This window comes from Novosphingobium capsulatum NBRC 12533, from assembly GCF_001598375.1.
In the GTDB taxonomy this organism is placed as follows: Bacteria; Pseudomonadota; Alphaproteobacteria; order Sphingomonadales; family Sphingomonadaceae; genus Novosphingobium; species Novosphingobium capsulatum.
Genome location: NZ_BCYV01000016.1, coordinates 1 through 57,671, shown reverse-complemented (window position 1 = coordinate 57,671; position 57,671 = coordinate 1). Strand labels below are relative to the sequence as shown.

Annotated in this window: 37 protein-coding genes (1 of these 37 running past the window's edge); 14 read left to right on the top strand and 23 right to left on the bottom strand. The window is 68.0% G+C overall.

From position 1 onward, the window contains the following. The 3 genes from SCA01S_RS15620 to rsmA all read left to right on the top strand — a co-directional run. A protein-coding gene (locus SCA01S_RS15620) for a peptidylprolyl isomerase (RefSeq protein ID WP_043611039.1) crosses the window boundary here: on the top strand, window positions 1-813 show its 3' portion. Its footprint begins 546 nt before the window's first position; 813 of the gene's 1,359 nt are visible here — the last part of the coding sequence; its start codon lies beyond the left edge, outside the window; its stop codon occupies window positions 811-813. 181 nt (window positions 814-994) lie between these two features. Beyond that, window positions 995-1,999, top strand: a complete 1,005-nt coding sequence (gene pdxA / locus SCA01S_RS15615) for a 4-hydroxythreonine-4-phosphate dehydrogenase PdxA (protein WP_054130782.1) — start codon at window positions 995-997, stop codon at window positions 1,997-1,999. A gap of 2 nt (window positions 2,000-2,001) precedes the next feature. Next, window positions 2,002-2,820, top strand: a complete 819-nt coding sequence (gene rsmA / locus SCA01S_RS15610) for a 16S rRNA (adenine(1518)-N(6)/adenine(1519)-N(6))-dimethyltransferase RsmA (protein ID WP_157089009.1) — start codon at window positions 2,002-2,004, stop codon at window positions 2,818-2,820. A gap of 19 nt (window positions 2,821-2,839) precedes the next feature. On the opposite strand, the gene SCA01S_RS15605 is transcribed toward rsmA, so the two are convergent. The 3 genes from SCA01S_RS15605 to tsaD are packed head-to-tail and all read right to left on the bottom strand — an operon-like array spanning window position 2,840 to window position 6,415. Beyond that, window positions 2,840-4,360 carry a lipopolysaccharide biosynthesis protein gene (locus tag SCA01S_RS15605; RefSeq protein WP_054130783.1) on the bottom strand — a complete coding sequence of 507 codons (1,521 nt, stop codon included), beginning with the start codon at window positions 4,358-4,360 and terminating at the stop codon, window positions 2,840-2,842. Continuing rightward, complete coding sequence (locus SCA01S_RS15600; RefSeq protein WP_062787268.1) at window positions 4,353-5,366, bottom strand: NAD(P)H-dependent glycerol-3-phosphate dehydrogenase; 1,014 nt, start codon at window positions 5,364-5,366, stop codon at window positions 4,353-4,355. Before SCA01S_RS15600 ends, SCA01S_RS15605 begins: the two co-directional genes overlap by 8 nt. After that, window positions 5,363-6,415 carry a tRNA (adenosine(37)-N6)-threonylcarbamoyltransferase complex transferase subunit TsaD gene (tsaD, locus tag SCA01S_RS15595; protein WP_062787266.1) on the bottom strand — a complete coding sequence of 351 codons (1,053 nt, stop codon included), beginning with the start codon at window positions 6,413-6,415 and terminating at the stop codon, window positions 5,363-5,365. Before tsaD ends, SCA01S_RS15600 begins: the two co-directional genes overlap by 4 nt. Before the next feature lie 45 nt (window positions 6,416-6,460). Between tsaD and hemC the strand changes: the two genes are divergently transcribed. The 3 genes from hemC (at window position 6,461) to SCA01S_RS15580 (ending at window position 9,058) form a co-directional block, all read left to right on the top strand. Further along, the gene (hemC, locus tag SCA01S_RS15590) at window positions 6,461-7,414 is read left to right on the top strand and encodes a hydroxymethylbilane synthase (protein ID WP_084391051.1); all 954 of its coding nucleotides are present in this window, start codon (window positions 6,461-6,463) and stop codon (window positions 7,412-7,414) included. Beyond that, window positions 7,414-8,091: a uroporphyrinogen-III synthase gene (locus SCA01S_RS15585; protein ID WP_062787263.1), complete on the top strand. Its 678-nt coding sequence runs from the start codon at window positions 7,414-7,416 to the stop codon at window positions 8,089-8,091. Before hemC ends, SCA01S_RS15585 begins: the two co-directional genes overlap by 1 nt. 94 nt (window positions 8,092-8,185) lie before the next feature. After that, entirely contained in the window at window positions 8,186-9,058 is an 873-nt protein-coding gene (locus tag SCA01S_RS15580; RefSeq protein WP_245652677.1) for a hypothetical protein, read from the top strand. Between the two features lie 22 nt (window positions 9,059-9,080). Here SCA01S_RS15580 and acpA read toward each other — a convergent pair whose 3' ends face one another. From acpA to SCA01S_RS15565, 3 genes are all read right to left on the bottom strand, one after another. After that, window positions 9,081-10,724, bottom strand: coding sequence for an acid phosphatase (gene acpA / locus SCA01S_RS15575; protein WP_062787261.1), 1,644 nt, complete (start codon window positions 10,722-10,724; stop codon window positions 9,081-9,083). Window positions 10,725-10,925: 201 nt separating this feature from the next. Continuing rightward, a complete protein-coding gene (locus SCA01S_RS15570) occupies window positions 10,926-12,242 on the bottom strand; it encodes a Xaa-Pro dipeptidase (protein ID WP_062787258.1) in 1,317 nt (438 codons plus the stop codon). A 47-nt stretch (window positions 12,243-12,289) separates the two neighbouring features. Continuing rightward, window positions 12,290-12,937: a DUF3237 family protein gene (locus tag SCA01S_RS15565; RefSeq protein ID WP_084391050.1), complete on the bottom strand. Its 648-nt coding sequence runs from the start codon at window positions 12,935-12,937 to the stop codon at window positions 12,290-12,292. Window positions 12,938-13,213: 276 nt separating this feature from the next. Between SCA01S_RS15565 and acs the strand changes: the two genes are divergently transcribed. The 3 genes from acs to SCA01S_RS15550 all read left to right on the top strand — a co-directional run bounded on the left by acs (window position 13,214) and on the right by SCA01S_RS15550 (window position 18,612). Further along, on the top strand, window positions 13,214-15,163 hold the full coding sequence (acs, locus tag SCA01S_RS15560) for an acetate--CoA ligase (RefSeq protein WP_062787253.1): 1,950 nt from the start codon (window positions 13,214-13,216) through the stop codon (window positions 15,161-15,163). A gap of 571 nt (window positions 15,164-15,734) precedes the next feature. After that, on the top strand, window positions 15,735-16,922 hold the full coding sequence (locus tag SCA01S_RS15555) for a carbohydrate porin (protein ID WP_084391049.1): 1,188 nt from the start codon (window positions 15,735-15,737) through the stop codon (window positions 16,920-16,922). A 148-nt stretch (window positions 16,923-17,070) separates the two neighbouring features. Continuing rightward, window positions 17,071-18,612, top strand: coding sequence for a carboxylesterase/lipase family protein (locus tag SCA01S_RS15550; RefSeq protein WP_167542914.1), 1,542 nt, complete (start codon window positions 17,071-17,073; stop codon window positions 18,610-18,612). Here the strand turns inward: SCA01S_RS15550 and SCA01S_RS15545 are convergent. From SCA01S_RS15545 to SCA01S_RS15525, 5 genes are all read right to left on the bottom strand, one after another. Then, complete coding sequence (locus tag SCA01S_RS15545) at window positions 18,590-20,533, bottom strand: alpha-L-fucosidase (protein WP_062787244.1); 1,944 nt, start codon at window positions 20,531-20,533, stop codon at window positions 18,590-18,592. The genes SCA01S_RS15550 and SCA01S_RS15545 overlap by 23 nt on opposite strands. 48 nt (window positions 20,534-20,581) lie before the next feature. Further along, a complete protein-coding gene (locus SCA01S_RS15540; protein ID WP_084391061.1) occupies window positions 20,582-22,009 on the bottom strand; it encodes a glycoside hydrolase family 125 protein in 1,428 nt (475 codons plus the stop codon). 125 nt (window positions 22,010-22,134) lie between these two features. Further along, entirely contained in the window at window positions 22,135-24,732 is a 2,598-nt protein-coding gene (locus tag SCA01S_RS15535) for a glycoside hydrolase family 3 C-terminal domain-containing protein (protein WP_062787242.1), read from the bottom strand. Then, window positions 24,732-27,341, bottom strand: a complete 2,610-nt coding sequence (locus tag SCA01S_RS15530; RefSeq protein WP_062787239.1) for a beta-mannosidase — start codon at window positions 27,339-27,341, stop codon at window positions 24,732-24,734. Before SCA01S_RS15530 ends, SCA01S_RS15535 begins: the two co-directional genes overlap by 1 nt. Continuing rightward, on the bottom strand, window positions 27,338-29,764 hold the full coding sequence (locus SCA01S_RS15525; protein WP_245652675.1) for a beta-N-acetylhexosaminidase: 2,427 nt from the start codon (window positions 29,762-29,764) through the stop codon (window positions 27,338-27,340). The genes SCA01S_RS15530 and SCA01S_RS15525 overlap by 4 nt, the downstream gene beginning before the upstream one ends. 219 nt (window positions 29,765-29,983) lie before the next feature. Between SCA01S_RS15525 and galA the strand changes: the two genes are divergently transcribed. Further along, window positions 29,984-32,971 carry a beta-galactosidase GalA gene (gene galA / locus SCA01S_RS15520; RefSeq protein ID WP_062787236.1) on the top strand — a complete coding sequence of 996 codons (2,988 nt, stop codon included), beginning with the start codon at window positions 29,984-29,986 and terminating at the stop codon, window positions 32,969-32,971. A 26-nt stretch (window positions 32,972-32,997) separates the two neighbouring features. Here the strand turns inward: galA and SCA01S_RS15515 are convergent, their stop codons facing one another. Continuing rightward, the gene (locus tag SCA01S_RS15515) at window positions 32,998-33,729 is read right to left on the bottom strand and encodes a copper homeostasis protein CutC (protein ID WP_062787233.1); all 732 of its coding nucleotides are present in this window, start codon (window positions 33,727-33,729) and stop codon (window positions 32,998-33,000) included. 405 nt (window positions 33,730-34,134) lie between these two features. On the opposite strand from SCA01S_RS15515, the gene SCA01S_RS15510 reads away from it, so the two are divergent. The 4 genes from SCA01S_RS15510 (at window position 34,135) to SCA01S_RS15495 (ending at window position 44,155) form a co-directional block, all read left to right on the top strand. Then, window positions 34,135-36,873, top strand: coding sequence for a TonB-dependent receptor (locus tag SCA01S_RS15510; RefSeq protein ID WP_084391047.1), 2,739 nt, complete (start codon window positions 34,135-34,137; stop codon window positions 36,871-36,873). Window positions 36,874-37,006: 133 nt separating this feature from the next. Further along, the gene (locus tag SCA01S_RS15505) at window positions 37,007-39,361 is read left to right on the top strand and encodes a GH92 family glycosyl hydrolase (RefSeq protein WP_062787228.1); all 2,355 of its coding nucleotides are present in this window, start codon (window positions 37,007-37,009) and stop codon (window positions 39,359-39,361) included. After that, window positions 39,361-41,667, top strand: coding sequence for a glycoside hydrolase family 113 protein (locus SCA01S_RS15500; protein WP_245652673.1), 2,307 nt, complete (start codon window positions 39,361-39,363; stop codon window positions 41,665-41,667). Before SCA01S_RS15505 ends, SCA01S_RS15500 begins: the two co-directional genes overlap by 1 nt. Window positions 41,668-41,707: 40 nt before the next feature. Next, window positions 41,708-44,155, top strand: a complete 2,448-nt coding sequence (locus SCA01S_RS15495) for a hypothetical protein (RefSeq protein WP_084391059.1) — start codon at window positions 41,708-41,710, stop codon at window positions 44,153-44,155. Between the two features lie 77 nt (window positions 44,156-44,232). On the opposite strand, the gene mmsB is transcribed toward SCA01S_RS15495, so the two are convergent. From mmsB to SCA01S_RS15440, 11 genes are all read right to left on the bottom strand, one after another. After that, entirely contained in the window at window positions 44,233-45,123 is an 891-nt protein-coding gene (gene mmsB, locus SCA01S_RS15490; protein WP_281191494.1) for a 3-hydroxyisobutyrate dehydrogenase, read from the bottom strand. 13 nt (window positions 45,124-45,136) lie between these two features. Then, a complete protein-coding gene (locus SCA01S_RS15485) occupies window positions 45,137-45,919 on the bottom strand; it encodes an enoyl-CoA hydratase-related protein (RefSeq protein ID WP_022674928.1) in 783 nt (260 codons plus the stop codon). Next, the gene (locus SCA01S_RS15480) at window positions 45,916-46,983 is read right to left on the bottom strand and encodes an enoyl-CoA hydratase/isomerase family protein (protein WP_062787222.1); all 1,068 of its coding nucleotides are present in this window, start codon (window positions 46,981-46,983) and stop codon (window positions 45,916-45,918) included. The genes SCA01S_RS15485 and SCA01S_RS15480 overlap by 4 nt, the downstream gene beginning before the upstream one ends. Then, a complete protein-coding gene (locus SCA01S_RS15475) occupies window positions 46,980-48,122 on the bottom strand; it encodes an acyl-CoA dehydrogenase family protein (protein WP_062787220.1) in 1,143 nt (380 codons plus the stop codon). The genes SCA01S_RS15480 and SCA01S_RS15475 overlap by 4 nt, the downstream gene beginning before the upstream one ends. A 182-nt stretch (window positions 48,123-48,304) precedes the next feature. Then, window positions 48,305-49,597 carry a sugar MFS transporter gene (locus tag SCA01S_RS15470; protein WP_062787217.1) on the bottom strand — a complete coding sequence of 431 codons (1,293 nt, stop codon included), beginning with the start codon at window positions 49,595-49,597 and terminating at the stop codon, window positions 48,305-48,307. 24 nt (window positions 49,598-49,621) lie between these two features. After that, on the bottom strand, window positions 49,622-52,051 hold the full coding sequence (locus SCA01S_RS15465; RefSeq protein WP_062787214.1) for a glycoside hydrolase family 3 protein: 2,430 nt from the start codon (window positions 52,049-52,051) through the stop codon (window positions 49,622-49,624). Window positions 52,052-52,142: 91 nt separating this feature from the next. Then, window positions 52,143-53,342 (bottom strand): MFS transporter, encoded by a 1,200-nt coding sequence (locus tag SCA01S_RS15460; RefSeq protein WP_062787397.1) that lies wholly within the window; start codon window positions 53,340-53,342, stop codon window positions 52,143-52,145. Window positions 53,343-53,355: 13 nt separating this feature from the next. Beyond that, complete coding sequence (locus SCA01S_RS15455) at window positions 53,356-54,411, bottom strand: LacI family DNA-binding transcriptional regulator (protein WP_062787211.1); 1,056 nt, start codon at window positions 54,409-54,411, stop codon at window positions 53,356-53,358. A gap of 14 nt (window positions 54,412-54,425) precedes the next feature. Then, entirely contained in the window at window positions 54,426-55,361 is a 936-nt protein-coding gene (locus tag SCA01S_RS15450) for a glycoside hydrolase family 16 protein (protein ID WP_062787208.1), read from the bottom strand. Further along, complete coding sequence (locus SCA01S_RS15445; protein WP_062787205.1) at window positions 55,358-56,857, bottom strand: tryptophan halogenase family protein; 1,500 nt, start codon at window positions 56,855-56,857, stop codon at window positions 55,358-55,360. Before SCA01S_RS15445 ends, SCA01S_RS15450 begins: the two co-directional genes overlap by 4 nt. Next, window positions 56,854-57,671: cupin-like domain-containing protein (locus tag SCA01S_RS15440; protein WP_062787202.1), on the bottom strand; the 818-nt coding region annotated here is incomplete at its 5' end. The genes SCA01S_RS15445 and SCA01S_RS15440, both read right to left, overlap by 4 nt.

Here is a 57,671-nt window from a genome sequence, read left to right as displayed (position 1 = left end):
ATCAACGTGTCTGACGGCGAAGTGCGCGAAATGATGGACCGTCTCAAGGCGGCCAAGGGCACCGAGGAATATCGCATCGGCGAAATCTATCTCTCGGCCAATGATACCAACCGCCAGCAGGTCATGGCCAACGCCAACCAGATCGTTGACCAGCTCAAGAAGGGCGGCAGCTTCGTCGCCTATGCGCGGCAATATTCCGAAGCCTCCACCGCTGCGGTGGGTGGCGATCTGGGCTGGATCCGCCTGGCCCAGTTGCCGCAGGATCTGGCCAATGTCGCCACGTCGATGCAACCGGGCCAGCTTGCCGGGCCGGTGGAAATTCCCGGCGGCTATTCGATCCTCTATCTGATCGACAAGCGACAGGTGCTGACCGCCGATCCGCGCGACGCCGTGCTCAGCCTCAAGCAGATGTCGCTCAGCTTCCCCAAGGGCACCACGGAAAAGGATGCTGCGGCCAAGGCCGCGACCTTTGCCGCCACCGTCAAGACCATCCACGGCTGCGGCCAGGTCGATGCGGCCGCAGCCGGCATCGGCGCCTCGGTCGTCACCAACGACCAGGTCAAGGCGCGCGACCTGCCCGCCGCGCTGCAGGATTCGATGCTCAAGCTCTCGATCGGCGAGGCGACCCCGCCGTTCGGATCGATCGAAGACGGCGTGCGCGTGCTGGTGCTGTGCGGCCGCGACGATCCCAAGGTGGCCGATGGCCCGAGCTTTGAAGAAATGCAGTCGCAGATGGAAGACGACCGCGTGAACAAGCGCGCCCAGACCTATCTGCGCGACCTGCGCCGCGATGCGGTGATTGAGTATAACTGATTTGTTGGCGCAAAGCCGCCACCACCCCCCGACCCCCTCCTCTCAAGAGGAGGGGGAGGCGAACATGAAGCCCACTCCTCTTTAGAGGAGGGGGTTTGGGGGTGGTGGAAACCACGCACCACGACTGCTTCCAACCCGCAACATCCCACCCCTCCACCCACAAAGCCGATAGCGCCAGCCCATGAACCCCATCGCCATCTCCCAGGGTGATCCTGCCGGCATCGGCCCCGAACTGATCGCGGCCGCGTGGATCTTGCGCGGCATGGCGCAGCTGGAGCCGTTCGTGGCCGTGGGCAGCCGCCGCGTGCTGGACCAGGCCGCGCGCCATCGCGGGCTCGACGTGCCAGTGCGCGCCGTGGGCAGCCTGGAAGAGGCGGCCGCGACGTTCGGTTCCGCCCTGCCGGTGCTCGACCTGGGCGATGCTGGCTATACCCCTGGCCAGCCCACCGACGAGGGCGCGATGCTGGCGCTCGAGTCGCTGGACGCCGCCACGCAATTGACCGTGGCGGGCGAAACCTCGGCCCTGGTCACCGCACCGGTATCCAAGAGCCGGCTGGCCAGCGTTGGCTTCAACCACCCTGGGCAAACCGAATTTGTCGGCCAGGCCAGCGGCGTCGCGCCCGAAGACGCGGTGATGATGCTGGCCGGCCCTTCGCTCAAGGTCGTACCAGTCACGGTGCATGTGCCGCTGCACGCCGTGCCCGGCATGATCACCGCCGAGCTGATCACGCGGCGCAGCGCGATTACCGCGCGGGCGCTGGTGCGCGATTTCGGCATCGCCCATCCCCGCCTCGCCGTGGCCGGGCTCAACCCGCATGCCGGCGAGGAAGGCCGCATGGGGCATGAGGACCACAGCTATATCGCCCCCGCCGTTGCCGCGCTCCAGGCCGCCGGCATTGCCGCGCACGGGCCGCTGCCGGCCGACACGATGTTCCATGCCCAGGCCCGCACGACCTACGACGTGGCCATCTGCATGTATCACGATCAGGCGCTGATCCCGTTGAAAGCGCTCGATTTCGATGATGGCGTCAATGTCACGCTGGGGCTGCCGATCATCCGCACCTCACCCGATCATGGCACCGCCTTTGGCATCGCCGGCAGCCGCCAGGCGCGCCCGGGCGCGATGATCGCGGCGATCCGCATGGCCGGGGAATGCGCCGTGCGCCGCGCTGCGGCCGGGGCATGAGCCTGCCCGATCTTCCGCCGTTGCGCGATGTGGTCAACCGCCATGGGTTGCTCGCGTCCAAGGCATTGGGCCAGAACTTCCTGTTCGACGAGCAGTTGCTGGCGCGCATTGCCGCCATTCCCGGCAAGCTCAAGGGCGCCAACGTGCTGGAAGTGGGCCCCGGCCCCGGCGGCCTGACCCGTGCCCTGCTGCGCGCCGGCGCCAATGTCACCGCGATCGAGATGGACAAGCGCTGCCTGCCGGCCCTGGCCGAACTGGCAGAGGCCTTTCCCGGCCAGTTGCGCGTGATCGAGGGCGACGCGACCAAGATCGATCCCGCCACCCTGTTTGACGCGCCCTGGCACGTGATCGCCAACCTGCCCTACAACGTGGGCACGATGCTGTTCACCGGCTGGCTTTCCGGGCAGGACTGGCCGCCGCAGTGGCTCTCGCTCACGCTGATGTTCCAGCTGGAAGTGGCAGAGCGCATCGTCGCTGCTTCCGCCAGCGATGCCTATGGCCGGCTGGCGATCCTGTCGCAATGGCGCGCCGCGCCGCGCATTGCCATGAAAGTGCACCGCAGCGCGTTTACCCCGCCGCCCAAGGTGATGTCGGCCGTGGTCCACGTGACGCCCGCGACCATGCCCGAGGGGGTTTCGGCCCGCATGCTGGAACGCGTGACCGAGGCGGCATTTGGCCAGCGCCGCAAGATGCTGCGGCAGTCGCTCAAGGGCGTGCCCGGCGCGCTCGCTGCCCTGGAAACGCTGGGCATCGATCCCTCCCGCCGCGCCGAAACGCTGGACGTGGCCGATTTCGTGGCGATTGCCCGCACCCTCTCCTGACGAAACGGAACGAGGGCGTTCAGTTCTTGTGCTTGCGGAACAGCACCCGGTCTTCCGGGCCAAAGCCGCGCCGCCAGATCACCAGGCCATAGACGCCCAGGATCGCCGGAATGCCCAGGCTGACCTCGATCCATTCCGGCAGCAGGCGCGCCAGCATGCCCACGCCCACCGCCGGCACTGCCGCCCACAGCAGCGCCCAGCGCCAGTTGCTGATCTTCTGGCCCAGGATGCTGCCCAGCAACCGCGACTTGAGCAGCGAGGCGAGGCCCAGTGAAATGACCAGGGCCAGCGCGGCGCCCATCGCCTCAACCGTGCCGTCATAGCCCAGTTCGCGCGCGGCCACGATCAGGCCCACGGTCAACCCGGCCTGCAGCGCGATCGTGCCCAGGCTGATCCACCAGTTGCGCAGCCGCGCCACATAGATCAGCGCCGCCTCACTCACCACGGCAGGTGCGGCCACCACTTCGGCCGCCAGCAGCAGCGCGAGCGAGCCGGTGCCGGCCACGAAATTCGGCCCGAACAGGCCCATCACGCCCTTGCCCGGCAGGCCCAGCGCCAGGGCGATGCCGGCTTGCGCGGCGGTGATCCAGAAGCCCACCTGGCACACCTGGCGGGCGATCGCGCCCAGGTTGTTCTCGCGCAGGTTGCGGGTGATCACCGGGCCCAGGATCGGCTCGAAACTGGTCTTGAGCTTTTGCGGCAGCGTGGTGACCTGCTGCGCCACGTAATAGATGCCGACCACGGCGGCCGGCGCAAACGTGCCGAGGATGAACAGGTCCAGCTTGCGCGTGCCCCACTCCACCGCGTCGGCCCCGGCCAGCGGCAGGTTGCGGTTGGCCAGGCGCAGCAGCGCACCGGGGCGTGGTGCCCACTGCCGCGGCAGGCCATAGCTTTTGACCAGGGGCACGAAGGCGGTAATCATCGCCGCCAGCATCGCGGCGGCATAGGCCAGGATCAGCCCACTTTCGCGCAGCGGCAGCCACCAGGCGCCGGCCAGCCACAGGCCACCGGCGGCCAGCGACTGCGTCCACGGTTCCACCACGGCGCGGGCGCGCACGGTGGCGCCCACGTCAAAGCGATAGGCCAGCGCCGCCAGCGCCACATCGCCCAGCGCGCGCGGCAGGATCGCCATGGGCAGCAGGCGTTCCACCGGGGTGTAATCCCCGCTCGGGAACATCATGATCGGCACCAGCCACAGCAGCAGCCCGCACAGCACCGACACCAGCGTAGTCAGCAGCAGGGCATCAGCCACGGTGGTGGCACTGGCACGATCTTCCTTGGCCAGTTGCTGGGCCAGGCCGCGCTTTTGCCCGAGGGTGGCAAGCTGCGCCGCCAGTTCCACCACCAGCGTGGCCGAGGCATAGCGCCCGAGCGTGGCTGCACCATAGAGCCGCCCGGCGATGAACAGGAACGGCACGCTGGCCGCCAGACGCAGCACGAAGCCAAAGAAATTGGTCCGCCCACCCTTGGCCAGCGCGGCAATATCGGCCTGTTCGGCCTGCGCGTCGGTCGGGTTTGCGGGAAGAGCCGGATCAGCCAAGCGGGCGTTCCGCACGCAAGGGCCGCGCCAGCAGGCTGGCGACGACATCCCGGGCAGGCGCCTGGCCACGCACCAGGGTAACGACCGCATCGACGAGCGGCATGGCAATTCCCTTCTGGCGGGCAAGATCGGCGAGCACGGGCGCGGTATACGCCCCTTCGGCCACGGTGTTGCGGCCTGACAACGCCTCAGACGCGCTTTGGCCCTCGCCCAGCGCCTTGCCCAGCGAAAAATTCCGGCTCGACGCCGATGAGCAGGTCAGCACGAGATCGCCCAGACCCGATAGCCCGGCCAGCGTTTCGGCCTGCGCGCCCATGGCCAGGCCAAAGCGCTGCATTTCGGCAAAGCCCCGGCTGATCAGCGCGGCACGGGCATTCTGCCCCAGGCCGAGCCCATCGACCACGCCACAGGCGATCGCCAGCACGTTCTTCACCGCGCCGCCGATTTCGGCGCCGATCACATCGGCCGAATAATAGGGGCGGAACGTGGGCCGCGCCACGGCCGGAGCCAGGCGCTGCCACTGCGTTTCGCCGCCGGAACAGGCCAGCGTCACCGCCGTGGGCAGGCCGGCGGCCACTTCGTGGGCAAAGGTCGGGCCAGACAGCACCGCGACATGCGCGGCAGGCGCGGCGGCGTGCGCCACTTCGGCCATCAGCCGGCCGCTGCCCGCCTCGATCCCCTTGGCGCACAGCACCAGATCGCCGGCATAATCGGGCAGGCCAGACAGCACCTGGCCCAAGAATTGCGCGGGGGTAACCCACAGCAGCACTGGCAGCGTGGCCATCGCGGCCAGATCGCTGGTGGCGGTGATCGTTTCGGCCAGCGCAGCGCCGGGCAGATAGGTGGGATTGCGCCGCTCGCGGTTGAGCGTGGCGACCAGGCTTGCCTCGCGCGCCCACAGCGCCACGGGGCGCCCGTCGCTGGCCAGCATCTGCGCCAGGGCCGTGCCCCAGGCGCCCGCGCCGATCACGCCAATCGCCGGCGCGGTGGCAGGACCGCCGCTCATGCCTTGACCCCGGCGCCGCGCACGGGGGCGGCATTATCGTCAAGCGGCCAGCGTGGCCGGGCCGGCAGGTCGAGCGGATCGGCCTGCCCGAGGGCGAAGCGTTCCGCCCCGGCCCAGCCGATCATCGCGGCATTGTCAGTGCACAGCTTTACCGGGGGCGCCACCAGCGGCAGGCCAGCCTGCGCCGCCAGCCCTTCAAGCGCGGCGCGCAAGGCGGCATTGGCAGCAACGCCACCGGCCACGACCAGCGCGGTCATCCCCGGTGCGCACTGCGCCAGGGCGCCGCGCGTGCGATCGATCACGCAATCGATCGCAGCCTGCTGGAACGAGGCCGCCAGATCGGCCGGGGCATAGGCGCCCGAATCGCGGGCGCGCAGCACCGCGCTCTTGAGGCCGGCGAACGAGAAATGCGGTTCGCCACTGCCCACCAGCGGGCGCGGCAGCGGCACGGCGCGGGGATCGCCCTCGCGCGCCAGGCGCTCCACCGCCGGGCCACCGGGATAGCCCAGGCCGAGCACCTTGGCCGTCTTGTCGAACGCTTCGCCCAGCGCATCGTCGATCGTCGTCGCCAGGCGGCGATAGCGGCCCAGCCCCATCACTTCCAGGATCTGGCAATGCCCGCCCGAGACCAGCAACAGGCAATAGGGATAGGCCAGGCCCGGATCGGCCAGGCGCGGCGAGAGCGCATGCCCTTCAAGATGATTGATGCCGATCAGTGGCTTGCCACTGGCCATCGCCAGCGCCTTGCCCGTGACCAGCCCGACCATCACGCCGCCGATCAGGCCCGGCCCGGCCGTGGCGGCAATGGCGTCCATGTCGTCCAGCGTCATCCCGGCATCGGCCAGCGTGGCCGCCACCATCGGGGCGATAACATCGGCATGGGCACGGGCAGCAATTTCGGGCACAACCCCACCATAGGGCCGATGCGCGTCATCCTGAGAGGCGATGCGCTGGGCCACGATACGGGCGGCAAGCGTGGTGGCGCTGCCGTCGATAACGGCAACGGCGGTTTCGTCACACGAGGATTCTATGCCAAGGATCAGGGCCATGCGGAGCTTTCCCTTAGAGATAATCCCGTTTACGGCAAGCCACGCATGATCAACCCGTCTCACAACCCGTCGCAGGCGCCTGACAAACCATTGCGCCTTGGCACCCGCCGCTCGCCGCTGGCCATGGCCCAGGCCGAGGAAACCCGCGCGCGGCTGTGCGCGGCGCACGGCTGGCCCGAAAGCGCGGTGGAGCTGTGCCCGCAGGTGGCCAGTGGCGATCGCATCCAGGATCGCCCGCTGGCCGAAATCGGCGGCAAGGCGCTGTGGACCAAGGAACTCGACGCGGCGCTGCTGCATGGCGAGATCGATTTCGCGGTCCATTCGATGAAGGATGTGGAAACCATCCGCCCTGACGAGATCACAATCGCTGCCGTGCTGCCACGCGCCGATGTGCGCGATGTTTTGGTAGGAGCGGCCAGCATCGCCGCCATCCCGCCCGGCGCCAAGGTGGGCACCAGCGCGCCGCGCCGCGCCGCGCAGATGCTGCACGCCCGGCCTGATCTGGAAATCGTGTCGTTTCGCGGCAACGTCGCCACGCGCCTCGCCAAGCTGGAGGTGGGTGAGGCTGATGTCACACTGCTGGCGGCGGCCGGGCTGCAACGCCTGGGCGAAACCGGCGTGGGCCATGTACTGCCGGCTGAGGAATGGTTGCCCGCCCCGGCGCAAGGCGCGATCGGCATCGAATGCCTGGCCGCGCGCGAGGATGTGCGCGCGCTGCTCGCCGCGATCGACCACGGGCCCACCCATGCCGCGATCCGCGCCGAACGCGCGCTGCTGACCGGCCTTGGCGGCACGTGCCACAGCCCGATCGCGGTGCTGACCTCGGCCGAGGGCGACGACCTGGTGCTGCGCGCCGCGCTGTTCAGCCCCGATGGCGCGCTGCGCGTGGAAGACAGCGCGCGCTTTGCCGCCAGCGACACCGCCACGCCGCTCGAACTCGCCCGCCGCCTGCTCGCCAGCGCGCCCGAGGGCATCACCGCCTTTTTCCACGGCGGCTGATGCGTCCGCTGCTGGTCCTGCGGCCGCAGCCCGGCAACGCCGCGAGCGTGGCCGCTGCGCAGGCGCTGGGGCTGGAGGCACTGGGTGCGCCGCTGTTCGCGATGCAGGCGGTAGCGTGGCAGGCGCCCGATCCGGCCGGCTATGCCGCGATCCTGGCGGGCAGCGCCAATCTCTTTCGCCTGGGCGGGCCAGACCTGGCCACCCTTCGCGCCCTGCCCGTGCTGGCCGTGGGCGCGGAAACCGCGCGCGAAGCGCGAGGCGCAGGCTTTGCCGTGGCGCAGACCGGCGAAGGCGGCCTGGCCGACGTGGCGCGGGGCTTGGCGCCAGGGCGCTATCTGCGGCTGTCGGGCGCCGATCCGGTGCCGCTCGCCCTGCCCGAGGGCGTGGTGGTGGATACCCTTACGCTCTATGCCGCACAGCCGTTGCCCCTGGCGCCCGCCGCGCAGGACATGCTGCGCCGCCCTTGCGTGGTGGCGCTGCATTCGGGCGAAGCGGCGCGCCATTTTGCCCAGGAGTGCGGCCGGCTGGGCCTGGCGCGCGGCCATGTGGGCCTGGCCTGCCTGGCGCCGCGAATCGCGCAGATGGCCGGCGTGGGCTGGCAAGCCGTTGAAATTTCCGCAATGCGGCGCGATCAACCATTGCTGGCGCTGGCCCGGCAAATGTGCCAGAACCTGTGACTTCGGGGCCACGAACAAGCGAAAAAGATTGATGCAGGATACGCCATACGCACAAACAAATCCGCCGCGCCGCCGTGGCGGGGGACGGTTGCTGGTGGGGTTGGTGCTGATCGTGATCCTGGCCCTGGGCGGCGCCGGTGCCTGGCTCGCCGCGCGCGAAGGCTGGCTGCGGCTGGACCTTGGCCCAATGGCCAGTGCCAGTGGCGATGTACCCGCCGCCGTCGCCTCCGAAGCGGTCGTGGCCGCTGCCAGCAGCGCGGCGAGCGATGCCGTGCTCGCCAGCACATCGGCCAAGGTTTCCGCGCTGGAGCAGCGCCTGGCCGAACTGAACCAGCAGGCCAATGCCGCCGCCGGCCAGGCCAGCCGCGCCGAAGCGCTGCTGGTGGCCTTTGCCGCGCGCCGCGCCATCGAGCGCGGCCAGCCGCTGGGCATCCTGGAAAACCAGCTGCGCGTGCGCTTTGGCGCCAGCCAGCCGGGCGCGGTGGACCGCGTGATCGCCGCCGCCGCCCACCCGGTCACGCTGGTCAACCTGTCGGAAGAGCTGGCGGGGATCGAGCCGCAGCTGATGGGCAAGACCCCGCGCGGCAATACCTGGGACTGGATTTCGGGCCAGATCGCCGGCCTGTTCGTGATCCGCCACGATGAAGGCCCCAACGCCACGCCCGAGGCGCGCGCCGATCACGCCCGCCTGGCGCTGGCCGGTGGCCGCGTCGACGCCGCGATCAGCGATGTGGAGCGCATGCCCGGCAAGGACGCCGCCACCGAATGGCTGGCCCACGCCCGCGACTGGGTGGCGGCGCAGCATGCGCTGGACCAGTTGGAAACCGCCGCGATGGTGCTGCCCGCGCCGCAGCCCTTGCCGCCGGTGGCAGCCCCTGCCGGCCAGGCCCCGGCGCAAGCCGCGCCGCAGCCCACGCCAACGCCCAGCCCAGCCCCACAGGCGGCGCAGACCGACACCGCCGCCTGAGCGCCGGCGCCGGCAGCGCTGATCAGACGATCAGCGCGCCGGTCAGGTCACCGGGCGGCGGTCCGCCTGCGGCGATCATCGCCTTGTCCCGCTCGACCAGCCCCGGCAGGGTCTTGAGGCCAAAGCGCCGCACCAGGAAGCGCGCGATCGAGCCGGTATCGTAGATCGTGTGATCGACATGGCCGCGCCGCGCATGAGGCGAGACGATCAGCGCGGGAATGCGCGTGCCCGGCCCCCAGCGATCGCCCTTGGGCGGGGCGACATGATCCCACCAGCCGCCGTTTTCATCAAACGTGATGATCACCAGCATCTTGTCCCACTGCGGCGAGCGGCGGAGCGCATCGACGACCCCGGCGATATGGCGATCGCCGGCATCCACGTCGGAATAGCCGGCGTGCATGTTGAGGTTGCCCTGCGGCTTGTAGAACGTGACGGCCGGCAGCTTGCCCGCCGCGGCATCGGCCAGAAACAGGTTGGTGCGCGCGGTTTCGCCCATGCCGGCGTCGCGCAGATGGCGTTCGCGCGCCGCCGTGCCCGGCGCCAGGTTGGCGAAATAGTTGAGCGGCTGGTGATGCGGCTGGAAATTGGGGCGGGAGGGAAACGCCGCGCTATTGGCGCGCCCTGCCATCGCCTCGTCCCAGCCACCGGCGTACCACGCCCACTCCACGCCGGCTTCGGTCAGCCGATCGCCGATATGGGCATGGGTCTGCGGCGGCAGGGTCTGCGAAGTGACCAGGGCCATCCCCGGCCGGGCCGGATCGGCCTGGTAGGTGGGCAGATAGGGCGGCAGCATGGTGTTGACTGCGCGGTGATCGGGCGTGATCGAATCGGCAACAAAGCGCACCGGGCCATCCATCGCGCTGGCTGGCGTACCGGGCTTGAGCAGCGGGCGCGGCGGATCGCTGTAGGCCGGATCAAGCTTGACCACGCGATCTTTCGCCGGGCTCTTGTCAGCGTCCGGGTAATAGGGCGGCGTGGCGGCAACCAGGTATTGGTGGTTGAGGAACGAGCCGCCGAAAGCGCCCATGAAGAAATTGTCGCATAGGGTGAATTCGCGCGCCACCTGCCACAACCGCAGGTTGGCCCGCACATCGCCATAATGGCCCATGACCAGCCCGCCGCTATCGCCCCAGGCGACAAAGCCATCGTTGCGCCCGCCGTTGATCTGCCACTGGTTGTTGTAGAAGCTGTGGATCAGGTCACGCGTCACCACGCCATGGGGCAGCGGATCGCCTTCGGGCGTCTTGAGCGCAAAGGGCGCATTGGGCAGGCCGGTTATGGCGTCTTCGTCGATATGGAACTCGGCGTGTTCCACCACCTGCTTGTCGGGCACCATGCCTTCCCAGACCTTGGGCAGGGTTTCCAGCACGCGGCCATCGCGATCGCGCTGCCGGGCCCGCTCCACCGGCACGGCGGCAAGCGGCTGCTGCAGCCCCGGAAAATCGGGGAAGAGATTGTTGAAGCTGCGGTTTTCGGCATAGATCACCACGACCGTATCGATCTTGGCGCGCAGTGCGGCATCGACCTTGGCGCGGCTTCCGGCCCCGGCGCGCGGGGCGGCAGCCGCGGCATCAACCCCGGCGGCAGCGCCGGTAATGGCAAGCCCGGCCAAAAGGCTGCGGCGATCGAGGGCGGGGCCGGCGGGCTTGTCGGATTGGTCGCTCATGCTGGGCTTTGTTCCATTGGGGGGAAGGAATCGGCCGCTGGAATAGAGACTTGGGCAGCTTCTGTCCAAGCATAGCTTGGGGCCAGGTTTCCACCACCCCCAAACCCCCTACTCTCAAGAGGAGGGATCATAAGATATTGTAATTCCTCCCCCCCCCTAGTCTTTAGAGGAACGGGTCGGGGGGTGGTGGAAGCCGTGCGCTCACTTCACCACATCGCCGCCCTTGATCACGTGATCGACATGCTCCAGCACCGAAATGTCGGCCAGGGGATCACCCTTGACCGCGATCATGTCGGCATAGTGGCCGGGCGACAGCGCGCCCACGTCCTTGCTCCACCCGAGCAGATCGGCCGACACCGTGGTGGCGGCCTGGATCGCCTGCATCGGGGTCATGCCATAGCGGACCATGTACTTGAACTGGCGGGCGTTGAAGCCGTGGGGATAGACCCCGGCATCGGTGCCGAACGACAGCTTGACCCCGGCCTTGACCGCCTTGGCAAAGCCATCGCGCTGGGCCTGCGTGGTATCGTCGTTCTTGCGCAGCATGTCGGCCGGCCAGTGGTGGGCCCGGCCATAGTCGGCGATATAGTCACCGTCGTAGATATCCATGTCGAGCCACACGCCCTTGGCCTTGGCCATGGCAATGCCCTCGTCATCGATCAGGCTGGCATGCTCGATCGCCTTGACCCCGGCGCGCATGGCCGATTTGATGCCGGCGGCACCGTGGGCATGGGCGGTAACCCACGATCCGCGCGCCTTGGCCACGGTGACCGCGGCACGCATCTCGTCCTCGCTCAGTTCCTGCTGGCCCGGCTCCGTCCCCTGGGCGAGCACCGCACCCGTCGCGATCAGCTTGATCGAATCCGCGCCATGCTGGAACAGCGCGTTGACCTTGCGCGTGGTATCGGCGGCATCGGCCACCACGCCGGCGCGCATGTCGGCCGGCACTTCCACATCGGGGGAAAAGCCGGTCACTTCGCCGCCGCCGCCGGGAATCGTCACATAGGCGCCCACCGCGCTGATGCGCGGACCAATCACATCGCCGCGGTTGATCGCATTGCGCAGTTCCACATCGGCATAGGCGCGAAAATTGCCGCAATTGTGCACCGTGGTAAAGCCGGCCATCAGCGTGGTGCGGGCGTTGCGCGCGCCGACATAGGCAATTTCCATGGCCGAATGCAGCAGCGGATCGGCGACGTTTTCCGACTGGTCCATGTCGGCCAGGTGCACGTGCATGTCGATCAGGCCGGGCAGCACGGTATAGCCGCTCCAGTCGATCACCCGCGCGCCCGCCGGGATCGCCGCCGCGCCGGGGCCATCGGCGGTGATCGCGGCCACCCGGCCCTGCTCCACCCGGATCAGGCGGCTGGTCAGAACCTGGCCGCTTTCCGGATCGATCAGGCGCCCGGCGCGCACATAAACGGTGCTGTCTGGGACGGTGCTATCCGGCGCCGCTTGCGCCAGCGCGGGAGTGGCAGAGGCGCAGAGCGCGGCGAGCAGAAGCGAGCGGACGAGCATGGTCTGTGCCTAGCGCCTCTGGCATCGCAGCGGGAGTGCCTTTCGCGTCAGGTCATGCGGAAAACCTGGATCAGACGGCCATTGGCATTGGGGCCGAAATCGGGCGCCTTGATCGATGGCGGAATGGGAAAGGTCAGCGTGGCGACGAACACGGATTCGCGCAGCCAGGCATACTTGGCGCCTGGCACTTCGAAGGTCGGCAGCAGGCGATACTTCTGCTCGGTATAGCCCAGGCCCTTGTTGTGGATGATGATCTGCTGCCCATCATCGGTTTTCAGGCGATAGAGCGCATCGACCACCACCACGCCATCGGGGCGCACCACCGGGAAATCGCCGCCGCCGGGGATCACCGTTCCCTTGATCCCCCGGCCCTGGAACACGCCGCCGATGATCGGCCAGACATCGTTGCGATAGCCGTCTGACGCCACCTGGTCCTGGGCGCTGCCCATGTATTCGGGCTGCGAACAGAACGGCAGGATATCCATCACCCATTCCAGGCCGACCTTGTCATAGATCGGCGGCACGCCGCCCGGTGGCAGCGGCGGGGCCGATGGTTCGTGGCCGGCCGCGCCCGCCGGCACCGGCAAGGGCGCGGCCGGCACCACGGGGGCAGCCAGCGCGCGCGTGGCCGCAGCTGCCAGCGGTAGGCCGGCACCGATCGCACCCAGGGCATTGCGGCGGGAAAGCGTCATCATGATCCTCCTTGGCCTGCGATCCCCACAGGCCTTGGGCCAAGTGGTGCACCCATGGACGCTGCCTGCGCACCTTCCATTTGGGAGATGACCGGCGGATTGTTTCGATGTTGCGACACCCGGCACACGGCACGTGCGTGCAAGCGCGCCCGGCCATCTCGCGCCTGCGGCATGGTAGACTTATATCCAACTGGCACAGAGGCGCCCAAGCGGCTAGCGTGAGGCAAGCATCACGTCGCCCGCACAGCGCACGACAAACACATCGAGAGGGTTCCGCATATGGCCGAAGCCATTTATCCCGTTCCCGCCGACTGGGCCCAGAACGCCCTGATCGACGAAGCGCGCTATCTGGAAATGCACCGTCGCTCGGTAGAGGAACCCGATGCGTTCTGGGCGGAGGAAGCGCAGCGGATCGACTGGATCAAGCCGTTCACCAAAGTGAAGAACACCAGCTTCCACGAGGAAGATTTCGGCATTCGCTGGTTCGAGGATGGCACGCTCAACCTTTCGGCCAATTGCCTCGATCGCCACCTGGCAGAGCGCGGCGATACCGTGGCGATCCTGTGGGAGCCCGACAGCCCGACCGATGCATCGCGCGCGATCACCTATCGCGAACTGCACGCCGATGTGTGCCGCCTGGCCAACCTGCTCAAGGCGCGCGGGGTCAAGGCCGGTGACCGGGTGACGATCTACCTGCCGATGGTGCCCGAAGCGGCCGTGGCGATGCTGGCCTGCGCGCGGATCGGTGCGATCCATTCGATCGTCTTTGCCGGCTTTTCGCCCGATGCCCTGGCCGGGCGGATCGAGGATTGCGACAGCCGCGTGGTGCTGACCGCCGATGAAGGCCTGCGCGGCGGCAAGCGCGTGCCGCTCAAGAAGAACGTCGACGAAGCGCTGACGCATTGCCCTGCGGTCGATACCGTAGTGGTCCTGGCCCGCACCGGCGCCGATGTGCCGATGCAGGAAGGCCGCGATCTGCCCTGGGCGCGGGCCGTAGCAGAGCAGAGCGCAGATTGTGCGCCGGTGGAAATGAACGCGGAAGATCCGCTGTTCATCCTCTACACCTCCGGCTCCACCGGCAAGCCCAAGGGCGTGCTGCACACCACCGGCGGCTATGCCGTGTGGGCGGCGATGACGCACCAGTACGTGTTCGATTACCGCCCAGGCCAGATCTATTGGTGCGCGGCCGATATCGGCTGGGTCACCGGCCATTCCTATGTCGTCTATGGCCCGCTGGCCAATGGCGCGACCACGGTGATGTTCGAAGGCGTGCCCAACTTCCCCGATCCCAGCCGGTTCTGGCAGGTGGTGGACAAGTTCGGCGTGGAAATCTTCTATGGCGCCCCCACTGCCCTGCGCGCCCTGATGCGCGAGGGTGACGAATGGGTGCACAAGACCAGCCGCCAATCGCTGCGCCTGCTCGGCAGCGTGGGTGAGCCGATCAACCCCGAAGCCTGGGAATGGTATCACAAGGTGGTGGGTGAAGGCCGCTGCCCGATCGTCGACACCTGGTGGCAGACCGAGACCGGCGGCGCGATGATCACCCCCCTGCCCGGCGCCACGGCGTTGAAGCCGGGCTCTGCCAGCAAGCCGATGTTCGGCGTGCAGCCCGCCCTGCTCGACAACGATGGCCAGGTACTGGACGGCGCCACCGATGGCTGCCTGGTGATCGGCGATAGCTGGCCGGGCCAGATGCGCACGGTGTGGGGCGATCACGAGCGCTTTTTCCAGACCTATTTCACCACGTTCAAGGGCTGGTACTTCACCGGCGACGGCTGCCGCCGTGACGAAGACGGCTATTACTGGATCACCGGCCGCATCGATGACGTGATCAACGTATCGGGCCATCGCATGGGCACGGCCGAGATCGAAAGCGCGCTGGTGGCCCATGCCAAGGTGGCCGAAGCCGCCGTGGTGGGCATGCCGCACGCGATCAAGGGCCAGGGCATCTATGCCTATGTCACCTGCAATGCCGAGGTAGAGCCCGACGAGGCACTGCGCCGCGAACTGGTGGCCTGGGTGCGGCACGAGATCGGCCCGATCGCCACGCCGGACGTGATCCAGTTCGCCCCCGGCCTGCCCAAGACGCGTTCGGGCAAGATCATGCGCCGCATCCTGCGCAAGATCGCCGAGAATGACCTGGGCTCGCTCGGTGATACCTCCACGCTGGCCGATCCTTCGGTGGTGGACAACCTCATCGCCAATCGCCCGGTACTGGCCACGGCCTAAGCCCGCCGGTTAGCGCCGCGTTTGCCGCGCCCCCGCCACTGCACGGTGCCCCCAGCGGCCCGGGCAGTGACGGGGGCGCTGGCATATGGCCTGACGCGATTGGCGCGGTTGGCGCGGTTGGCGCGGCTCCGATTCGCACAGCGCAAACGCCCCGAAGCATGAAGCGCAGGGCGTGCGGTAAACTGTAGATTTTGCGTAAAAAGCCCGATTTTCGCGCCACTATATGGCAATCGCGGCTTGATGGCAGGTTCACCCGGCGCAGGGATTTTTTACGGCGTCCTCTCCCACCGCCGCGCCGGGCTTATCCCGTCTTATGCCTTGTCATCATAGCGGCTCAAGCCAGACGTGCTAGTCCAAAAGTGCATACCTATTCTTTGACAAGATCTGATGCAGGGTTGCAACACTTCAGCCGGCTGAAATTTTCAGCGGGGCGGCAGCGGCTGTTGTGGTGGCGGCATGGGCTTGCCGGTCAACGGCAGCTTAATGCCGCCTTCCGCATTGCCGCGATGCGCGTTTCTGCGCAGCCCGGCATCCATCCAGGCTTGGCCGGCGATGCCGCAGACTGTGCGGCATGTGCAGATCCCTTCCCCCGGCGCGGCCCAGGCGCCACCGGCTGTCCCGCGCCACCGCGCTGCTTGGCCTGATGCTGGCCCTGCCGCAGACGGCTTGGGCAGCAGATACGCCACCGGCGCGGCTGATCGGCCTGGGCGCCAGCTATGTGGCCGATGCCCTGGATGTTGCCGATGGCGGTGCGGCGCGCGGCGGCGGGCTGGCGGCGCGGGCCGATGCCTGGGTGGACGTGGATGGCGGCGCGCTGGGTGTGTCGCGCCTGACCGCGCATATCGACATGATCGCCGTGCATGGGCCGGTCTTTTCCGATTCGTGGGTGGGCGATGCGCAGGGCATCAGCAGCATCCAGGCGCCAGGGCGCCATCACCTGTATGAAGCCTGGGTGCGCTGGCAGGCGAGCGACAATGCCGCGCCGCTGGCGATTGCGACCAAAGTGGGCCTGATCGACGTGAACACCGAGTTCGACGTGCAGAGCGTGGGCGCCCTGTTCGTCCACGCCAGTCACGGCACTGGCGCCGAACTGGCGCAAAGCGGCCCCAACGGCCCCGGCATCTTTCCCATGGCAGTGAGCGGGGCGCTGGTTACCGCCAGCACCGCAGGCAAGACCACGCTGCGCCTGGGCGCGTTCGACGCGCAGGCTGGCAGCGTGGCCAACGACCATGTACCCGCCCTGCGCCTGCCCGGCACGACCGGCGCGCTGCTGATCGGCGAGGTGGAGTTTCCGCTGGGCCAGGGCGAAGTGCAGGTGGGCGTGTGGCGCTATACCCGGCCGCTGCCGCGCGTGGACGATGCAGGGCACAGCGCCCACTCGCAGGGCGGCTATGTATTGATCGAAGGGCCGCTGGCACCGCGCTGGCATGGCTGGGTTCGGCTGGGCCTGGCCGACCCGCGCAGCAATCCGATCAGTTGCTATCTAGGCACTGGCGTGGTGCGCGAGGCGGGCGCCTGGCAATTGGGCGTGGCCATGGCCCATGCCCGGCTCGGCAGCCGCGCGCGGGTCGCGCTGCTGCCGGATGCCGTGGTGGCGCGGCCCCATGAAACCGCGCTGGAGCTGACCGCGGCGCGGCCAGTGGCGAAATGGCTGACCCTGCAACCGGAACTGCAATATGTGATCCATCCAGGCTGGAATCCGGCGCTGCGCTCTGCCCTGGTCTGGGGCATGCGGTTCAAGCTGGCCTGGGCGCGCTAGGCAAAACCTCGCCCTGCCCCTTGCGCATGGGGCAAGGGCGAGCAAAAGCGGGTGCGCCTGCGCCGGCCGGGGTGGAACGTTTCCGATCCTTTCGGGTAAGAGGCATGATAGCCTGAACGAACAAGGGATTGATCGACGCATGCCCCTGATGACGCGGCGCCGGGCGCTGGGCGGCATGGCCGCCACGCTGGCCCTGCCCCAAGTGGCGCATGCCGCCCGCGACACCCTGCGCGTGACCACCCGCAGCGGCGTGGTGCGTGGCCGCATGGCCGATGGCATGCGCGTGTTCACCGGGATCCCCTATGGCACCGCCGCCCGCTTTGCCGCGCCGCGCCCGGCCCGGCCCTGGCAAGGCGAATGGGATGCCACCCGCCCGGCGCGCGCCGCGCCGCAGCCGGCCGGAATGGACCCGCTGCCCGCCGTCCAGGCGGAAGATTGCCTTCAGCTCAACATCTGGGCGCCGGCGGCACCGGGGCGCTATCCAGTGATGGTCTTCGTGCACGGCGGCAGCAACGAAACCGGATGGAGCGGGTGGGAGGTGATCGCCGGCAACCGCTTTGCCGCGCATGGCGTGGTCTGCGTGACGCTGAACTATCGCCTGGGCGCGCTGGGCTTCATGGAACTGGGCCACCTGCTGGGCCGCGCCTATGCCGGCAGCGGCAACAATGGCCTGCGTGACCTGGTGCTGGGCCTGCGCTGGGTGCAGGACAATATCGCCGCGTTCGGCGGCAACCCGCGCGCGGTGACGCTGGCGGGCGAATCATCGGGCGCGCGCAATGTCTGCGCACTGCTCGGCACGCCGGCGGCCGACGGGCTCTATGCCCGCGCCATGGTGTTCAGCGGCGGGGCGCAGACCGTGCATATTCCTGCCACCGCCGCGATCTTTGCCAATGCCGTGGTGGCGCGGCTGGGCGGGGTGGAGCGGTTGCTGGTGGCGCCTTTTCCCGCGCTGGTCGAAGCGCAAGTCGCCGCGCGCAAGGGCTGGCCACAGGGCCTGCCATTCCGGCCGACGGTCGATGGCGCATTCCTGCCCCAGGCGCCGCTGGCCCGCGTGATCGAGGGGCGCGCGCCACGCGTGCCGCTGCTGACCGGATCGAATGCCAACGAAAGCCGCCTGTTCCTGAACGAGGTGCAGGCCAGCCGGCCGATCTGGTCGCAAAGCGTATCGACCGAGCCGATGCCGCGGATGACCGCGCTCAACCGCGCCTATGCCCGCGCCTTTCCCGAATGGACCGACGCCCAGCGCCACTGGCGCCTGCTGACGGCCGAGGAATATGGCATGCCCACGCTGCGCCTGGCCGAGGCCCATGCCGCACGCGGCGCGCCGGTGTGGCGCTATCGCCTGGCCTGGCCGGCGCCGGGCGGCCCCTACAAGGGACACAGCCCCCACGTGCTCGACCTGCCGCTGACGTTTGACCACGTGACACTGCCATCGATGGCGCAGATGTTCGGCCTTTCGGCGGCGGACCAGCCGATTGCCGAAGCCTGGCACGAGGCGATGGTGGCCTTTGTCAAAGGTGGCGCGCCCGGGTCATCAGGCATGCCGGCCTGGCCGCGCTTTGACGCCACCACCCGCGCCACCATGGTGTTCGACCGCGTCAGCACCGTCGAGAACGATCCCGACGGCGCCGAACGCCTATTGTGGCAACAGACGCCGATCGAGCCGGTCAGCGGGGCAAGGCGCCGCTGAACCCACCGACCCCGGCGATCGCCAGCACCGCGCGATCGGGCAGCGCCGGCTGGGCAAAGGCCAGGCGCAGATAGCGTGCCTGGACCGGGGCGGCAAAACCGATGCGCTGCGTCGCCAGGGCATAGGCGATATTGGAAAACTCGCCCTCGCCCTGGGCCTGCCAGGCCTGCCCGTCCAGGCTGGTCTCTACACGATAGCCGCGCGGCGGCGTGGCATCGGGTGCCAGGTGGCGCGGCGGGGTCAGGCTGAAACCGCCCAGCGTGACGGCACGGCCGATATCGAGCGTGACCGTGGCCGGGTGGCCGGCGGTGGGCACCGGCTGAGTCCACAGCGTTTCGACCTCGCCATCGAGCAGCGCCTGCGCGCCCGGCGCGCTGGCATCGACCACGCGCCAGCCCAGCGTGCTGAGCACATCGCTGCTGCGCGGCGCAGGCGCGGCCACCGGCACCGGCGCCACGCTTTTGAACAGGGCAAACTCGCGGATGGCGGGGCACGCCGGGGCATCGAGGATCACCAGGCGCACGCGGCGGGGCGCAATCGGCGCGGGCAGGCGCACCACGCGTTGCGCGCCGATGCATTCCTTTTCCGCCAGCCGCTGCCACTGCCCGCCGATTTCGGCCTCGATGGCAAAGCGGGTGACGCGCACGCCGAGCGGCAGGTATTCGGCCACGCGCACCACATCGAACCGCGTCCCCGGCGCCAGATCGAGCGTGAGCGTGGGGGTGTGCACGGCATCGGGCGTGGACCAATAGGTTTCGGCCCGGCCATCGAGCACCGCGGCCGGGGCAAAGCGGGGACCGCGCACCGCGCTGGCATGGGCTACCGCGCCCTTGGCCAGATCGCGGGCAAAGGTGGCGCGCATGGCATCGCCGAAAGAGGCGAGCACTGCCACGTCATGATCGGCCAGACGCCCGCGCTGATCGGGCGGCAGGTTGAGGTTGAGATTGGTGCCGCGTCCCACGGATTCGTCGAACAGGCGCACCAGGCGCTCGGGGCTTTTCACCTTGGTGTCTTCATCGGGGTGATAGAACCAGCCGGGGCGGATCGACACATCGGTTTCGGCCGGCCACCAGATTTCGCCGCCACGCAGGCCGGAATTGCCGACATCCTGTTCATAGGGCTTGTTGGGCATCGTCGGCCAGCAGGGATCGCCGGCCACGCCATCTTCATTGCCCACCCAGCGGATATCGGCGCCGAGCGGATCGAACGTGCAGGCATCGGGCTGCATCTGGTGAACCAGAGCGATGATCGAGGGCCAGTTGTAATAGCGCGGGGCATCGATGTGCCGGGTTTCGCGGGCGCCGCCGTAATAGCCATCGCCGCCATTGGCGCCGTCGAACCACACCTCGAACAGCTTGCCATAGCGGGTGCACAGCTCGGTCAGTTGCGCGCGATAGTAATCGACATAGGCGGGCCGGCCATATTCGGGATGATTACGGTCCCACGGCGACAGATAGAGGCCATAGGACAGGCCATGGCGGCGCGCCGCCTCGCCCATTTCGGCAACGATATCGCCCTTGCCGCCCTTGTAGTGGCTGTTGCGGATCGAATGCTCGGTCAGCTGCGTCTGCCACAGGCAGAAGCCATCGTGGTGCTTGGCGGTAAGGATCACCCCGGTCATCCCGGCAGACTTGGCGGCCAGCACGATCTGGTCGGCACTGAAATCGGTGGGGTTGAACCATTCCGGCTTTTCATCGCCATAGCCCCATTCCTTGCCGGTGAAGGTGTTCATGGAGAAATGGACGAAGGCATACATGCCGCGCTGGTGCCACTTCCACTGGCGCGGCGACGGCGTGGCGCCCCAGGGTGCGGGTGCCGTGGCCGCCGGGGTGGCAGCCAGAGCCGGCGCAGCGGCCAGCGTGGGGGCAACCGCGCCCGCGGCAGCAGAGCGCGACAGGAAGCGACGGCGGGACAGGTCCATGGGCAATCCTTGGGGAAAGGCGCGGCGCACGCGGCGCCGCGCGAAAGGTCAGAGCGGGTTGGCCAGCACCGCCGGCAGGCGATCGGCCAGGCCCACGATCATTTCGCCGAACAGGCCATTGGCCCAGGCAAACCAGCTGCGGGTGAACTGGGCCGGATTGTTGCAATCGACCGCCTCGTGCATGAAGCCGGTGCCGGCGTCAGTATCGCGCAGCTGGCGCAGCAGCGGTGCGATCACCGCCGGATCGCTGGACGACATGGCACGCACGATCAGGCTCATCGGCCAGACCTGACCCAGGCCGACATGCGGGCCGCCGATCCCCTCGATCGCCGAACCCTTGAAGAAATAGGGATTGGCATCCGACCAGCACGCCGCCGCCGTGGCCTGCCACAGCGGATCATCGGCGGTGACACAGCCGGTATAGGCCAGGCCGAGCAGCGAGGGCACGTTGGCATCGTCCATGAACACCGCGTTGCCAAAGCCATCGACTTCATAGGCCCAGACCTGCCGCCCGTCGGGCAGGCGCATGGTGCCCCACTTGGCCAGCGCGGCGGCCACTTCATCGGCCAGCGCGCGCGCATCGGCCGCGAGCGCGGCATTGCCCGCCGCGCCTTCGGCCACCAGCGCCATTTCGCGCAGGGTGGTGACGGCAAAGTGGTTGGACGGGATCAGGAACGGATAGAGGCAGGCATCGTCAGACGGGCGGAAGCCGCTGTGGATCAGCCCGACCGGCCGCGTGGGCGCGCCATAGCCATCGAGGCCGAGCGTTTCGGTGGGCCGATCGCTGGTGCGGCGGAAGCTGTAGGGGCCGCGCCCGTCCTTGCGCTGCTGTTCACGGAACGTGCGCACGATCGCCTGCTGCGCCGAAACCCAGATGTTGTCGAACGGGGCCGTATCGCCGCTGGCCTGCCAGTAGCGATAGGCGAGGCGCATCGGCCAGCACAGCGAATCGACCTCCCACTTGCGTTCGGCCACGCCGGTTTTCATCTGCGTCTGGTCTTCCAGGGCCCAGGGCAGGTTGGTCTTGGCCGTGGCATCGCGCATGAACGCATTGGCATAGGGATCGAGCAGGACCGAACGCGCCTGGCGGGCAATGGCACCGCGAAACAGCGTGGCCAGGTGCGCGTCCTTGCGCACGAGGTGGATGTAGGACAGCAGCTGCGCGCTGCTGTCGCGCAGCCACATGCACGGAATATCGCCAGTGATGACAAAGGCATCGACCCGGCCATCGACCAGGCCCAGTTCCACCGTGGTATCGAGCGTGTTGGGATAGCAGGCGGCGAACATCGCGCGCAGCTTGGGATCGGCGATCATCGCCGAAACGCGCGTGATCTCTTCCTCCACCGCCGGGCTGGTGAAGCGGCGCTGCACCTTGGGCGGGCGCGCGGCAAAGCCCAGCGGGGCCGGTGCCGTGCCCGGGGCTGCGGCAGCAGGCGCCTGGGCGGCGGGGGTGGGCGGCGCGGCGATCGGCGGAATGGCCTGCGCCGCGACGGCGCCGCGCGCCGGCTGGCTGGCCACGAAGCCGGCCGTGGCCAGCGCCGCCGCACCCTTGACCAGCGAGCGGCGATCCAGCGCTGCGGCATGGGGGGTGGTGGCTTTGGTCACTTCGGCATCTCCTGCGCTTGGCCGGCCAGGGTGAATTCCACCCAGGTGCCCGGCCCGTCTCCCGGCTGGCCATCGCCGATCCACGCCTTGTACGTGCCGGGAAGAACCCGGCGGGTGCCCCGGCGGTCCACCACCGACAGGCTGCGCGGATCGAGCGTCAGCGTCACCGTCTGCATCTTGCCCGGTGCCAGGTTAACACGGGCGAAACCGGCCAACTGGTGTTGCAGCACGGGTTCGGTCAGCACCACCTCGTGCGCGGGAATCGGCGGCACGACATAGGCCTGCACCACGTCTTCGCCCGCGCGGTTGCCCTGGTTGGCAAGGCGCACCGAGAGGGTGACCGGGCTCTTCGTATCGGCCGCCTTCACGGCCGGGTTAGCATAGGCAAAGCGGGTGTAGGACAGGCCATGGCCAAAGCCCCACAGCGGCTTGCCGGTGAAAAAGCGATAGGTCCGCTCTTTCATGCCATAGTCGACGAAAGCGGGCAGATCGGTGGTATGGCGATAGAACGTGACCGGCAGCCGCCCCGAAGGATTGCTGGCGCCCGACAGGATATCAGCGAGCGCGGTGCCGCCGGCTTGCCCCGGATACCACGCCACCAGCACGGCATCGGCAAGGGTTTCATCCATGGCGATGGCACTGCCGGTGGCCAGTACGGCGACCACTGGCTTGCCCGTGGCGCGCAAGTTTGCCAGCAGCCTCGCCTGCGGCTCGGGCAGTTCGATCTCTGACCGATCGCCGCCAACAAAGCCGGGCACCTGCACCTGCAGCGCCTCTCCCTCAAGATCGGGGGACAGGCCCAGCACGGCCACGATCACGTCAGCATCCTTGGCCACGGCCAGGGCCTTGGCCTCTTCCGCGCCGGCAGGCGGCACCCACATCAGGCGCAGGCCTTCATCGTCGCCATAGTGTTCCAGCTCCAGCCGGATCGGCTGCGGCGTGCCATCGCTGGTCAGCGCAAATTCCACGCGCGCCTTGCCCAGCGGGCCGGCGTGCAGTTGCTTGCCGCCCACCCACAGCGCCACGTCATCGTGGCGGTGGCAATCCTTCCAGCATTGCGGCGCATCGATCGCCAGGCGCCAGGCACCCGGCCCCGGCGGGACCAGCATGCCTTGCCAGCGCGCGCTGAACCGCGCCGGATCGAGGCCGGCCGGCGCGGCGCGGGTGAGGTTGAAATCGATGCGGCGATCCTGGCGGGCGAGCACCAGCTTGCCGGCAGCATCGCGGTATTCGGCCGCCAGCCCCGGCTTGCCATCGGCAGCAAGCGCGGTTTCGGGCAGCACCACTGGCGCGCCTTCGGCCAGGACCGAGCCTTGCGCATAGACCACGTGATCGGCGCCAAAGCGCGCGCGTAGCCCTTCCAGCGGGGTGACAGGTGCGGCGGCGGTGCCATGGTAATTGGCCTCGAGCACGCCCAGGTCATCGGCATTGGCGCCGATCACCGCCAGTTTCACCCCCGGTTTCAGCGGCAGGACGCCGCCGTTGTTCTGCACCAGGACCATGGCCTTGCGCGCCGCTTCCAGGGCCAGGGCGCGGTGATCGGCCGTATCGACCTGATCGGGCTTGATCGCGCGCCAGGGATCGGGCTGGTTGAAAGCAATGCCCAGCCGTGCGCGCGCGCTGAGCGAACGCACCAGCGCGCGGTCGACCTCGGCCTCGCTCACCAGGCCGCGCCGCACTGCGTCGGGCAGGGCGGAATAGGCCGTGCCGCAGTTGAAATCGGTGCCGCCCCGGATCGCTGCTGCCGATGCCTCTGCCGCGTCATAGGCATGGTGGTGGAACTGCCAGATATTGCCGATGGCATCGCAATCCGACACGATGAAACCGGTAAAGCCCCAGTCCTTGCGCACGCGCTGATTGAGCAGCGCATCGTTGGCGCAGGCCGGCATGCCGGCAAGGGAATTGTAGGCACACATCAGCGACAACGCATGACCCTGGGTTACGGCCATGCGGAATTGCGGCAGATAGGTCCATTCCAGGTCTTGAGGGGAAGGATCGACATCGAAACTGTCGCGTCCGGCTTCCGGCCCGGAATGGACTGCCAGGTGCTTGGCCGTGGCGATGACGCGTGGATGCGCGAGGTCTGGACCTTGCAAACCATGGATGAAGCCCACCGCCAGGCTGCCGGTCAGCAGCGGGTCTTCACCATAGGTTTCCTGGCCCCGGCCCCAGCGCGGATCGCGGAAGATATTGATATTGGGCGACCAGATGGTGAGGCCCTGGTAAATGCGGCGATCGGCGCTGGCCGGCTGGGCATTGAACCGCGCCCGTGCCTCGGTCGAAACCACCGTGCCCACCCGCTCCATCAGCGCCGGATCCCAGGTGGCGGCAAGGCCAATCGCCTGGGGAAACACCGTGGCCACGCCATTGCGCGCCAGGCCGTGCAGCCCTTCGTTCCACCAGTCATAGGCCGGCAGTCCCAGGCCCGGATCGGCCGGCGCCGTATTTTGCAACTGGGCAGCCTTGCGTTTCAGGCTCACGCCCTTGAGCGCCGTGGCGATTTGCTGCTCCACCGGGTCGGCATGGGCCAGCGGCGCAGCGAGAGCCAGCGCGATGACCGACGCCAGGGCAGAGGAAACGGGCAACGAACGCATCAGTGGCTCCCGGCCAGGGTACGCAGCACCAGCGCGCGGCGCAGGGCGGCCACCGGCGCAGGGCCGGTGATGGTAAGGGTGCGGCTTTCCCCGGGCAGCAGGTCAAAGCCGTTGTCATCGGCGGCGGCATCCAGCGTGCCGAAATCGAGCATGACGGCGCGCGCCAGGTTGCGCGCGGAAACCGTCACCTGGCGCCCATGCCAGGCCAGCGACAGGCCCGGATCGGGATAAGCCATGGCCTTGGGCACGGCGCGCTCCACGATCTGGCGCGCGACCGGCTGGCCAGCGACCAGCAGTTCGGCCACGGCATAGGCCGCGCCCGGCGCCGCGCTGCCAAAGACCGTGGCATCGGGCACCTCTGCCGCTTGGGTCACGCCATTGGCGGCCAGTTGCACATCGCCCTGCGCGGTGCCCAGCGTGGTGCCGTCCATGGCGCGGCCGGTCAGGCGCCAGTGCGCCGCGAGCGGGGTTTGCGCGTCAGAGACCAGCGCCACCCGCGTCGCCGCGCCCTTGTGCTCGGCCACCACGGTCTGCGGGGCAAAGAACCGCCGCGCGGCATAGTGCAGCAGCTTCCACCGCCCGGCGTAATCGATGCTCGACCACGAAATCGCCGGCCAGACGTCGTTCAACTGCCAATAGAGCGACCCCATGGTGACCGGAGCGCAGGCACGATGGTGGCGCGCGGCCATGTCGATCGCCTGCATCTGGTTGACCTGGGTAAGGTAATCGAAATCCGCCAGCCGCGCCGGGCCGCTGCCCTGCGGCGCGCGCAGCCGCGCATCGAGATAGAATTGCAGTCGGCTGTTGCCTTCGCCCGCCAGGAACTTCTGGTGCGCCTTCATCACTGCGCTTTGCGGGTCTGACACGTTCGGCCCGGCAAAACCGGCGATCGTGGCCATGACCGGCATCGCCTGGAAACCATATTCCGACATGAAGCGCGGGCAGCTGTCGAGGTAGTTTTCCACCGGCTTGGAGCCCGACCAGACATCCCAGAAATGGCGATCGCCGGCGGCATCGGTATCGACCGGGCCTTCATAATCGGTCGAAGGCGAGCCCGGCCAATAGGGGGTCTGCGGGCTATGCGCGGCCACGGCATCGCGCAGCACGCGGTCGAACAGCACGGTCATCGCCGTGGCAATGCGCTCCTGCTCGTCAGGGCCGACTGCCTTCTTGAAATCCTTGCGGTCAGACCAGTTGGCCCAGCCCGACAGCACTTCGTTGCCGCCGGTCCACACCACGATCGAAGGATGGCTGCCTAGCCGCGTGAGTTGATCGTCTGCCTCGGCGGCAACACTGGCACGATAGGCCGGATCGGGTGGCGGCACGGCGCCGCCGAACATGAAATCCTGCCAGATCATCAGGCCCATGCGATCGGCTGCGGCATAGAACGCATCGTCGAGATAAGTGCCGCCGCCCCACACCCGGATCATGTTCATGTTGGCCGCCTTGGCATCGGCGAGCATGTGTTCCATCGTTGCGGCGGTGACGCGCGAGGGGAAGCTGTCGAACGGGATCAGGTTGGCGCCCTTGGCAAAGACCGGCACGCCGTTGATCTTGAAGCCGAACGCGCCATTGCCACGGATCAGTTCGACCGTGCGCAGGCCCACCGTGCGCTGCGCGGCCTGCCCCTGCCCGGCCCCATCGATGATGCGCGCCGATACCTGATAGAGCGGCTGTGCGCCCATGCCCACCGGCCACCAGCGCTGCGGCGCGGCGATGGTCAGGGGCACGGTGATGGTGTTGCTGCCGGGATCGACCGACACGCTGCGCGTGACCGGCGGCAGCGCCGTGCCATCGGGCGCGGTCACCGCCAGTTCGACGGTGAGCGGCGCGGTGGCATCGGCCTCTACCGCCAGGCGCGCGGTCAGCCGCGCCTGCGCGCTGCCCACGGCATCCTGCTGCACATCCATCGCGCCGATCCGCGCGCCGTCCCAGCCTTCCAGCCGCACGCCGTGCCACAGCCCGATGTTGACGATGCGCGGGCCCCAGTCCCAGCCATACTGGTACTTGGGCTTGCGGATATAGGCAGAGGTCTGCACGCCCTTGGGCTCGTCACCAAAGGCGGAATCGTATTCGGCCGGCAGCGGATGCGCTTGCTTGAGCACCATCGGCTGCAAAGCCCGGATGGGCGAGGCAAAGCGCACCAGGATTTCATTGGCGCCGGCATGGAGCAGCGCGCGCACTGGCACGCGCCAGGTGCGGTGGGCATTGTCGGCCGTGAGCACGTCATGCCCGTTGACGCTGACCGTGGCGAAGGTGTCGATCCCGTCGAACACCAGATCGAGATGGCCGTGGGCGAGCATCGCCGGCGTCACATTCAGCGTGCGGCGCATGTCCCAACCGGCCAGGCCCGCCCACTGGATCGCGCCTTCGTTGGTGCCGATGAACGGATCGGGCACGCGGTGCTGTTCAACCAGGGCCTGTTGCACGGTGCCGGGCACGGGCACGCCAAACCACTGCGCTTCGCGGGGATGGGCTTTTGCCGCACCGTCGTCAGGAGCGATGCGCGCCTGCCAGCCGGTATCGAGCGACTGGCTTTCCGGCGCGGCCAGCGCGGCTGGCGCCACCCCGGCCAGCGCCAGGGCAGCCAGCGTGACCAGCCGCCTCACTTGGCGCCCCCGCGCGGGGTTTCATGCCACTGCACCTGCTCCACCGTGTAGAACGGCCCGGCCGGCGAAGCGGTGAACTGGAAGCAGACGTCGCTTTCATCCGCCAGGCCCAGCTGCGGCAGATTGGCGTCGAGCGCAAACTGCTGCGGCGCCTTGGCCGGATCGGGCAGCGGCCAGGTGGCCAGCACCCGCGCGCCGGGCATGGGATCGTGTTCCTTCTGCTGATCGTTTGCCGCCTTTTCCGCCGCGCGGCAGCCGGCCGACACCACCAGTTCGCCAAACGGACTGGTGGCATAGCGCGCGATTACCGCGTGCTGATCGTGCGCCAGGCCATAGTTGCGCGGCAGGCGCGCCACCTTGACGGTGATCGCCTTGGCATGGGCCAGCGGCGCATGGTCATCGGCCACGCAGGCATCAAAGATATTGACGTTGAACGCCGGCCCATTGGCCGTGGCATCGGCATTCAGCGGAACACGCAGCCCCAGCGCGCCGCGCGGGCAGGCCGACAGCGCGCTGTTGGCCGTGGTCAGCAGCGTATCGCGCGTGGCATCGAACCGGCGCGGGGCAGACAGCGCGGCGCCATCGGCGGCAAAATCGGCGGCCATGATCACCGTGCCCGGCGCCACGGCGAGCGGCGCGGCATAGGCGCGCGCGCGGGCCGTGGGCGCCTTTCCATCCAGCGTGTAACGGATCGTGCCATAGGGGGCCTGGGTGGCAAGGGCCACGGTCAGGCGCTTGGCATCGAGCGCGGCACTGCGCGTGCCGGCGATCTTGAAATCGACCGCCAGGGCGCTGTCGGCCACTTCCAGCCCGGCCTCGCGCCAGCGGCGCATCTGCGGATCGAGCCGGGCGAGGAAGCCGGGATAATCCTTGGCCTGAGCCGGATTGCTCCACACGCTTTCCGCCAGCGCGCCGATGCGCGGAAAAATCTTGTGCTGCATCTGCCAGGGCGTGACGATGTATTCCGACCAGGCATTGGCCTGCGCGCCCAACACATGGGCGGCCTTTTGCGCATCGATCCCCTTGGGCATGGGATCATAGTGATAGACCGCCTCCAGCGTCTGGATCGCGATGCGGCCCGGAGGCGCGTCACCGCGATCGGACTGGAGATTGTCGAGATAGAGATTGGGCGCCGGGCTGAGTACGACATCGTGCCCGGCATTGGCCGCATCGACCGCGCCGGCCTCGCCCCGCCAGCTCATCACCGAGGCCGAAGGCGGCAGGCCTCCTTCGAGGATCTCGTCCCAGCCGATCAGGCGGCGGCCATGCTGCGCCAGATAGCTGCCGAGCTGATCGATCATCCAGCTTTGCAGGCCGTTCTCGGTCTTGATGCCCAGGGCGCGCATCTGCGCCTGCACCTGCGGCGCGCGCTCCCACTGGTCCTTGACCGCCTCGTCACCGCCGAGGTGGATGAACGTGGACGGAAACACCGCCATCAGTTCATCGAGCACGTCCTTGACGAAAGCCATGCCCTGCGGGCCGGGGTTGAACAGATAGGGATTGACGCCCCAGTCTCCCGAGACCGGCGGCGTGCCACCCAGAACGCCAAGTTCGGGATAGGCCGCGACCAACGCCTGGGCATGGCCGGGCAAGTCGATTTCGGGCACCACGGTGATGCCGCGCGCGGCGGCATAGGCCACCAGATCGCGCAGTTCCGCCTGGGTATAGAACCCGCCACTGCGCGCACCCTTGTCGGCATCGGGCCCCTGCCCGGTATCAGGCTGGGTGCGCCAGGCGCCCACTTGCGTCAGGCGCGGATACTTCTTCACTTCAAAGCGCCAGCCCTGGTCGTCGGTCAAATGCAGGTGCAGCACGTTGAGCTTGACCGCCACCATGCCGTCGATCACCGCGCGGATGGATGCGATCGGCTGGAAATGGCGCGCCGTGTCGATCATCAGCCCGCGCCAGGCAAAGCGCGGTGCATCGGTCACGGCCAGAGCCGGCACGCGCACCGCAGCGCCGCCCTTGCCCGGCACGCCGGCGAGTTGTTCCAGGCTCATCGCGCCATAGAGCAGGCCATGATCGCCCGAGGCGGTAATCACCGCTCCGCTGGCCGAGACGGCCAGGGCATAGGCCTCGTCACCCGCCTTGCCGCCACGCACGAAGCGCACTGTGCCCTTGTCCCCTTCGACCACGCGCAGCGACAGGCCATGCTGCGCAGAAAGACGCGCGGCGAGCAGGGTGGCGGCCGCCTTGGCCGCAGTATCGCCCGGCGGCACGGCCAGCGTAGCGCCATTGGCGAGCACGAGCGCGCCCTTGCCCGGCACCACCTGGGCTGGCCAGGGCACCAGCGGCAGGGCGGAGGGACCGTGGCTGGGCGCGGCGAGGGCAACGGGCGAAACTGCCAGCGCCAGGCCCACGGCCAGCGCCGCCATTCCAGCGCGGGCGCGCGATCCCCGCCCGTTCGATCCTGCCACCATCATGCCTGATTCCCTCGCGCCTGCTTGTCTCTACCCTTGGGCAGAGAGGTAACCAAAATATATCCAATGCGACAACAGGTATTGTGCCCGCCGTAACAAAAAATCGTCAGGCGCCAAGCCGGAGCTTACACGCCTACGCTCCAACCGGCGCGCAAGCGTTGCCCGAACGACATTACCAATGTAAATCCTTTCGGACGTTACGCCGCAAGCCAGGATACCGCCATGCCGCCAGCCGACAATGCCCTGCCGCGCGCCGCCACGCTGGCATCGCGCCGCGCCTTGCTGAAAGGGGCGGCGGGCTGGGCCATGGCAATGCGGCTGGGCTGGGGCGGCAGCGCGATGGCCCTGCCCCTCGCGCAGAGCGGCGCCGCCCTGCTGATCCCGCCCACGCAGATGCTGCCCGGCGGGCTGCGCATGCCAGCCCCCCTGCCCGGGGCCGCGCCGCGCCTTCCGGCAACAGAGCCGGGGCGCCAGTCGCTCGACCAGGGATGGCTGTTTCACGAAGGCGACATTCCTTTTCCCGTACCCGCCGATCACAATGCCACCTATCTGTCGGTCAAGGCGGGCAACGCCGGTGGGCCGGCCGCGCTCGATTTCGACGCGTCAGACTGGCAGGCGGTCACGCTGCCGCACGATTGGGCCAGCGCGCAGGGCTTCGATCCCGCTGCCAATGTCTCGCAAGGCTATCGCCCGCGCGGGATCGGCTGGTATCGCCGCCTGATCCGGCTCGATCCGGCAGTGGAAGGCCAGAAGATCGAGCTGCGCTTTGATGGCATCGCCAGCCACGCCACGGTATGGGTCAATGGCAGCGAGGTGGCACACTCTTGGTCGGGCTATACCGGGGTGACGATCGATCTGACGCCCTTTGCCCGCTATGGCGACGATCTCAACTGGATCGCGGTGCGCGCCGATGCCACCGTGCGCGAGGGCTGGTGGTATGAAGGCGCGGGGATCTATCGCCACGCCTGGTTGGTGACCCGCCCGCCGCTGCACATTGCCGAACAGGGCGTGCATGGCCACCCGGTGCGCCAGGCCGATGGCCGTTGGACGGTGCCCGTCAGCGTGACACTGGGCAATATCGCCGATGCACCGGCCAGTGCCGTGGTGCGCGCCAGTGTGCGCGATGCCGCAGGGCGGACGCTGTGCCAGGGCAGCGCCACGGCGCAGGTGGACGCGCTGGACCGGGGCACGGCGCAGATCACGCTGCGGCCTGATGGCGCAGTGGCGCTCTGGTCTCCCGATGATCCGGTGCTGCACGATCTGCTGGTGGAAGTGGAGCGCGATGGCGTGGTGATCGACCGCCGCAGCGTGGCGATCGGTTTTCGCGCGGTGGTGTTCGATCCGGCGCGCGGCCTGCTGCTCAATGGCATCGCCACCAAGATCAAGGGCGTGTGCCTGCACCAGGACCATGCCGGGGTGGGCGTGGCCGTGCCCGATGCCTTGGTGCTGTGGCGGTTGCAGCGCCTCAAGCAGCTGGGCTGCAACGCCATTCGCATGACGCATGGCGCCTGCGCGCCCGAAGTGATGGACTGGTGCGACCGGCTGGGCTTTCTGGTCATGGCCGAAAACCGCCTGTTCAACCCCGCGCCCGATTATCTGGCGCAACTGGAATGGCTTGTGCGGCGCGACCGTAACCATCCATGCGTGTTCGCCTGGTCGGTGTTCAACGAAGAGCCGATGCAGGGCACCCATGCCGGCAAGGAAATGGTGCGCCGCCTGCGCGCCGCCGTGCGCCGGCTCGACCCGGACCGCCCAGTAACCGCGGCGATGAGCGGCGGCTTCTTCAATCCCGAAAACGTCGGCCAGGCGGTCGATCTCATGGGCTTCAACTATTACCAGGGCGATTACGATCGCTATCACGCGCTGCATCCCGACCAGCCGATGCTGAGCAGCGAGGACACCAGCGCCTATGGCACGCGCGGTGCCTTTGCCAGCGATCCGCAGGCCCACGTGATCACCGCGCTGGACAAGGAAGCCGCTGGCTGGGGCGCCACCCACCGCCAATCGTGGCAGGCAATCACGGCGCGGCCCTTCGTGGCCGGCGGCTTTGTCTGGACCGGGCTGGATTACCATGGCGAGCCCACGCCCTATGCCTGGCCCAGCGTCGGCAGCTTTTTTGGCATCATGGACCTGTGCGGCTTTCCCAAGACCGCGTTCGGCATCCGCCAGGCGCAATGGCTGGACAGCGCGCCGATGGTGTGGATCGATCCGCACTGGACCTGGCCCGGCCGCGAAGGCCAGCCGATCGAGATGCTGGCGATCACCAATGCGCCGGCGCTGGAAGTGCGGCTGAACGGACGCACCGTCGCCCGCATTGCCCAGGCCGATCGCATCATGGGGCACACGCTGCACATCCCCTATGCCCCCGGCCGGCTGGAAGCCCTGGCGATCGACGGCGGCAAGGTGGTGGCCCGCATGGTGCACGAGACCGCTGGCCCGGCCAAGGCGCTGCGGCTGACCCCAGTGCGTACTGCGCTGGGCAGCGAGAGCGATGATGCCATGGCCATCACCATCGATGCCATCGATGCGCATGGCCGCCATGTGCCGGTGGCGCAGGACATGGTGCACCTCTCCGTGCGCGGCGGCGCGATCATCGGGCTGGGCAATGGCGATCCTAATAGCCATGAAAGCGAGAAAGGCAGCGCGCGCAGCCTGTTCAATGGCCTGGCCCAGGCGATCGTGCAGGGGGACGCGGGCCTTACTGCTCTGGTGCTGGAAGCGCGCGCGCCCGGCTTGGCCCCGGCCCGGCTGGTGGTAGGTCGCGAGGGCAGAAGTGCCGCACCAACGGTGGCGGCCGAAGCGCCACGGCAACGCCTGGATCGCTGGCTGCGCTCCCCCGCCCTGCCCGCGCGGCCCGACCCGCGCCGGGCCCCCGCGGCTGGCGACAACAATTCATGGGACAGCGTGGGCAGCAGCGAGGCGGCCACCACGGCGGCCGGCAGCGGCGAGCAGTGGCATCTCTATCGCGCCACGCTCACCCCGTGGCGAGCGTTGGCGGCGCGCGGCGGCAGCCTGCGTTTTGCCAGCCTGGCCGGCACGGCCGAGATATGGCTGGACGGCGTGCTGCTGGGCCGCAAGACCAGCCCGGCGCCCGCCCCCCTCACCCTGGCGCTGCCCGCTGGTGCCGGCCCGCGCGAACTGGTGGTGATCGTGGCCGCGCGCGACGTGAGCGTGTCAGGAATTGCCGGGCCGGTGGACCTGACTCCCTGAAATTTCAATTCCTTTTCAATACCATTTCAGCTTGTGGCGGCAACGAAGGCGGCCACGCGCGACACATCGGTCTGGCGCCCACGCCCGGCCTGGAAGCCAAGGTCGATCAACCGCGCATCGACGCAGGCCTTGGGCACCGGGCTGCGGCACGAGGCGTGGAATTCGTGCACGCCGGCCGCGCGCAAGGCGGCCACGGCGGCCGGTTCCAGGCCACCGCCTGCCATGATCGTGATGCGCCCGCTGGCCGCTTTCACCAGCGCGGCAAAGCGCGCCACGCCATCACCCGCGCGCACCGCGCCGGCCGAAGTCAGGATGCGGTCAAAGCCCAGTTCCACCGCGACTTCCAGGCCGGCGAACGGATCGTCGAGCAGATCGAACACGCGGTGCAGCGTAAGCGACAGCGGCCGCCCGCGTGCCTCGCCCAGCGCGCGGGCATGGTCGACCCATTCGGCCAGCGCCCCGCGATCCAGCCCCTGCCGCCCGCCGCAACCGATCACCGCACCGGCAAGGCCAGCCTTGGCAAATTCGGCCAGATCGGCCTGCACCAGCGCACAATCACGGGCGTTGTAGGCAAAATCACCAGGGCGCGGGCGCGACAGGGCATGGACCGGCAAGGGCTGGCGCGCTGCAAGATCGAGCAGGGACGATGGCGGCGTCAGCCCACCCAGGTCCAGCGCCACGCACAGTTCCAGCCGATCCGCGCCACCGGCCAGCGCCGCAGCCATGCCGGCACCGTCTTCCACGCACACTTCAAGCATCGCGGCCGGCCTTCTTCATGGGCTGATCGGCATTCATTGGCCTGCTCCTTTTGCGGTCCACCGCACCAGCGAATCACCTTTGCGCGATGTGGCTTTGTTTTGGTCCCTACCAAACCCGTGTAAATTTTTTTGGGACTGCGGCCAATATGCCGCACCCCTCTACCCGCAAAAAGACCGGAAAACGGCGGATTTCGTATATTTTTTCACATTGTTTCATTCTGTTGGCAGATGTGTCAGGCCAAGTTTTGGTGGACAGCCGGTTTCATTTAAGTGACATATTGCGTGGCGGTTGGACTTAGATTGGTTACAGACCACATCCGGGAAACAGCCGCGAGGGGTAAGCAACACCGTTTCAGGGTTCAACACATTCGTGCCCGGGATACGGGCGGGATTGAGGGTTAAAACATGTCATTCTTCCGTGCAGCATTGCTGGCAAGCACCTTTGCCACGATCGTGTCGTCGCCGGCCATCGCGCAGGATGCCCAGGCCACAGCGCCCAACAGCGCCGCCGCCGATTCCGCCGACAAGGGCAGCGATCCGGGCCAGGCGATTGTCGTGTCGGGCATTCGCGCCTCGCTCAAGAACGCGATCGACGTGAAGCGCAGCGCGATTGCGGTGATGGACGTGATCACCGCCGAAGGCGTGGGCAAGTTCCCCGATCGCAACGTGGCCGAATCGCTCTCGCACATTCCCGGCGTGTCGGTGGACCACCAGTTCGGCATCGGCGAACGCGTGTCGATCCAGGGCACCGATCCGGCGCTCAACCGCATCCTGATCGACGGGCACTCGATCGCCTCGGCCGACTGGGGCGGCAACCCCGGCGACGTGACCGGCCGCACGTTCAACTATTCGCTGCTCGCGCCCGAAGTGATTTCGCGCGTGGAAGTCTACAAGTCGCCCGAACCGTGGATCGATGAAGGCGCGCTGGGCGGCACCGTGCTGGTGCGCACGCGCAAGCCGCTCGACATGAAGGCGAATTCGCTGAACGGTTCGATCGGCGTGAACTACAACGATCGCTCCAAGATCGCCAACCCGCGCGGCTCGCTGCTTTACAGCTGGAAGAACAAGGACGAAACCTTCGGCATCATGGTGGCCGGCACCTATGACAAGGATTCGCTGGCCCGCGCCGGGATCGAATACTTCGGCTACTCCACCGGCAAGGACTTCCTGCAAAAGGACGCCAACGGCGACCTGCTGACCGACGGCAACGGCAACTACGTGCCGAAGAACTCGGCGCTCGCCATCAACGGCGGCACGACGCAGGACCTGGCCAATGCCCGTTATCCGGCCGGCATCAACCACGCCTATTTCAAGCAGACGCGCCAGCGCATCGGCGGCCAGTTTGCCGTGCAATATGCCCCCACCAGCGATTTCGAGCTGATCGCCACGGGCATGCACATCCAGGGCACCTACAACAACTTCTCGCAGTCAGAATTCATCTATCCGAACTACAACCCGGGCAACATTTCGGCAGTCACGCTGTCGAACGGCCTGATCAGCTCGGCAACGATGGCCAATGGCACCAGCACCCAGGCGGAGCTGGACATGAACTATCGCAAGACCAAGGTGACCAACGACAGCTATAACCTGGCGGGCACCTGGCATGTCAGCGATCGCTTCACCCTGTCGGGCAACGGCGGCTGGAGCAAGGCGACCGGCGGCACCAACCCCGAATACCTGATGTCGCTCTATTCGAACGGTGGCTACACCTTCGATTACACCGGCACGTCGACCAGCGTGAACTACAACACCGCGCCGACCGACGCGAGCCAGTGGGGTCGCTTCTCCACCTCGTCGCAGAAGCTGCCCGACGGCACCACCATCAACGGCTACCAGATCGGCGGCATCGCCCATTCGCGCCAGAAGGACGAAGAGTTCTACGCCCAGCTGGACGGCAAGTGGGAGGTGAGCGACGCGTTCTTCAAGGACGTGCGCATGGGCATCAAGGCCTCTACCCACCAGAACGCGCTGACCGTGACCGGCTCCAAGGTGTTCTACACCAACCCGATCTCGCTCACCGACTTCACCACCCACCTTACGCCTGGTGGCCTGTTCAACGGCCTCAACGACAATGGCAACGCCAACCAGTTCGCCACGCTGACCGAACAGGGCGTGGTCGATGCGCTCAACAACGGCCTCTATGTCGACACCGGGATCGACAAGGGCTCGACGTTCAGCGTGCGTGAAAAGGTTGCCAATGCCTATGTCCAGCTGGACTTCGGCAGCGGCCCGATCCACGGCTCGGGCGGGTATCGCATGGTCTATACCAGCGATCGGTCGAACTACTTCAACTCGACCGACAACGGCTCGACCTATACCCCGATCGTCAGCAACAAGGACTATCTCAAGTTCCTGCCCAGCCTGAACGTGTCGTGGGATATCAGCGATAATTTCAAGCTGCGCGGTGCCGTGGCCGAAGTGATCGCGCGTCCGCGCTATGCCCAGCTGGCCGGCGCATTCAGCCGCAATGACACCAACTTCACCGCGGCTGGTGGCAACCCGGATCTCAATCCCTATCAGTCGACCAACTACGAACTGTCGGCCGAATGGTATTTCCGTCCCGGCTCGCTGCTGTCGGTGGAATACTTCCGCCGCCAGATCAGCTCGTACATCGTGACCAAGACCGTGTCGCAGATGCTTACCCCGCTCGGTGGCACCACGCCGGTGGAATACCAGGTCACGCTGCCGGTCAACGCCACCAACGCCACGGTCAACGGCGTGTCGGTCGGCTTCCAGACGCCGATCTGGGGCGGCTTCGGCATCCTGACCAACTACACCTATGCCGATGCCAAGAGCGGCGTGGATAGCGACGGCAACGTGGTCAACCTGCCCTACCTTTCGAAGCACACGGTCAACGTGATCCCGTACTTCGAAAAGGACGGTTTCCAGGCCCGCATCAGCTGGAACTGGCGCAGCGACTACTTCACCGGGATCGGCCGTCTGAACTCGGTGGACAAGACCGCTGGCTATCACCAGCTCGACGCCTCGATCGGGTACAAGATCACCGAAAACCTGACGGTTCAGGCCAATGCCCAGAACCTGCTGGACTCCACTTACTACTCCTACAGCGGCACCAAGAACGCGCCGACCGCCTTCTACAAGAACGGTCGCGTGTTTGCCGCTACCCTGCAGTTCGCCTATTGAGCGGACACGGCAAACCCTATCGGCGCATGGCATGTTTCCTCCCTTGCCATGCGCCAACCGCAATGCCTGCCGGATGCACCGCTCCGGCAGGCGTTGTCATGTCCAGACGGCACCGCCCAGCCAGGAGCCAGCCATGATCGCACTTGCCCGCCGCAGTCTTCTTCGCGCCTCCTGCCACATGGCCCTGGCCGCCGCCGCCGGAACGCCAGCCCTGGCCGCCACGCGCCGCAGCCCTGGGCGCACCACGGCAGGACAGCCCGATCTGTTCATCGGCACGGGCGGCGATGGCCACACTTTCCCCGGCGCCAGCATGCCGTTCGGCATGGTGCAGGTGAGCCCGGATACCGACACCGCGCGCTGGGATACCTGTTCGGGCTATCACCACGGCGATCCCTCGCTGCTGGGCTTTTCGCACACCCATCTGTCGGGCACCGGCATTGGTGACATGCTCGACGTGCTGGTGCTGCCGGCACGCGGGCCGGTGCGGCTCGATCCCGGCCCGCTCGATCCGGCCAAGCAGAACCCGGCCGCGCCCGGCTATCGCCTGCGCTATACCCAGGAAGAAGCGCGGCCCGGCTATTACCGCGTGGCGCTGGAAAACGGCGTCACCAGCGAACTGACCGCCACCTTGCGCACCGGCGTGCAGCGCCATGCCTTTCCAGCGGGCGAAGGCCATGTGCTGATCGACCTGTCGCACCTGGTGCTCGACAGTTCCGACTATCCGCCGCTGATCGATGCCGCTGCGCTGGAATGGCTGCCCGATGGCACGCTGGTGGGCCGGCGCCGGGTGTGGCGCTGGGCCAAGGGGCGCGAGATCTTTTTCGCGATGCAGTTTTCGCGCGCGCCGTCACGCGTCGATTTCTATGGCGACGACAACGCCCCGGCCCCTGCCGCCGTGGCAGGCGCCACCCATGCCATCAGCGGCAAGCGGCTCAAGGCCGTGGCCTGGTTCCCCGATGCCGGCAGCGCGCCGATCGTGATCCGCACCGGCATTTCGGCGGTGGACGTGGCCGGCGCCCGCGCCAACCTGGCGGCCGAAGCGCCACATTTCGATTTCGACACCTATGCCCGCGCCGCCCAGGCCGCCTGGGATGGCGAACTGGCGCGCATCACGGTGCGCGGCGGCACCCCTGCGCAGCAGACCATCATGGCCACCGCGCAATACCACGCCGCGCTGGGCCCCACGCTGCTGAGCGATGTGGACGGGCGCACGATCGGGCTTGATCGCCAGGTCCGCACCCTGGCGAAAGGCGAGGCGGCCTATAGCGCCTATTCGCTGTGGGATACCTATCGCGCGTTCCACCCGTTGCAGACGCTGATCCGCCCCGATCACGCCGCGGTGATGATGGCCGATCTCGTCCGCCAGACGCAGCAAAGCCCCTATGGCCCGCCGGTCTGGCCGCTGCAGGGCGTGGAAACCGGCTGCATGATCGGCTGGCACGCCGTGCCGGTGCTGGCCGAGGCGATGGCCAAGGGCATTCCCGCCGATTATGCCGCCGCCTGGCCGGGCATCCGCCGCCGCGCGCTTGATTTCACCACGCCCACGCTCGACAATTCGCTGGGCATCCCGTTCTACGATGAGCTGGGCTATGTGCCGGCAGACCTGGTGTTCGAAAGCGTCAGCCGCACGCTGGAATACAGCTATGACGATTACGCCGCCGCCAAGATCGCGCGCGCGGCCGGCGCCACGCAGGATGCCGCCCACCTCGAAAAGCGCAGCGGCAACTGGCGCAATGTGTTCGATCCCAGTGTGGGCTTTGCTCGCCCGCGCCTGGCTGATGGCACCTGGACCAGCCCCTATGACCCGGTGCAGCTGGGCCATTCGTCCAAGTGGCGCGACTATACCGAAAGCAATGGCTGGCAGGCGACGTTCCTCAACCAGCATGACGTGCCCGGCCTGATGGCGGCGATGGGCGGCGACGCCGCGTTCGAGGCCAAGCTCGACGCGCTGTTTTCCGCGCCCTCCACCCTGCCCAAGGGCGCGCCACCCGATATCTCGGGCATGCTGGGCCAATATGCCCACGGCAACGAACCCTCGCACCACGTAGCCTATCTCTATGCCTGGTGTGGCGCACACTGGAAAACGCAACGGCTGGTGCGCCGCCTGCTGACGACGATGTATACCGCCAAGCCCGACGGCATCATCGGCAACGACGATTGCGGGCAGATGAGCGCGTGGTTCATCCTCTCGGCGCTCGGCTTCTATCCGGTCGATCCGGTCAGCGCGGTCTATGTGCTGGGCAGCCCGCTGTTCGACAGCGCGCGGGTGCGCGTGGGAGGGGGCCGCGAACTGGTGATCGAGGCGCGTGGCCAGGGGCCGGATCGCCCCTATTACGGCAAGGTGGAATGGAACGGCCAGCCGCTGACGCGGTCATGGCTGCGCCATGCCGAACTGGCCGCCGGCGGCACATTGGTGTTCCACATGCAGGCAGAGCCGGACAAGAGCTTTGCCCGCACCCCGGCAGACCGGCCCCAGGCTTCGGCCTGATGCCGCTGCCGGCACGTGTGGTGCAGGCTCTGCTGGCGCCGGCCCTGGTCCTGGCCGGGCCAGCGGCAGCGCTGGCGGCGCCCGATCTTGCCGGCGCCTGCATCCAGGCTGATGCCCCGGCCCGCGCCGGGGCAGACCTGCTGGCGCGCCGCCTGCACGAGCGCGGGATCGATCCGGCGCCCGCCTGCCCGCTGACCTTGCAGTTCATCACCAGGCCCGCGCTGGGCGAAGGCTTCGTGCTGGAGCAGCATGGCCGCACTATTGCCATCGGCGTAGGTCAGCCCCGCAGCGCGGCCTATGCCGCCGGCTGGGTGCTGGGCCATCTGCGCGGGACGCGTCTCGCACTGGCCGGGCCGGTCCACAGCGCCCCGGCCATGGCCGTGCGCGGTGACCAGATCGGCATTCGCGCCAAGAACAACAGCTTTGACGCCTGGACCCCGGCGATGCTGGCGCGCCAGGTGGAAGACCTGGCGCTGATGGGTGCCAACCGCGTGCAACTGGTGGCGCCGGTATCCGACGATGCCGCCGCGTCGCCGCTCGCCCCGGTGCCGGCCCGCACGGCGATCCTGGCTACGGCGCGTGCGGCGCACGCCCTGGGTCTGCAAGTGGCGCTCTATCATCCGCTGCTGCGCGATTACACGCGGCCGGGCGATGTCGCCGCCGAACAGGCAGACTTTGCCGCGCTGCTGGCGGATTTTCCCGCGCTGGATGCGGTCTATTTCCCCGGCGGTGATCCTGGCCATACCGCGCCCGCGCCACTGTTTGCCGTGCTGGGGCAGCTCGCTGCGCCGCTGCACGCGCGCTTTCCGGCCGCCGAAATGCTGGTATCGTCGCAAGGGTTCGATGCCGCCGGGTTTGACGCCTTCGTGGCGCAAGTGCGCCAGCGCCCAACCTGGCTTTCCGGCGTGTTCGTCGGGCCGCAGACGCGCAGCCCGATTGCCGCTCACCGCGCGCTGTTTGCCGGGGTGGTGCCGCTGGAACTTTATCCCGACACCGCCCATGCCATGCACGCGCAGTTGCCGCTGCAACGCTGGCACCCGGCCTTTGCCCTGACCGAAGGGCGCGAACCGGTGAACCCGCGCCCGCGCGCGATGGCTGCCGCCTTTGCCGATCAGGCGCCCGGCACGCGCGGGTTCATCGCCTATTCCGAAGGGGTGAACGACGATTGGAACCTGGCGCAGTGGCTGGCCCTGGCGTGGAACCCCCATGCCAGCACGCGTGCCATTGCCCTCGCCCATGCCCGCCGCTTCATCGGCGATGATCGCTTTGCCACCCTGCCCCAGACGCTGGAGCAGAACTGGCGCGGCGATCCAGCACGCAACCCCGGCATTGCCGCCACGCTGGCGGCCACGCGCGCGCTGCGTCCGGCGCCATGGGCCGATTGGCGGATCGATCTCTATCGCTATCGCGCGGTCTATGATGCGCTGGTCGCCCGGCGCTGGGCCGCGGCGCAAGCGGCTGATCGCGCCGCCCGCGCGGCGCTGGCCAAGGCCGATACCACGGGCAGTGCAGTGGCTGTGGCCCGCGCTCGTGCTGCGCTCGATCGGGCGGAACCGCGCGCCACCCTGGCGCTCTATCGCCAGCTCGAAGCCCTGGCGGCGCAGCTGTGGGGCAAGGCGCGCATGCAATTGAGCGTCCCGCGCTATGGCGCCTCCAACTGGGAGCGCGGCGCCAACCTCGATCGCGCCATGGCCGATCTGACCGATCGCGCCGCGCTGCTGCCGCGCCTGGCCAGTGCCATGGCCGCCCCCGGCGAAGCGGCGCGGCAGGCCGCACTCATCGCCCTGGCCGACCGCGCCGACCGGCGCCACGGCGCGCTCTATGATGACCTGGGCATGCCCGGCGCGCAGCCGCACCTGCTGCGCGGGTGGGGCGAACTGGCCGATCCGCAGGGCCGCCACAGCAGCATCGTGGGCGTGGCCGATCACCTGCCGGCCGATGGCTGGCCGCTGGCCACGCTGACCTATGCTGAAACGCTCTATGAAAATCCGCTGCGGCTGGCCTATCGCCTGCCGCGCGGGCGCGCCTGGTGCCTGCGCTTAACCTGGGCGGGCGAGGATTACTGGCGGACGATGGCGGTCTATGCCAACGGGCAGATGATCCTGCCGCCCCGGCAGCGCCCCAGCAATCCCGCCTTTGTCGAAGTGGCGATCCCCGCCGCCTTGACGCGGCAGGGCCGCCTCGCGCTGGCCTTTGCCGGGCAGGCCGGCGCCGGCGGCGGCGGGCGTGGCCAGCAGGTGGCCGAAACCTGGCTCATCCCCCGTTCAGCGCAGATCCGCTGCGATGGGCAGTGGACCGGACCATAATTCCTTGACCTTCATGGCACAGCGGACACAATCGCAGATGATGTTTGCCAGATCCTTTGCACCGGGCCTTTCTCGTTTCCGCACTGCCGCTTCGGCACTGGCACTGGCCGGTTTGGCCGGTTTGGCCGCTGCAGTGCCGATGAACGGCGCCAGGGCCGCCGATTCCCGCTTTGAGCTGATCGGGCCGGATATCAAGGTGATGGTCACCCGCAATGGCCAGGACCTGCCGATCAGCAGCGTGCCCAGCCTGGCCGAAGGCGATACCCTGCGCATTTCGGCCGCGCTGCCTGGGGACCAGGGCGCGCACCTGATGGTGGTTTCGGCGTTCCTGCGCGGCGCCACCAACCCGCCGCCACGCGAATGGATCGGCGTGGCGCGCACGTGGAAGGACAAGGCGAACGAGCATTCGCTCAACCTGACCGTGCCCAAGGGCGCGCGCCAGATGGTGGTGCTGATCGTGCCGGAAACCAGCGGTGCGCAAGGCACGCTGGTGGATGCGGTGCGCGGCAAGCCGGGTGAGTTCGTGCGCGCCAGCCAGGATCTCAACCAGGCCTCGCTCGATCATGCGCGCCTGATCGCCTTCATCAACGCGATCAATGGCGACAATGCCACCCACCCTGAAGACCTGCAGCGCATGGCGCCGACGCTGGCGCGCAGCCTGTCGATCAAGCTGAACGAGGAATGCCTGACCAAGGTGGTGGACCAGCAGGCCTCGTGCCTGGTGGAAGATCGCGACACCCTGGTACTCAGCGACATCCACACCAATTCGCTGACCGACACGCTGACCGGCGCGCCGACCACGCTGGCGCTCTCGCTCAGCACCACGCAACAGGGCGGTGCCGGCCTCTACAGCCCCTATATCGGCGTGGTGCGTGATCTGGCCAAGCTGTTCGGCGCGTTCAGCAACCCGCAGTTCAACTATCTGCCGACGCTGTCCGAACTCAAGGGCGAGACCGCCTCGCTCAAGCTCAACAGCGCGCCCTCGTTCAACAAGCCCAAGTCGGTGATGGTCATGGCCATGCCGGCGATCGGGGCAGACAGCCCGCCGCAGTTGCGCAATCCCACCAAGGGCCCGATCTGCGCGCCGGGCAATGCCCTGGTCCTACCAGTGGAAGGAGCGCCGCTGGTCTTTGCCACCGGCTTTGCCCACGACATGGCGGTGAAAGTGACCGCCACCGATGGATCGACGCGCGAATATCCCTTGGCCCCGCGGGCAGACCTTGGCGGCTATGCCGTGGTCGCCGATAGCCTGCCGCCCGGCGCCACGCTGACCATGCACATGCACGGCCGCTGGGGCTTCGACACGTTCGACGGGCCCGATTATGTAGTGCAGCGCCCCGATGGCGGGCCTTGGACACGCGCCGCCAATGCCACCGGGCCACTGGTGGCCGGGCGCGACAACGAAGTGATCCTGGAAGGCGCGGCACCGGGCTGCGTCGATGATGTCAGCCTGCGCATCGGCAACAGCGCCACCGGCCGCAGCGTGACCTATCGCGCGATCGATGCCACGCACCTGGCCGTCACCGTGCCCTTGGCCGAGGGTGAAACCGGCGAAGTGCGCCTGGACATTCACCAGCAGAGCCTGGGCACGCCCGCCAATGTCACGCTGCGCGCGCGGGCGGAAAGCAGCCGGATCGATTCGGTCGATATCCGCGCGGGCGACAGCGAGGCGATGATCACCGGCCAGCGCCTGGAACAGGTGGTGGCGCTGACGCTGGGCGATGTTGAGTTCCGCCCCGATGGCCTGGTGCGCGACGGGCGGATCGACCGCCTGCATCTGGCGACGAGCGGCAACACCCGCGCCGGTGACGCCGGCACGGCGGCCAAGGCACAGATCAAGCTGGACGATGGCCGCACCCAGACCGTGTCGATCAAGATCGGCCCCGCGCGGCCGCGCATCGACCTGATCAGTCGCACGGTCAACGCCGCGCCCGTGCCACCCGGCACGCGGCCCCTGCGCTTTGCCTCTGACGACCTGCTGCCCGAAGACGCCGAGCTGGTTTTCTCGGTGCGCGCTGGCGCCAATACCGTGCTGGGCAGCGGCGATGCGATCGAGGTGGCTCCGGCCGGCAGCCAGAGCGGGTTGCGCCTGACCACGGCCAAGGGCCTGATGGCCACCGACCCCACGGTGCTGGTCGCCACGATGCGCGCCAGCGATCTGCCGGCGGCCAGCTTTGGCCCGCTGCGCTATCGCCTGGTCAAGGCCGATGGCCAGTTGGGTGCATGGCAGCCGCTTGCCACGCTGGCGCGCCTGCCGCGCATCACCGGCTTTGCCTGCGACAGTGGCGGCTCGCTGCCCTGCACGCTGACCGGGCGCAACCTGTTCCTGCTTGATGCCGTGGGCGCCGATGGCGATTTCACCCGCGCGGCAACAGTGCAGCCCGGCTTTACCGGATCGAGCCTGAAAGTGCCCCGCCCGGCCGATGGCGCCTTGCATCTGCGCCTGCGCGATGCACCCCAGGCCAAGGTGACCTTGCCGGCGGGTTGATTGCTTTGCACCACCCCCCCCTCCTCTGAAGAGGAGGGGGCCGGGGGGTGGTGGAGGCCAAGCTCCCCGCTCAGAGGTCAAAGCGTCTTGATGATCGCCGAAAAATCGCGGTCAGCATGGCCATCGGCGGCAAAGGCGGCATAAAGCTTTTCCGCCAGGTGCCCCATCGGCACCGGCGCGCCGGCTTCCTGCGCTGCGCCCATCGCCAGGCGCAGGTCCTTGAGCATCAGCGCAGTGGCAAAGCCGCCCTGGTAGTCATTGTCCGCCGGGGTCTGCGGCCCCACGCCCGGCACCGGGCAATAGCTGGTCATCGACCACGATTGGCCCGACGCCTTTGACGCGATGTCGTAAAAGGTCTGGAGATCAAGGCCCAGCCGCTCGGCGAGGCGGAAGCTTTCGCACGTCGCCACCATGGTCGCGCCCAGCAGCATGTTGTTGCAGATCTTGGCCGCCTGCCCCGCGCCGTCCGCCCCGGCATGGATCACCGCCTTGCCCATTGCCGCCAGGATCGGCTGCGCGGCGGCAAAGGCCTGGTCGGTGCCGCCGACCATGAAAGTCAGCGTGCCGCCCCGCGCCGCCGCGATGCCGCCCGAAACCGGCGCATCGACAATGGGATGGCCTGCCGCGCTGGCCACCTCGGCCAGGCGGCGCGCGGTGGCAACATCGATGGTGGAGCAATCGATCAGCAGCGCGCCGGCAGGCGCCGTGCCGATCACCTGGTTTTCGATCACGTCACCCACGATCGCCCCGTTGGGCAGCATCGTCACCACCACATCGGCGCCGGTCACGGCATCGGCCACGGTGGAACAGGGCGTGCAGCCCGCTTCCTGCGCGGCGGCCAGCGCGGGCGCCGAAAGATCGAACGCGCGCACGGCGTGCCCGGCCTTTGCCAGGTTGGCGGCCATGCCGCCGCCCATGTTGCCCAGGCCAATGAATGCAATTGCCGCCATGGCAGCCTCTCCCGTTATGGTTTCGTTAGGTTCAGCGGCCCTGCCAGTTGGCGGGGCGCTTTTCGACGAAGGCGGCCATACCTTCGGCCTTGTCCTGCGTGGCGGTGAGCACCTGGAACATGCGGCGTTCAGCCAGGAGACCCTGGTCGAGCGTGGTTTCGAACGCCAGGTTGACCATTTCCTTGTTCATCATCGCCGCCAGCGGGGGCATGCCAGCAATCGCCTGCGCGGTCTTGAGCGCTTCGGCCATGAGATCGGCATGGGGCACCACGCGGCTGACCAGGCCGCCGCGTTCGGCCTCGGCCGCGTCCATCATGCGCCCGGTCAGGCACATGTCCATCGCCTTGGCCTTGCCCACGGCGCGGGCTAGGCGCTGCGAACCGCCCATGCCCGGCGCCACACCCAGCTTGATTTCCGGCTGGCCGAACTTGGCATTGTCGCTGGCGATGATGAAATCGGCCATCATTGCCAGTTCGCAACCGCCGCCCAAGGCAAAGCCGTTGACCGCCGCGATCCACGGCTTGCGGGTGGCCTTGACCAGCTTGCTTGTCCAGCCTTCGAAAAAGTCTTCGGCATAGAACGCCGCTGCCGGCTTGTCGGCCATTTCCTTGATATCGGCTCCGGCGGCAAAGGCCTTGTCGCCGCTGCCGGTCAGCACCGCGCAGCGCTGGGCCGGGTCGGCCTCGAACGCGGCGAAGGCAGCGATCAGATCGGCCAGGACCTGGCTGCTCAACGCATTAAGGGCCTGCGGGCGGTTGAGCGTGATCAGCGTGACCGGCCCCTGGGTTTCGACCAGGATCGTTTCAAAGCTCATAGCGGGGTCCATTCCTCTTGATGCGGCAGGGGCGCAAAGATCGCGTCGAGTTCGGCGGGCGCCACGTCAGCGGCGCTGGCCGGGTTCCAGCGCGGGGCATTGTCCTTGTCAACGATCACCGCGCGCACGCCCTCGGCAAAATCGGGCCGCACGATCATGCGCCCGCCGATGCGGTATTCCATCGCCATGTTCGCGGCAAAATCGGGCAGGGCCAGGCTGGTGGCGAACTGCAGCAGCGACACCGCGCAGGAAAACGGCGACCGCGTGGCGAGTGTGGCCAGCGTCGCCTGGGCGAAACTGCCGGGATCGCGGGCCAGCGAAGCCAGCGTTTCAGCCAGGTTGTCATGGATGAAATGGCGCGCGATATCATCGGCATGGGCCGCAATCGGCGCCGGCCCGGGCGTGGCCGACAGCGCATCGAGCGCAGCCCCGACGCTCTCGCCAGCCGCGATCTGCGCCTTAGCCTTCGCCAGCGCGCTGTCATCCAGATAGTGCGTGGCAAGCCCGGCCCACAGGCATTCCGCGCCATCGAGCCGCGCCCCGGTCAGCGCCAGGTATTGGCCCAGCCGCCCTTCCAGGCGCGACAGATACCAGCCACCGCCCACGTCAGGAAACAGGCCGATCCCGGTTTCGGGCATGGCCAGCCGCGTCTTGGCCGTGGCCACACGCCAGCGCGCCGGCTGCGAGATGCCCACGCCCCCGCCCATGGTGATGCCATCCATGAAAGCCACCACCGGCTTGGCATAGGTGAACAGCAGGTGGTTAAGGCGGTATTCGTGAAAGAAGAAATCACGCCCCGCCGCGCCGCCGTCTTCCAGCGCAGAGCCGCGCAGCAGGGCGATGTCGCCCCCGGCACAGAACCCGCGCGACAGCTTGGGATCGCCATCGGGGGCGACGGCATGATCGATAATCACAGCGGTGATCGCCGGATCATCCTGCCAGGCGAGCAAGGCATCGGTCATCGCCCTGACCATCGGCAGGGTCAGCGCATGGATGGCGCGCGGGCGGTTGAGCGAGAGGATGCCGGCCGCGCCATCGCGGCGCACGATCACATCAGGGGTCATTGCAGCAGGTCCCGGCCGACGATCAGGCGCATGACTTCGTTGGTTCCTTCCAGGATGCGGTGCACGCGCAGGTCGCGCCAGAACCGCTCGATCGGGTAATCGCGCAGATAGCCATAGCCGCCAAACAGTTGCAGCGCGCGATCGACCACGGCCGAGCCGGTATCGGTGGCAAAGCGCTTGGCCATGGCGGAAAAGCGCGTCTTGTCGGGCGCGCCGGCGGTAACCTTAGCTGCGGCCAGATAGAGCAGCGCGCGTGCGGCTTCCAGTTCGGTGGCCATGTCGGCCAGCACGAACTGGGTATTCTGGAATTCGGCCACGGCGCGGCCGAATTGGCGGCGTTCCTTCACATAAGCGATGGCTTCATCCAGGCAGCGCTGCGCCCCGCCCAGCGAGCAGGCACCGATATTGAGCCGCCCGCCGTCGAGCCCGGCCATGGCGATGCGGAAGCCTTCGCCCTCCGCGCCCAAACGGTTGGTGACCGGCACGCGCACGTTTTCCAGGATCACCTGCGCGGTGGGCGAGGCATTCCAGCCCAGCTTGCGTTCGGGTGCGCCGAAGGAAAGGCCCGGTGTGTCCTTTTCCACCAGCACGCAAGAAATGCCGCGCGGGCCGTCCTCACCGGTGCGCACCATGATCAGGTAGATATCGTTCACCCCGCCGCCGGAAATGAACTGCTTCGTTCCATTGATCACATAATCATCGCCATCGCGCCGCGCCGTGGTGGCGAGCGCTGCGGCATCGGACCCGGAGCCAGGCTCGGTCAGGCAATAGGAGCCCAACTTGTCCATCGCCAGGAGGCCGGGCAGGTGCTGGGCCTTGAGCGCGTCTGGCCCATAGCTGTCGAGCATCCAGGCGGCCATGTTGTGGATCGACAGGAACGCGGCCGTGGTGGGGCAGCCATAGGACATCGCCTCGAACACCAGGGCCGCTTCGAGGCGGCCGAGGCCCACCCCGCCGCCGGCTTCGGACACATAGATGCCGCCCAGGCCCAGTTCGCCAGTGGCGCGGATCACCTCGCGCGGGAAAATATGCTCTTCATCCCAGCGCGCGGCATGGGGGGTAATCTCATCGGCGGTGAACCGGCGTGTCATGTCCTGGATGGCAAGCTGGTCTTCGGTCAGGGCAAAAGCCTGAGACATCAAGGGCGCTCCTGCTCCCGCATCTAAACGCGGTGTTTCTGTTTGGCGGGCACCATGGCCCAGCGCCGGTAGCGGCACAAATGCCTTTTTGGTCGCATCGGTTGTGCAAAAAAAGGGGCACGACCTGATGGTCGCGCCCCTTGGCAGTGCATGCAACTGGCAGGTTTGTCAGGCTGGCGCGATCACGCCACCGGGCGCCGCGCATACCAGCCATAGCTGGCGATCACGGCATAGCAGACCGCCGGAATGACCAGGGCCAGCGCCAGGCTGTGCGTCACGTCGGCAACGCCGCCGGTCAGCAGCGGCAGCACCGCGCCACCAAAGATCGCCACGTTGATGATGCCCGAACCATCGGCCGCGCGCGATCCCAGCTTTTCGCAGGCGAGGCTGAAGATCGTGGGGAACATGATCGAGTTCATCAGGCCGATGGCGAGCAGGCTGTAGCCCGAAAGCAGGCCATTGGTGTGGGTAGACAGCGCTATCAACGCGATGGCAAGGATAGCGTTGCAGGCGAGCGCCTTGCCCGGCGAAACCTTGCGCAGGACGGCCGAGCCGATGAAGCGGCCGATCATCGCCCCGCCCCAGTACACGCTGATCAGCTTGCCGGCGGCAGCTTCTTCCAGGCCCATGACATGCGCCTGGCGCAGATAGTTGACGATCAGCGAGCCGATCGAGACTTCGGCACCGACATAGAGGAAGATGCACAGCGCGCCAAAGCCGAAGCGCGGACGCTTGAGCAGGTCGAGCCCGGCAAGGCCGGCGCTTTCGGCATGCTTTTCAGCAGGCAGGCGGTTGCGGAACGACCACACCACGGCAGCAACCACCGCAAGGGCGACGGCCAGGCCGATGTAGCCCTTCACGATCGCACCGCTTTCCGCCGTGCGATAGGCATCGAGCGCCGGGCCGGTGAGATCGGCGGCCGAAACCTTGGCCAGGCTGCCCAGGATCAGCGCGGCGCCGAACCAGGGAAACAGCGTGGTGCCCAGCGAGTTGAAGCCTTGCGCAAAGGTCAACCGGCTGGACGCGGTACGTGCCGGCCCGAGCAGCGAAATCAGCGGGTTGGCCACGACCTGGACCACGACCACGCCGCTCGCCAGCACGAACAGCGCCAGTAGGAACACGCCATAGGTGGCGCTTTGCGAGGCCGGGATGAACAGCAGGCAGCCGGCCATCATCGTGAGCAGGCCCACCACCGCGCCACACATATAGCCGATGCGCTTGACCAGGCGGGCACCGGGAATGCCGATCACGGCATAGGCGGTGAAGAAGCAGAACTGCACCAGCATGGCCTGGGTGTAGTTCAGCGTGAAAAGCTCCTTGAGCTTGGGAATGATCACGTCGTTGAGCGACGTGATCCCGCCGAAGATGAAGAACAGCCCAATGACGAAGACCTGCAGCTGCGGGGCATCGATATGGGCGGCTCCGTCGGGGCCATCGGGATGGGTGCCCGCAGCAAGATCGGGGGCAAGGGCCATTGTGATTTCTCTCCTAACGCTGCGTTATCCTTGGGTCGGACAGGCAGCGACGCTTCCAGTTGCCTCGACGCGCGCATTGCGGAGCGTCACGACAAATCCCTGCGGCGCCGTGATGCGAAGCGGCGTTCCAACCTTCTTGAGATCGGCCCCGGCCTGAGCAAAACAGCGCAACGGAATTCGTGTCTGGGTGACGGCCCCCTGCGGCGCAAGACGCAGGAGCGATGCCACATCCAGGCTGCCCGTGCCAACGGAAACCTTGATCGGCCCGGCCGGCAGCGCATCGATTCGCCAATCAAGCCGAACTTCAAAGCCTTCGTCGGCCTGGCGGGTAAGATCGACCGGCGGCCCGTCGATCGCCAGGGCACCGGGTGCGGCCCAGGTGAACTGGCGCGCGTCTTCCTGCGCCGTCAGATCAATCGAGCGCGAGGTCACAGCATTGTCGAGGCCGAGGTGCCAGGGCGATGGCGCCTGTCCGCGGTTGAACCACAGGTTGTCGCTGGCCGCGGCCGAAAGATCGACGCGCGGATCTTCGTTCACCCGGCCCAGCGGCGCGGGATGGGCATAGGTCAGGCCAAAGCCTGCCGGAAACAGCGGCTTGGTCACCGGCGAACGGGCATCGGCGGGCCAGGGAAACGGCAGCGTGCCGGCAAAATCGCGCGCCGGCTTGCCATCGCGCCCGGCGACCAGCACATCGGCCACGCCGGCGCCCTGGGTGCCCGGCAGCCAGGCCGCGACAAACGCGTCAGAGGCGTTGATCAGCGGCCCGGCAAACAGCGGCCGACCGGACAGGAATACCGAAACTACCGGAATGCCTTGCGCCTTGAGGCGGGCGATCAGCGCATCCTCGCCATTGCGCGGCCGGAACGCGAGGTTGGCTACGTCCCCCTGGAATTCGGCATAAGGGCTCTCGCCATAGACGACCACGGCCACATCGGGCTTTTGCGTAAACTGGCCATCGGGCGCCAGCGTAGCCTGGCCACCGGCCTGCCCTAGCGCATCGGCCAGGGCGCGGCCGATGGTCTGCCCGTGGGGGAAATCGGCCGCAGTAGTATCGGTGCCCTGCCAGGTGATGGTCCAGCCGCCGGCCTGCATCGCCATGCTGTCTGCCCCCGGCCCTGCCACCAGAACCCGCGCACCGGGCTTGAGCGGCAGCAGCCCACCATTGTTCTTAAGCAGCACCAAAGACTTGGCCACCGCCTCGCGCGCGATGGCAAGATGCGCGGGGGCGCCCAGACCGGCGGCATCGCCCCGCGCCACCGGCGCCGGGCCCATCAGGCCGAGCTTGAACTTGACGCGCAGGATGCGGCGCACGGCATCATCGATGCGCGCCTGCGAAATCGTGCCCTGCTGGGCCTGGGCCAGGGTGCTGTCGAACAGGCCCTTCCAGCTGTCGGGCGCCATCGCCATGTCCAGCCCGGCGTTGAAGCTGGCCGCGCAGGCCGTCACGGTGCAGCCTTCGACTTGGCCATGTCCGTTCCAATCGCCCACGACGAAACCGCCAAAGCCCATGCGTCCCTTGAGCACGCCGGTCAGCAGCGAGCGGTTGCCGTGGTTCTTCACCCCGTTCCAGCTGGAAAAGCTGGCCATGACGGTGAGCGCGCCGGCATCGATCGCGGCGGGATAGCCCTGGGCATGGGTAGCCACCAACTGCGCCTCGGTAATGCGCGCGTCGCCTTGGTCCTTGCCCTCGAACGTGCCGCCATCGGCCAGGAAGTGCTTGGCGGTGGCCGCCACGTGGGTGGCGTCCACCGCCTGCCCGGCGTGCAGCGGGCCTTGCGGGCCCAGCACCATGGCGCGGGCATAGGCCGCAACCAGTGCGGGATCGGCGGCATAGCCTTCATAGCTGCGGCCCCAGCGCAGATCCTGCGGCACGGCGAGCGTGGGGGCAAAGGTCCATTCGATGCCGGTGGCGGCAATTTCGGCGGCAGTGGCGGCGCCGATCTTCTGCACCAGGGCAGGATCGTGCATCGCGCCCAGGCCGATGTTGTGTGGAAAGATCGTGGCGCCGGGCAGATTGCTGTGCCCATGGACGGCATCGACGCCAAAGATGATCGGGATGCCCGCCCCGGACTTGGCCGACGCGGCGCGATATTCGCCCACCAGGCGCGCCCAGTCTGCCCCGCCGGCACGCTCGTTGCCATAAGGCCCGCTGTTCCCGCCGGCGAGGATCGAGCCGAGCGGATAGCGCTGCAGATCGGCCGGGGTGATCGCGCTGATATCGGCCTGGATCATCTGGCCAACCTTTTGCGCCAGCGTCATCCGCGCCATAAGCGCGGTGATCTGCGCCTCTGTCGCCGGATCGGTGATCGCGGCCGGGCTGTGCGCGGCGGGCCATTGCGCGGGATGGGCGGTGGCGCGATCGGCCTGGGCCGCGCCCGGACCATCGGCGGCCAGCACCGGCTGTGTCAGGGCCATCAGGCCGGATGCGGCCAGCAACAGGCGGCGCAGGGTCATGTCTTATCCTCTCGGGCAGATTACTTGTGAACGTTCTCAATTTCGGTTTCTGACACGGCAGGCCGGCCAGATCAACTGCTTGTGTAGTGCGTCAGGCCTGGCGGATGGACAGCAGCAAAAGTGCCGCCAGCCCAGCGCAAGCCGCCAGGACCAGGAACAGCGCGCCAAAGCCGAGCGTGGGCACCAGGCCCACCGCCAGCCACGGCACGATCAGCGAGGGAAACGTGTTGGTCAGGTTGAACAGCCCAAGATCGCGTCCGCGCCGATCCGGCCGGGGCAGCACGCGCAGCGTCTGCCCCGCATGGAGCGCGAGGAACACGGCCATGGCCAGGGCGAACAGGGCATAGCCTGCCAGCGCCACCCCCCTGCCCGGCGCCAGCGCCATGATCACCAGCCCCACCGCGACAAGACCCGCCAGCGCGGCCAGCGGGCGCCAGGGACGGGCGCGGCGATCGGCCCAATGCCCGACCACCAGCGCCAGCGGCACCGACAGCGCCAGCAGCAGGCCATAGATGCGCGCCATGGTGGCCGCATGCATGGTGGGATCGATCGCCAGGAACCAATAGGCAATGAAAGCAAACAGCGTGGCTTCGGCCAGTTGCACCAGCAGCCGCGCCAGCCACATGCGCCGCACCGGCAGCGCACGCGGCGCCGCGCCAGGATCGGGCAGCGGCGCCGGTTCCGGCAGCGGGGTAAGCCGTGGGCTGATCAGCAGCAGCGGCAGGATGGACAGCGCAACGATCACCGCCAGCACGCTAACGCGGGTGGCAAACCCCACGCCCGGCCCGGAATGGAGGCCGGGCAAGGTGACCAGCGCCCCCATCGCCCCCGACCAGGCCGGGGCAAAGGCCAGCAGGCCGCCGAGCACACCCTTGTGGCGATCGGGCACGCAATCGCCCGCCCAAGCGGCCAACGGACCCAGCACCATGTTAAGCGCTGCCTGCCACGCCACCACGACCATGATCAGCGCCGGCAGCGTGGTCGCCAGCGGCATGGCGAGCAGCAACGCGCACGACAGCACCAACCCGGCCGCCACCCAGCCCCGGCGATTGGCGGTGTGATCGCTGGCCCAGCCCCAGGCGATATTGGTGAGGCTGGCCGAGACCGCGCCGATGAACGTCAGCGTGGCGAGCCACGGCACGGCCGCTGGCCCGGCCAGCTCTGCCACGCGCAGCGGCAGCAGCAGGGTCAGGAGCGGACCATAGCCGGCCACTGCCCCGGCCCAGGCCAGGGCATAACACAGCAGGAACGGCCAATCGCCGTGGCCCGGGCCGGGGTGTTGGCCGGCCACCGGGATAGCCGCCTCAGCCACGCGGCGCCACCGCCACGGATTCGCGCATCACCAGGCCTGCGGGCACGACCACCGGGCCATCGGGCACCGTGCCATCGCGCTGCGCGGCAATGATCAGATCGACCGCGCGCGCCACCGTCTCCGCCACCGGTTGATCCACCGCGCTCAATGCCGGGCGGGCAAAGCGCACCACCGGGGTATTGTCGAAGCTAATCAGCGAGAGGTCATCGGGCACGGCCAGGCCCAGCGCATGGGCGACATCGAGGCTGGCCAGCGCGGTCTGATCGTTGCTGGCGATGATCGCGGTGGGCGCCTGCGCCTGGCCCAGCAGGTCGCGCGCTGCCTGTGCGCCCATAGCAAAGCTAAAATCGCTTTGCGCCAAAAGGCCCTGCGTGGGCAGGCCGGCCTCGGCCATCGCCGCGCGCCAACCTTCCACGCGCCAGTGGCTGAGGCTGTATTCCGCGTCGCCAGCGATGAAGCCGATACGGCGATGGCCCAGATCGATCAGTGCCTGCGTGGCCTTTCGTGCCGAACCTTCGTCATCCATGATCAACGGGATACCCCCGCCCTGCCCCAGCGAACCGATGCGCGCAAACGGGATGCCCTGGCGCGTGAGAACGCCCACGATCAGCGGATTGTCGGAATGGGGCGGGGTCAGGACCACGCCATCAGGCTGCAACGCGGCGATCGCGGCCAGCAGTTCGCGCTCGACATGGTCGTTGTGGGTATCGACCAGTTCGAAGATCATGCGATAGCCGTGTTCGGCACACTTGAGCATGCCGCCCAGCAGCATCTGGTCCACCCAGTCGCTGCCCTGGCGTGCGCGCCAATCGGCGATGGTGCGCGTGCGATCGTTGAGCGCCAGGATCAGGTACGAGCGCGAGCCGCTCATCCGCTGCGCCGCGATCGAGGGGACATAGCCCAGGCGGGCAATCGCCTCGCGCACGCGCTCCTGCATTTCGGGGCGCACGTTGGGCTCGTTGTTGATCACCCGGCTGACGGTCTGCAGCGAGACCCCGGCATCGGCGGCGACATGCTTGATCGTCACGGTCTGACGGCGGCGCGCCATCCTGCTGCTATCCTTTACTGCGCGGCGGCGGGGGCAGCCGCAGCGGCATCGCTTTGCCAGACATGAACCCAATCCACCATCATCGTGCGCGGAAAGCCGCTGCTGTCCACCCCGCCGCCGTTGCGGCTTTCGGGCAGGCCGCCGCCAATGGCAAGGTTGAGCACGAGGTAGAACGGCTGATCGAACGGCGCCAGGGGATCGGCGCTGCCGGTGGTGGACCATTCGCCGGCATGGCGGGTTTCATAGGGCACGCCGTCGATGCTCCAGGTGATGGCGCCGGGCGCCCAATCCACGGCATAGACGTGATAGCCATCGACCGGGGCCGGGATCGGGGTTTCCGACCCGACATGGCGGTTGGCCGGGGGCACGCCGCCGAAATGGATCGTGCCCAGGGCATGGTCTTCGCGCCCCGCGGTGCAACCCGCGCACGGCACGCCGAGGTTGACGGTTTCCAGAATGTCGATCTCGCCCGAGGCGGCCCAGTGGCCATAGCGATCGTGGGCCGGCAGCATCCAGATCGCCGGCCAACTGCCCTGCCCGCCAGGCAGCTTGGCGCGGACTTCCACCCGGCCATAGCGCCACGCCGCCTTGCCCTTGGTGCTGAGCCGGGCCGAGGTGAAGGGTTTTTCAGCCCCCGCCGCCGCCTTTTCCGCGCTGTCGCGCAAGTCTTGCGGATAGGTGGGGCCGCGCCAGGCTTCCTTGCGCGCGGTAATCACCAGTTGGCCGTGGGCGACATGGGCATTGCTGGCGCGCGGCGTATAGCACTGCCGTTCCTGGTTGCCGCCGCCCCAGCAATCATCAGCCAGCGTCCAGCGCGCCGGATCGATGCCGGTGCCGTTAAACTCGTCAGCCCAGACCAGGTGCCAGCCGGGCCCCGGTGGCGATGGTGCGGCGTGTGCCGGCGTGGCGGCGGCAGCACCGGCGGCCAGCAGAACAAGCGCCAGGCTCATGCCGCAGCCCCGGTGCGCGCGCCGCAATAGTGATCGACATAGGCCGCGTGCCCGGGCAGGCCCTGTACGGTATCGGCCACTTCGCGGCGGAGGCCGGCGAGCAGCCGTTCCAGTTCATCATCGCGCAGCTTGGCCGCGACGGGATGATAGGCGGCCGGCGTGATGCCCTGCCCCATCATCACCTGCACCCAGCTGTTTTCGGCGAACAGTTCCTCATTCTTGCGGAACACGCGGCCGGTGCGGGCGAACAGGTCCATCCGGTGCGACAGGCTTTCGGGCACCTCCATCCCGGCGCAGTGGCGCCAAAACGGGCTGTCGCGCCGCTCGGTGGCCTTGTAGTGCAGGATCAGGAAATCGCGGATCTGGACCATGTCGGCCCACTGCTGTTCGTTGAATTCGGCGATATCGGCCGGATCGGGCCGCGCGCCCACCGGCAGCAGCCGCAACAGGCGCAGCACGGCGCGCTGGATCAGGTGGATCGAGGTGGATTCGAGCGGCTCCATGAACCCGCCCGACAGGCCCACCGCCACGCAGTTCTTCACCCACTGCCGGCGCCGTGCCCCGGTGGTGAAGCGGATGCGGTTGGGCTCGGTCAGGACCTGCCCTTCCACGCTCGACAGCAGGCGGTCGAGCGCCTGGTCTTCATCGAGATAGCGGCTGCACCAGACGATGCCGTTGCCCTGGCGATGCTGCAACGGGATGCGCCATTGCCAGCCGGCATCGTGGGCAATCGCGCGGGTATAGGGCACGGGCGGGCGCACGCTGGCGGTCTGCACGGCGATGGCTCGGTCGCACGGCAGCCAATGCGTCCAATCGTCAAAGCCGGCGTGCAGCGCGCCTTCGATCAGCAGCGCGCGGAAACCGGTGCAATCGACGAAGAGGTCGCCGTCCACGCGGCGATCACCGTCCAGGTGCAGCGCAGCGATGTCCCCGCTGTCGCCGTCCAGTTCGACACGGGCGATGCGTCCTTCGATCCGGGTGGCGCCGTCGCCCTCGGCCAGGCGGCGCAGGAACGCGGCATAGCGCCCGGAATCGAGCTGATAGGCATAGTTCATCCGCCCATCGGGCAAATGAGCAAAGCGCCCGGCCTGGGCCGCCATCAGTTCCAGGCAATAGTCGCCATAGGGGGCGGCATGCCCGCGCGCGCGCCCGTGCAGCCAGAAATGCTGGAACCCGGCGCTCCAGTGATCGCGCCCGGTGCCGCCAAACGAATGGAAATAGCTTTCGCCCGGCGCCTTCCAGTTTTCGAACGCGATGCCCAGCTTGAACGTGGCCGAGGTGGCACGCATGAAATCGGCCTCGGCAATATTGAGCAGGCGGTTGTAGGCGACCAGCGGCGGAATCGTGCTTTCGCCCACGCCCACCGTGCCAATTGCCTCGCTTTCCACCAGCGTGACGATGGCGACCGGGCCCAGCGTACGCGCCAGCGCGGCGGCGGTCATCCATCCGGCGGTGCCGCCACCGGCCACGACGATACGCAAGGGTCTATCGGTCATCGGCTGAGACTCCTGAGCAGGAAGGCACGGATGCGCCCGGCGGCAGCGGCATCGAGCGGGGCGAGAATGCCCTGCCCGGCGGGCGGCAGATGAGCCCGCGCGGCCTCTCCACCGGAAAAGGCATAGTGATCGAACAGGGCGTGCCACTGCGCGCGCTCTGCCGCTGGCAGATCGCGGATGGCCAGGATCGCATGGATCAGCGCATCCTGCGGCTGGCCCAGCCAGCGCGGCGTGTCGCGCCACCAATAGTTGACCAGCACGTTGAACGGCGCCAGCGCATCGACCGCGTGATACCAGCCACTGGGAATGAACAGTGCATCGCCCGGCGCCAGATCGGCCACCTGGGCATGGGCCAGCGCGGTGGCATAGCCGGGATGGCGCAGCAGATCGGGCGCATCGGGATCGACCATGCTGACCGCGCGCCCGGCCGGGGTGTTGTCCAACGGGCCGAGATAGAGATTGGCGAACTGATCGGGCGGAAACAGCGTGAAGCGCCGCTGCCCCACGGCGCAGACCGCCAGGTTGTGGGGAAAATCGTTGTGCGCGGCAACGCGGCTGGCGGTGCCGATCCACACGCTGGCCAGTGCATCTTGCGTGGCTGGCAGCCCTGCCCCGAACGGCATCGGATTGGCCTGGTCCAACCCTTCGAACCAGCCGGGAATATCGATCGATCCCATATAGATCGCGCGCCCGTCTGCCGCCTGCTCGGCCGCAGCAAAGCGCGCCCAGATGGCATCGAGGGGTTCCTGCACGGTCTGGAAATTGACCTGCATCGCCTGGTCATAGAACAGGCGCCCGCCGGCTTGCGGCGGGG

What these genes read in the sequence shown, in the direction of transcription:
- pdxA (WP_054130782.1), top strand. Translation starts at nt 995, where the DNA reads ATGAACCCCATCGCCATCTCCCAGGGTGATCCTGCCGGCATCGGCCCC.
- SCA01S_RS15600 (WP_062787268.1), bottom strand. Translation starts at nt 5,366, where the DNA reads ATGAGCGGCGGTCCTGCCACCGCGCCGGCGATTGGCGTGATCGGCGCG.
- tsaD (WP_062787266.1), bottom strand. Translation starts at nt 6,415, where the DNA reads ATGGCCCTGATCCTTGGCATAGAATCCTCGTGTGACGAAACCGCCGTT.
- hemC (WP_084391051.1), top strand. Translation starts at nt 6,461, where the DNA reads ATGATCAACCCGTCTCACAACCCGTCGCAGGCGCCTGACAAACCATTG.
- SCA01S_RS15585 (WP_062787263.1), top strand. Translation starts at nt 7,414, where the DNA reads ATGCGTCCGCTGCTGGTCCTGCGGCCGCAGCCCGGCAACGCCGCGAGC.
- acpA (WP_062787261.1), bottom strand. Translation starts at nt 10,724, where the DNA reads ATGAGCGACCAATCCGACAAGCCCGCCGGCCCCGCCCTCGATCGCCGC.
- SCA01S_RS15570 (WP_062787258.1), bottom strand. Translation starts at nt 12,242, where the DNA reads ATGCTCGTCCGCTCGCTTCTGCTCGCCGCGCTCTGCGCCTCTGCCACT.
- SCA01S_RS15565 (WP_084391050.1), bottom strand. Translation starts at nt 12,937, where the DNA reads ATGATGACGCTTTCCCGCCGCAATGCCCTGGGTGCGATCGGTGCCGGC.
- acs (WP_062787253.1), top strand. Translation starts at nt 13,214, where the DNA reads ATGGCCGAAGCCATTTATCCCGTTCCCGCCGACTGGGCCCAGAACGCC.
- SCA01S_RS15555 (WP_084391049.1), top strand. Translation starts at nt 15,735, where the DNA reads ATGTGCAGATCCCTTCCCCCGGCGCGGCCCAGGCGCCACCGGCTGTCC.
- SCA01S_RS15550 (WP_167542914.1), top strand. Translation starts at nt 17,071, where the DNA reads ATGACGCGGCGCCGGGCGCTGGGCGGCATGGCCGCCACGCTGGCCCTG.
- SCA01S_RS15545 (WP_062787244.1), bottom strand. Translation starts at nt 20,533, where the DNA reads ATGGACCTGTCCCGCCGTCGCTTCCTGTCGCGCTCTGCTGCCGCGGGC.
- SCA01S_RS15535 (WP_062787242.1), bottom strand. Translation starts at nt 24,732, where the DNA reads ATGCGTTCGTTGCCCGTTTCCTCTGCCCTGGCGTCGGTCATCGCGCTG.
- SCA01S_RS15525 (WP_245652675.1), bottom strand. Translation starts at nt 29,764, where the DNA reads ATGATGGTGGCAGGATCGAACGGGCGGGGATCGCGCGCCCGCGCTGGA.
- galA (WP_062787236.1), top strand. Translation starts at nt 29,984, where the DNA reads ATGCCGCCAGCCGACAATGCCCTGCCGCGCGCCGCCACGCTGGCATCG.
- SCA01S_RS15515 (WP_062787233.1), bottom strand. Translation starts at nt 33,729, where the DNA reads ATGCTTGAAGTGTGCGTGGAAGACGGTGCCGGCATGGCTGCGGCGCTG.
- SCA01S_RS15510 (WP_084391047.1), top strand. Translation starts at nt 34,135, where the DNA reads ATGTCATTCTTCCGTGCAGCATTGCTGGCAAGCACCTTTGCCACGATC.
- SCA01S_RS15505 (WP_062787228.1), top strand. Translation starts at nt 37,007, where the DNA reads ATGATCGCACTTGCCCGCCGCAGTCTTCTTCGCGCCTCCTGCCACATG.
- SCA01S_RS15500 (WP_245652673.1), top strand. Translation starts at nt 39,361, where the DNA reads ATGCCGCTGCCGGCACGTGTGGTGCAGGCTCTGCTGGCGCCGGCCCTG.
- SCA01S_RS15495 (WP_084391059.1), top strand. Translation starts at nt 41,708, where the DNA reads ATGTTTGCCAGATCCTTTGCACCGGGCCTTTCTCGTTTCCGCACTGCC.
- SCA01S_RS15485 (WP_022674928.1), bottom strand. Translation starts at nt 45,919, where the DNA reads ATGAGCTTTGAAACGATCCTGGTCGAAACCCAGGGGCCGGTCACGCTG.
- SCA01S_RS15480 (WP_062787222.1), bottom strand. Translation starts at nt 46,983, where the DNA reads ATGACCCCTGATGTGATCGTGCGCCGCGATGGCGCGGCCGGCATCCTC.
- SCA01S_RS15475 (WP_062787220.1), bottom strand. Translation starts at nt 48,122, where the DNA reads ATGTCTCAGGCTTTTGCCCTGACCGAAGACCAGCTTGCCATCCAGGAC.
- SCA01S_RS15470 (WP_062787217.1), bottom strand. Translation starts at nt 49,597, where the DNA reads ATGGCCCTTGCCCCCGATCTTGCTGCGGGCACCCATCCCGATGGCCCC.
- SCA01S_RS15465 (WP_062787214.1), bottom strand. Translation starts at nt 52,051, where the DNA reads ATGACCCTGCGCCGCCTGTTGCTGGCCGCATCCGGCCTGATGGCCCTG.
- SCA01S_RS15455 (WP_062787211.1), bottom strand. Translation starts at nt 54,411, where the DNA reads ATGGCGCGCCGCCGTCAGACCGTGACGATCAAGCATGTCGCCGCCGAT.
- SCA01S_RS15450 (WP_062787208.1), bottom strand. Translation starts at nt 55,361, where the DNA reads ATGAGCCTGGCGCTTGTTCTGCTGGCCGCCGGTGCTGCCGCCGCCACG.
- SCA01S_RS15445 (WP_062787205.1), bottom strand. Translation starts at nt 56,857, where the DNA reads ATGACCGATAGACCCTTGCGTATCGTCGTGGCCGGTGGCGGCACCGCC.